General features: G+C 41.2%; 54 protein-coding genes (1 of these 54 running past the window's edge). 42 read left to right on the top strand and 12 right to left on the bottom strand.

Annotated elements, in window-relative coordinates:
- Positions 1–649: the end of a dicarboxylate/amino acid:cation symporter gene (locus PSE60_RS18990; protein WP_210837094.1), read on the top strand. 695 nt of this gene lie to the left of the window's left edge; only the last 649 of its 1,344 coding nucleotides appear in the window; its start codon lies off the left edge, out of view; it ends in the stop codon at positions 647–649.
- A 69-nt stretch (positions 650–718) separates the two neighbouring features.
- Here PSE60_RS18990 and ubiF read toward each other — a convergent pair whose 3' ends face one another.
- A complete protein-coding gene (gene ubiF / locus PSE60_RS18985; RefSeq protein ID WP_272666443.1) occupies positions 719–1,906 on the bottom strand; it encodes a 3-demethoxyubiquinol 3-hydroxylase in 1,188 nt (395 codons plus the stop codon).
- Between the two features lie 460 nt (positions 1,907–2,366).
- Here ubiF and miaB point away from each other — a divergent pair, with 460 nt between their 5' ends.
- The 5 genes from miaB (at position 2,367) to lnt (ending at position 8,137) form a co-directional block, all read left to right on the top strand.
- On the top strand, positions 2,367–3,797 hold the full coding sequence (miaB, locus tag PSE60_RS18980) for a tRNA (N6-isopentenyl adenosine(37)-C2)-methylthiotransferase MiaB (protein ID WP_210837068.1): 1,431 nt from the start codon (positions 2,367–2,369) through the stop codon (positions 3,795–3,797).
- 39 nt (positions 3,798–3,836) lie between these two features.
- A complete protein-coding gene (locus PSE60_RS18975; protein WP_210853488.1) occupies positions 3,837–4,889 on the top strand; it encodes a PhoH family protein in 1,053 nt (350 codons plus the stop codon).
- On the top strand, positions 4,890–5,357 hold the full coding sequence (gene ybeY / locus PSE60_RS18970; protein WP_210837069.1) for an rRNA maturation RNase YbeY: 468 nt from the start codon (positions 4,890–4,892) through the stop codon (positions 5,355–5,357).
- 366 nt (positions 5,358–5,723) lie between these two features.
- A complete protein-coding gene (corC, locus tag PSE60_RS18965) occupies positions 5,724–6,608 on the top strand; it encodes a CNNM family magnesium/cobalt transport protein CorC (RefSeq protein ID WP_004908986.1) in 885 nt (294 codons plus the stop codon).
- Complete coding sequence (lnt, locus tag PSE60_RS18960; RefSeq protein WP_272666442.1) at positions 6,608–8,137, top strand: apolipoprotein N-acyltransferase; 1,530 nt, start codon at positions 6,608–6,610, stop codon at positions 8,135–8,137. Before corC ends, lnt begins: the two co-directional genes overlap by 1 nt.
- Positions 8,138–8,184: 47 nt before the next feature.
- Here the strand turns inward: lnt and PSE60_RS18955 are convergent, their stop codons facing one another.
- Positions 8,185–9,108 (bottom strand): sugar kinase, encoded by a 924-nt coding sequence (locus PSE60_RS18955; protein ID WP_272666441.1) that lies wholly within the window; start codon positions 9,106–9,108, stop codon positions 8,185–8,187.
- Between the two features lie 4 nt (positions 9,109–9,112).
- Positions 9,113–10,126, bottom strand: coding sequence for an SPFH domain-containing protein (locus PSE60_RS18950; protein WP_272666440.1), 1,014 nt, complete (start codon positions 10,124–10,126; stop codon positions 9,113–9,115).
- 150 nt (positions 10,127–10,276) lie between these two features.
- Between PSE60_RS18950 and PSE60_RS18945 the strand changes: the two genes are divergently transcribed.
- Positions 10,277–10,990, top strand: coding sequence for an NUDIX hydrolase (locus tag PSE60_RS18945; protein ID WP_272666439.1), 714 nt, complete (start codon positions 10,277–10,279; stop codon positions 10,988–10,990).
- 48 nt (positions 10,991–11,038) lie between these two features.
- On the opposite strand, the gene PSE60_RS18940 is transcribed toward PSE60_RS18945, so the two are convergent.
- The 5 genes from PSE60_RS18940 to PSE60_RS18920 all read right to left on the bottom strand — a co-directional run bounded on the left by PSE60_RS18940 (position 11,039) and on the right by PSE60_RS18920 (position 15,814).
- Positions 11,039–11,566, bottom strand: a complete 528-nt coding sequence (locus tag PSE60_RS18940; protein ID WP_272666438.1) for a protein K — start codon at positions 11,564–11,566, stop codon at positions 11,039–11,041.
- 110 nt (positions 11,567–11,676) lie between these two features.
- Positions 11,677–12,177 (bottom strand): protein disulfide oxidoreductase, encoded by a 501-nt coding sequence (locus PSE60_RS18935; RefSeq protein ID WP_272666437.1) that lies wholly within the window; start codon positions 12,175–12,177, stop codon positions 11,677–11,679.
- Between the two features lie 377 nt (positions 12,178–12,554).
- Positions 12,555–13,286 carry a DsbA family protein gene (locus tag PSE60_RS18930; protein ID WP_272666436.1) on the bottom strand — a complete coding sequence of 244 codons (732 nt, stop codon included), beginning with the start codon at positions 13,284–13,286 and terminating at the stop codon, positions 12,555–12,557.
- Complete coding sequence (locus PSE60_RS18925; protein ID WP_272666435.1) at positions 13,283–15,355, bottom strand: protein-disulfide reductase DsbD family protein; 2,073 nt, start codon at positions 15,353–15,355, stop codon at positions 13,283–13,285. The genes PSE60_RS18930 and PSE60_RS18925 overlap by 4 nt, the downstream gene beginning before the upstream one ends.
- Before the next feature lie 48 nt (positions 15,356–15,403).
- Positions 15,404–15,814 (bottom strand): metal resistance protein, encoded by a 411-nt coding sequence (locus PSE60_RS18920; RefSeq protein ID WP_272666459.1) that lies wholly within the window; start codon positions 15,812–15,814, stop codon positions 15,404–15,406.
- A 581-nt stretch (positions 15,815–16,395) separates the two neighbouring features.
- On the opposite strand from PSE60_RS18920, the gene PSE60_RS18915 reads away from it, so the two are divergent.
- From PSE60_RS18915 to nadD, 8 genes are all read left to right on the top strand, one after another.
- Positions 16,396–17,289 (top strand): amino acid ABC transporter substrate-binding protein, encoded by an 894-nt coding sequence (locus PSE60_RS18915; protein WP_004908948.1) that lies wholly within the window; start codon positions 16,396–16,398, stop codon positions 17,287–17,289.
- Between the two features lie 115 nt (positions 17,290–17,404).
- Positions 17,405–18,145, top strand: coding sequence for an amino acid ABC transporter permease (locus tag PSE60_RS18910; RefSeq protein ID WP_109913204.1), 741 nt, complete (start codon positions 17,405–17,407; stop codon positions 18,143–18,145).
- 4 nt (positions 18,146–18,149) lie between these two features.
- Entirely contained in the window at positions 18,150–18,827 is a 678-nt protein-coding gene (gene gltK / locus PSE60_RS18905) for a glutamate/aspartate ABC transporter permease GltK (protein WP_036958176.1), read from the top strand.
- Positions 18,824–19,549 (top strand): amino acid ABC transporter ATP-binding protein, encoded by a 726-nt coding sequence (locus PSE60_RS18900; RefSeq protein WP_004257041.1) that lies wholly within the window; start codon positions 18,824–18,826, stop codon positions 19,547–19,549. Before gltK ends, PSE60_RS18900 begins: the two co-directional genes overlap by 4 nt.
- Before the next feature lie 350 nt (positions 19,550–19,899).
- Positions 19,900–22,482 (top strand): leucine--tRNA ligase, encoded by a 2,583-nt coding sequence (leuS, locus tag PSE60_RS18895; protein WP_272666434.1) that lies wholly within the window; start codon positions 19,900–19,902, stop codon positions 22,480–22,482.
- Between the two features lie 30 nt (positions 22,483–22,512).
- On the top strand, positions 22,513–23,052 hold the full coding sequence (gene lptE / locus PSE60_RS18890; protein WP_210837081.1) for an LPS assembly lipoprotein LptE: 540 nt from the start codon (positions 22,513–22,515) through the stop codon (positions 23,050–23,052).
- A complete protein-coding gene (gene holA / locus PSE60_RS18885) occupies positions 23,052–24,083 on the top strand; it encodes a DNA polymerase III subunit delta (protein ID WP_210837082.1) in 1,032 nt (343 codons plus the stop codon). The genes lptE and holA overlap by 1 nt, the downstream gene beginning before the upstream one ends.
- Positions 24,076–24,741, top strand: coding sequence for a nicotinate-nucleotide adenylyltransferase (gene nadD, locus PSE60_RS18880; protein WP_272666433.1), 666 nt, complete (start codon positions 24,076–24,078; stop codon positions 24,739–24,741). The genes holA and nadD overlap by 8 nt, the downstream gene beginning before the upstream one ends.
- Here nadD and PSE60_RS18875 read toward each other — a convergent pair.
- A complete protein-coding gene (locus PSE60_RS18875) occupies positions 24,729–25,373 on the bottom strand; it encodes a DUF1722 domain-containing protein (RefSeq protein WP_272666432.1) in 645 nt (214 codons plus the stop codon). The genes nadD and PSE60_RS18875 overlap by 13 nt on opposite strands.
- A 344-nt stretch (positions 25,374–25,717) precedes the next feature.
- Between PSE60_RS18875 and rsfS the strand changes: the two genes are divergently transcribed.
- The 9 genes from rsfS to lipA all read left to right on the top strand — a co-directional run bounded on the left by rsfS (position 25,718) and on the right by lipA (position 34,418).
- Positions 25,718–26,044, top strand: coding sequence for a ribosome silencing factor (rsfS, locus tag PSE60_RS18870; RefSeq protein WP_080641496.1), 327 nt, complete (start codon positions 25,718–25,720; stop codon positions 26,042–26,044).
- Positions 26,045–26,046: 2 nt separating this feature from the next.
- Positions 26,047–26,517, top strand: a complete 471-nt coding sequence (rlmH, locus tag PSE60_RS18865; protein WP_004908925.1) for a 23S rRNA (pseudouridine(1915)-N(3))-methyltransferase RlmH — start codon at positions 26,047–26,049, stop codon at positions 26,515–26,517.
- A 32-nt stretch (positions 26,518–26,549) separates the two neighbouring features.
- A complete protein-coding gene (gene mrdA, locus PSE60_RS18860; RefSeq protein ID WP_272666431.1) occupies positions 26,550–28,439 on the top strand; it encodes a peptidoglycan DD-transpeptidase MrdA in 1,890 nt (629 codons plus the stop codon).
- A gap of 37 nt (positions 28,440–28,476) precedes the next feature.
- Positions 28,477–29,589, top strand: coding sequence for a peptidoglycan glycosyltransferase MrdB (gene mrdB / locus PSE60_RS18855; RefSeq protein WP_210837089.1), 1,113 nt, complete (start codon positions 28,477–28,479; stop codon positions 29,587–29,589).
- A 13-nt stretch (positions 29,590–29,602) separates the two neighbouring features.
- A complete protein-coding gene (gene rlpA, locus PSE60_RS18850; RefSeq protein WP_272666430.1) occupies positions 29,603–30,574 on the top strand; it encodes an endolytic peptidoglycan transglycosylase RlpA in 972 nt (323 codons plus the stop codon).
- A gap of 172 nt (positions 30,575–30,746) precedes the next feature.
- Positions 30,747–31,958 (top strand): D-alanyl-D-alanine carboxypeptidase DacA, encoded by a 1,212-nt coding sequence (gene dacA, locus PSE60_RS18845; protein ID WP_272666429.1) that lies wholly within the window; start codon positions 30,747–30,749, stop codon positions 31,956–31,958.
- 151 nt (positions 31,959–32,109) lie between these two features.
- Entirely contained in the window at positions 32,110–32,373 is a 264-nt protein-coding gene (ybeD, locus tag PSE60_RS18840) for a DUF493 family protein YbeD (RefSeq protein ID WP_272666428.1), read from the top strand.
- A 311-nt stretch (positions 32,374–32,684) separates the two neighbouring features.
- Complete coding sequence (gene lipB, locus PSE60_RS18835) at positions 32,685–33,329, top strand: lipoyl(octanoyl) transferase LipB (RefSeq protein WP_272666458.1); 645 nt, start codon at positions 32,685–32,687, stop codon at positions 33,327–33,329.
- A gap of 123 nt (positions 33,330–33,452) precedes the next feature.
- Complete coding sequence (lipA, locus tag PSE60_RS18830) at positions 33,453–34,418, top strand: lipoyl synthase (protein ID WP_210837093.1); 966 nt, start codon at positions 33,453–33,455, stop codon at positions 34,416–34,418.
- A gap of 134 nt (positions 34,419–34,552) precedes the next feature.
- On the opposite strand, the gene cspE is transcribed toward lipA, so the two are convergent.
- Together cspE and PSE60_RS18820 are read right to left on the bottom strand one after the other, a co-directional pair.
- Entirely contained in the window at positions 34,553–34,762 is a 210-nt protein-coding gene (cspE, locus tag PSE60_RS18825) for a transcription antiterminator/RNA stability regulator CspE (RefSeq protein WP_004257099.1), read from the bottom strand.
- A gap of 216 nt (positions 34,763–34,978) precedes the next feature.
- Positions 34,979–35,437 carry a methylated-DNA--[protein]-cysteine S-methyltransferase gene (locus PSE60_RS18820; protein WP_210840371.1) on the bottom strand — a complete coding sequence of 153 codons (459 nt, stop codon included), beginning with the start codon at positions 35,435–35,437 and terminating at the stop codon, positions 34,979–34,981.
- A 288-nt stretch (positions 35,438–35,725) separates the two neighbouring features.
- Here PSE60_RS18820 and nrdH point away from each other — a divergent pair, with 288 nt between their 5' ends.
- The 11 genes from nrdH to emrB all read left to right on the top strand — a co-directional run bounded on the left by nrdH (position 35,726) and on the right by emrB (position 49,160).
- Positions 35,726–35,953: a glutaredoxin-like protein NrdH gene (gene nrdH, locus PSE60_RS18815; RefSeq protein WP_272666427.1), complete on the top strand. Its 228-nt coding sequence runs from the start codon at positions 35,726–35,728 to the stop codon at positions 35,951–35,953.
- Positions 35,954–35,961: 8 nt separating this feature from the next.
- Positions 35,962–36,375 carry a class Ib ribonucleoside-diphosphate reductase assembly flavoprotein NrdI gene (nrdI, locus tag PSE60_RS18810; protein WP_210840373.1) on the top strand — a complete coding sequence of 138 codons (414 nt, stop codon included), beginning with the start codon at positions 35,962–35,964 and terminating at the stop codon, positions 36,373–36,375.
- Positions 36,376–36,386: 11 nt separating this feature from the next.
- Positions 36,387–38,519, top strand: coding sequence for a class 1b ribonucleoside-diphosphate reductase subunit alpha (gene nrdE, locus PSE60_RS18805; RefSeq protein WP_272666426.1), 2,133 nt, complete (start codon positions 36,387–36,389; stop codon positions 38,517–38,519).
- 12 nt (positions 38,520–38,531) lie between these two features.
- The gene (nrdF, locus tag PSE60_RS18800; RefSeq protein WP_210840375.1) at positions 38,532–39,503 is read left to right on the top strand and encodes a class 1b ribonucleoside-diphosphate reductase subunit beta; all 972 of its coding nucleotides are present in this window, start codon (positions 38,532–38,534) and stop codon (positions 39,501–39,503) included.
- Positions 39,504–40,230: 727 nt separating this feature from the next.
- Entirely contained in the window at positions 40,231–41,430 is a 1,200-nt protein-coding gene (gene proV, locus PSE60_RS18795) for a glycine betaine/L-proline ABC transporter ATP-binding protein ProV (RefSeq protein WP_272666425.1), read from the top strand.
- Positions 41,423–42,598 (top strand): glycine betaine/L-proline ABC transporter permease ProW, encoded by a 1,176-nt coding sequence (gene proW / locus PSE60_RS18790; RefSeq protein ID WP_272666424.1) that lies wholly within the window; start codon positions 41,423–41,425, stop codon positions 42,596–42,598. The genes proV and proW overlap by 8 nt, the downstream gene beginning before the upstream one ends.
- A gap of 102 nt (positions 42,599–42,700) precedes the next feature.
- Complete coding sequence (gene proX, locus PSE60_RS18785; protein WP_210840350.1) at positions 42,701–43,696, top strand: glycine betaine/L-proline ABC transporter substrate-binding protein ProX; 996 nt, start codon at positions 42,701–42,703, stop codon at positions 43,694–43,696.
- Positions 43,697–43,826: 130 nt separating this feature from the next.
- Positions 43,827–45,026 carry an MFS transporter gene (locus tag PSE60_RS18780; RefSeq protein WP_272666423.1) on the top strand — a complete coding sequence of 400 codons (1,200 nt, stop codon included), beginning with the start codon at positions 43,827–43,829 and terminating at the stop codon, positions 45,024–45,026.
- 664 nt (positions 45,027–45,690) lie between these two features.
- Entirely contained in the window at positions 45,691–46,206 is a 516-nt protein-coding gene (mprA, locus tag PSE60_RS18775; RefSeq protein ID WP_210839886.1) for a transcriptional repressor MprA, read from the top strand.
- Positions 46,207–46,425: 219 nt separating this feature from the next.
- A complete protein-coding gene (gene emrA, locus PSE60_RS18770; RefSeq protein WP_210839885.1) occupies positions 46,426–47,607 on the top strand; it encodes a multidrug efflux MFS transporter periplasmic adaptor subunit EmrA in 1,182 nt (393 codons plus the stop codon).
- A gap of 14 nt (positions 47,608–47,621) precedes the next feature.
- Positions 47,622–49,160: a multidrug efflux MFS transporter permease subunit EmrB gene (emrB, locus tag PSE60_RS18765; protein ID WP_036957964.1), complete on the top strand. Its 1,539-nt coding sequence runs from the start codon at positions 47,622–47,624 to the stop codon at positions 49,158–49,160.
- Positions 49,161–49,319: 159 nt separating this feature from the next.
- Here emrB and PSE60_RS18760 read toward each other — a convergent pair whose 3' ends face one another.
- The gene (locus tag PSE60_RS18760) at positions 49,320–50,396 is read right to left on the bottom strand and encodes a tRNA/rRNA methyltransferase (protein WP_272666422.1); all 1,077 of its coding nucleotides are present in this window, start codon (positions 50,394–50,396) and stop codon (positions 49,320–49,322) included.
- 169 nt (positions 50,397–50,565) lie between these two features.
- Here PSE60_RS18760 and PSE60_RS18755 point away from each other — a divergent pair, with 169 nt between their 5' ends.
- The 7 genes from PSE60_RS18755 (at position 50,566) to PSE60_RS18725 (ending at position 57,590) form a co-directional block, all read left to right on the top strand.
- On the top strand, positions 50,566–51,267 hold the full coding sequence (locus PSE60_RS18755) for a tRNA-uridine aminocarboxypropyltransferase (RefSeq protein WP_272666421.1): 702 nt from the start codon (positions 50,566–50,568) through the stop codon (positions 51,265–51,267).
- Positions 51,268–51,495: 228 nt separating this feature from the next.
- Positions 51,496–54,141, top strand: a complete 2,646-nt coding sequence (locus PSE60_RS18750; RefSeq protein WP_272666420.1) for a bifunctional acetate--CoA ligase family protein/GNAT family N-acetyltransferase — start codon at positions 51,496–51,498, stop codon at positions 54,139–54,141.
- A gap of 159 nt (positions 54,142–54,300) precedes the next feature.
- Positions 54,301–55,656 (top strand): CDP-diacylglycerol--serine O-phosphatidyltransferase, encoded by a 1,356-nt coding sequence (gene pssA / locus PSE60_RS18745; protein WP_272666419.1) that lies wholly within the window; start codon positions 54,301–54,303, stop codon positions 55,654–55,656.
- A gap of 67 nt (positions 55,657–55,723) precedes the next feature.
- Positions 55,724–56,056, top strand: a complete 333-nt coding sequence (locus tag PSE60_RS18740; protein ID WP_210839864.1) for a YfiM family lipoprotein — start codon at positions 55,724–55,726, stop codon at positions 56,054–56,056.
- A 119-nt stretch (positions 56,057–56,175) separates the two neighbouring features.
- On the top strand, positions 56,176–56,499 hold the full coding sequence (locus PSE60_RS18735) for an antibiotic biosynthesis monooxygenase family protein (protein WP_272666418.1): 324 nt from the start codon (positions 56,176–56,178) through the stop codon (positions 56,497–56,499).
- Positions 56,492–56,899, top strand: a complete 408-nt coding sequence (locus tag PSE60_RS18730; RefSeq protein ID WP_272666417.1) for an amino acid-binding protein — start codon at positions 56,492–56,494, stop codon at positions 56,897–56,899. Before PSE60_RS18735 ends, PSE60_RS18730 begins: the two co-directional genes overlap by 8 nt.
- Complete coding sequence (locus PSE60_RS18725; RefSeq protein WP_272666416.1) at positions 56,880–57,590, top strand: ArsR/SmtB family transcription factor; 711 nt, start codon at positions 56,880–56,882, stop codon at positions 57,588–57,590. Before PSE60_RS18730 ends, PSE60_RS18725 begins: the two co-directional genes overlap by 20 nt.
- Positions 57,591–57,671 lie beyond the last annotated feature (81 nt).

Raw genomic sequence — 57,671 nt, 5'->3', positions numbered from 1 at the left:
GTTCGTCTTACTTGTTCTGGGTGCAGTTGCTAAATACAACGGCTTCTCAATCATTGCGCTAATTAAATATATCAAAGACGAGCTATGGTTAGTTTTAGGTACCTCTTCTTCCGAAGCGGCACTGCCAAGCTTAATGCGCAAAATGGAGCATGCTGGGTGTGAAAAATCGGTTGTCGGGTTAGTGATCCCTACAGGCTATTCTTTCAACCTTGACGGTACTAACATCTATATGACGATGGCCGCATTATTTATTGCCCAAGCCACTAATATTGAGCTCACTATTTGGCAACAAATTTCGTTGCTGTTGGTTGCGATGATAAGCTCAAAAGGTGCAGCGGGTGTGACGGGTGCAGGGTTTATTACCTTAGCAGCCACACTGATGGTGGTGCCAAGCGTTCCTGTAGCAGGTATGGCGCTTATTTTAGGTATCGACCGTTTTATGTCTGAGTGCCGTGCATTAACTAACTTAGTTGGTAACGCATGTGCGTGTATCGTTGTTGCGCGTTGGGAAAAAGAACTCGACACAGAAAAACTGGCTCATGCATTTTCAGCAAAAAATGAAACATTAGATTCAGTGATTACTGAAGATGACAACAGCAATACGGATACAAATCACATTCAACCGATTGATTTAGCCAATAATAAATAACAATAACTTCTTCACTTAATAATAAATAGGCCGCTAATTAGCGGCCTATTTATATATCTAAGATAAGTTCTATAACCCTAAAGCATACTTCAACGCCAGTTTTTTCGCTTCTCCGGCGCGTTGTGCCGCCATCAACCCGAGATTCCTAACTATTTTCAATCCCGGTAACTTTTCACTAAATGCCATATAAAATACGTCCATTCCAGCTTGCATAATTAAATTATCAGGCAAACGACGGTGTTGATAACGTTTCAATACATCAAGAGAATGCCAAGGCTGTATATATTCACGAGCGTAAATCACTTCTTTCAACAATGCATCAACATCTCGGTAGCCTAAATTCACTCCCTGCCCCGCTAATGGGTTAATGGTATGAGCAGCATCACCAATCAATGCTAATCCATCTATCACATAGCGACGTGCATGATGACGAGTCAGTGGAAATGCCCCTGCTGCAATTGCGGTAACAGGCCCTAAACGTTCAGGAAAAGCTTCAGAAATCGCTCCCGTCAACTGTTCCATTGACATGCCTTGTAAACGCCTAATCTTTGCAGGGCTGTCATACCAGACTAATGAAGCCCAATTATCATACAACGGTAAAAATGCCCTAGGCCCTGATGGAAAAAACTGCTGCCATGTTTTATCTTGCTGAGACTGCTGTGTTTGAATGCTAATCAACATACATGATTGGCGATACTGCCAGCCACGGCTACCAATTCCTGCCATTTTGCGGACCTGCGAATTCGCGCCATCAGCTCCAATAACAAGCTTAGCTTGCAGAGTTCGGCCATCATCTAATGCTAATATCCACTCTTCTTGCGACTTAGGTTGGTATAAATTGATAAGTCTCACAGGGCAGACAAGGTCTAGATTGCTGTATTTTTCACATTCCTGCCATAATGCAAGTTGTAACACACGGTTTTCTACCATAAACCCAAGTTCAGGCAACCCAAGACTCTGAGCATCAAAAACCACATTGCTCTCTGGCTCTTCCCATGTTTCTAACTGGCGATATGGAGCACTTCGCATTGCCTTAACATGTTGCCAAGCCCCTAATTGCTCCAACAATTCAACAGAAGCACGGCTAATCGCAGAAATACGAACATCTGGAGCACTTTGTGGGTCAAAGGCCGCAGGTTGTGCTTTTTCAAGCAAAGCGACTCGCATGCCTTCTTGAGCAAAGCCCAATGCTGCTGCCGCGCCAGTCATACCTGCGCCAACGACGACAACATCATAAGATTCGATTAATTTATTCATACGTTCGCTACTATTTATTGTTTAATAAAGGTTGTTGTTTGATAACAGTGACCACGTTGATAAAGGTATTGTACCGAAAAATGATGATTCTCACAGGAAATAAGACATTGAAGGCTTAGAGGTTATTCGCGTCCTTCATCTTTATAACCTTACAAACAGTGTATTTTGCTGAAAACACTTTAATTCGCACAAAAAATAACCACAATTTTGCAACATCCTCTGGTCACTGATGCCGCAAATGAATACAATACGTGCTAATTTTAAAACAATAGGCAAATTGCCTGCCCTTAGATTTCGTGTGGTGATATTATTTTAAATATCTTTGCATTTATCCCATCATACAATGATGTCCTTAATCAAAATGCATGCGAGTTCCCAAATATAAGGGGTAGGACTTTGGATTTACAACGCGTTTCGGAGTCCATTACACTAGCCGCTTCGAAAACACCGGATATACGACATGTCGACGAATAAAAAGCTATACATTAAAACTTGGGGTTGCCAGATGAATGAGTATGACTCATCCAAAATGGTTTCTTTATTAGAAAATACCCATGGTTATCAACTCACTGAAATTGCAGAAGAAGCCGATTTATTACTGCTTAATACCTGTTCAATTCGTGAAAAAGCACAAGAAAAAGTCTTCCATCAACTTGGTCGTTGGAAGTTTTTTAAAGACAAAAACCCTGACATTATTATTGGTGTAGGCGGCTGTGTCGCTTCACAAGAAGGGGATTTTATTCGCCAACGTGCGCCAAGCGTTGACATCGTTTTCGGCCCGCAAACTTTGCACCGTTTGCCTGAGATGATTAATCAAGTTCAAGGTACCCGCAGCCCAGTTATTGATATCAGCTTCCCTGAAATTGAAAAGTTTGACCGTTTACCTGAACCTCGTGCCGAAGGGCCAACGGCTTTCGTTTCGATTATGGAAGGCTGTAACAAGTATTGCACCTTCTGCGTAGTGCCTTATACCCGTGGTGAAGAAGTTAGCCGCCCTTGTGATGATATTCTATTTGAAATCGCACAGTTAGCTGCACAAGGTGTACGTGAAGTTAACTTACTGGGTCAAAATGTGAATGCCTACCGTGGCGCAACTTTTGATGGTGAAATTTGCTCATTTGCAGAATTACTGCGTTTAGTCGCCGCTATTGATGGTATAGACCGTGTTCGCTTTACCACTAGCCACCCAATTGAATTTACTGACGATATCATCGAAGTTTACCGCGATACTCCAGAATTAGTCAGCTTCTTGCATCTACCTGTGCAAAGTGGCTCAGACCGCGTTCTAACGATGATGAAACGTGCTCATACGGCACTTGAATACAAAGCCATTATTCGTAAACTACGCGAAGCACGCCCTGGTATTCTTATTAGTTCAGACTTTATCGTGGGCTTCCCCGGTGAAACAACCGAAGACTTCGAAAAAACCATGAAACTGATTGCTGACGTGAATTTTGACATGAGCTACAGCTTTGTTTATTCCGCGCGTCCTGGTACGCCAGCTGCAGATTTACCTGACGACGTAACGGAAGATGAAAAAAAACAGCGTCTATACTTACTGCAACAGCGTATTAATCAGCAGGCATTAAGCTTCAGCCGCCAAATGGTGGGAACCATTCAACGTATCTTAGTTGAAGGAACATCACGTAAAAACGTTATGGAGCTGTCTGGACGTACTGAAAATAACCGTGTCGTGAACTTTGAAGGCACACCGGATATGATTGGTAAATTTGTGGATGTCGAAATTGTAGATGTCTATACCAACTCATTACGCGGTAAAGTCATTCGTACAGAAGACCAAATGGGTCTTCGCGTTCATGAATCACCAGAGTCTGTTATTGCACGCACCCGTAAAGAAGATGAGCTAGGTGTTGGTAGTTTTCAGCCCTAAGCCACAACCATAGGATATTCAGTGACCGAGACAAAAAATTTGCAAATCGCAACACAAGAAATCTTTCTAGAACCCGCAGATAACCAACGTTTAATGAGCCTCTGCGGGCCATTTGACGATAATATCAAGCAGCTAGAACGCCGCCTTGCTATCGAAATTAATCGCCGTGATAACCGTTTTAAGTTATCGGGTAAGCCGCTGAATGTTCAAGCGGCCAGCAAAATTTTGCGTCAACTGTATGTTGATACCGCACCTGTGCGCGGTGTTATCCCTGATATCGACCCTGAAAATATTCACTTAGCCATTCTGGATAGCCGTGTTTTAGAGCAATCTGCCGATAGCGTTCCTGACTACGGTAAAGCGTTGAATATTAAGACTAAACGTGGTGTGATCAAACCACGCACCCCAAACCAAGCGCAATATATCGCCAATATTTTAGACCATGATATTACGTTTGGCATTGGCCCAGCAGGAACTGGGAAAACCTATTTAGCGGTAGCCGCGGCAGTTGATGCCTTAGAACGCCAAGAAGTTCGCCGCATTCTGCTTACACGCCCTGCTGTTGAAGCCGGTGAGAAACTTGGTTTTTTACCAGGAGATCTCAGCCAAAAAGTCGACCCTTACCTGCGCCCACTTTATGATGCGCTATTCGAAATGTTAGGCTTTGAAAAAGTTGAAAAACTGATTGAGCGTAATGTTATCGAAGTCGCACCGCTGGCCTATATGCGAGGTCGTACGTTGAATGATGCTTTTATTATTTTAGATGAGAGCCAAAACACCACCATAGAACAGATGAAGATGTTTTTAACGCGTATTGGCTTTAACTCTAAAGCGGTTGTGACGGGAGATATTACTCAGGTTGACTTGCCTCGCGGTAGTAAATCAGGCCTACGTCATGCCATTGAAGTGCTTTCCGAAGTCGATGATTTAAGCTTCAATTTCTTCCACAGTGAAGATGTGGTTCGCCATCCTGTTGTTGCAAAAGTCGTCATGGCTTATGAAGCATGGGAAGAACAAGATAATAAACGTCGCCAACAGTTACGTGAAGAAAAAGAACAGCAAAAGCAATTTGAAAAGCAGGAAAATCTATAAATGAGTGACATTATTCTCGATTTACAAATTGCGTGCGAAAACCCTGAAGGCTTACCTTCTGAAGCCGAATTTCAGCGTTGGTTAACCGCTGTTTTACCTAAATTTCAAGCGCAAAGTGAAGTCACTATTCGAGTGGTTGATGAGCCAGAAAGCCATCACTTAAACTTAACCTATCGTGGCAAAGACAAACCGACTAACGTGTTGTCATTCCCCTTTGAGGCTCCACCAGAAATTGAGCTGCCTTTGCTTGGTGATTTAATTATCTGTCGCCAAGTCGTTGAACAAGAAGCTATCGAGCAACAAAAAACAGCAGAAGAACACTGGGCTCATATGGTTGTTCATGGTTGCCTTCATCTTTTAGGCTATGACCATATTGAAGATGATGAAGCAGAAGAAATGGAAAGTTTAGAAACCGAAATTCTGGCTGAATTAGGCTACGAAGACCCATATCTTGCAGAAAAAGAGTGACCTTACTATAATTTTTTGAGATATCTTTCTCAAAGAAAGCATTATTTTACAAAAAACTGACGGTTATTTTGCAGATAAACCGTCAGTTTTGTGCTAAAAAAGAATGTAGTAAACTGTTTTTATTAACTAACCTAATCTCCAAATACTTTGACTTGGGCTACTTTTTGTACCAAGTGCAGCCAACAACGCTGCGGTTCGATAATACGACGAGTGAATACTCTAAATAATTCGAATTGCAGTTAGGCGGCCAGCGAGGATATCTCGATGAGCATACATAAGTATGTGATTCGAGTAGCCGAGTGCAGCCAACAACGCTGCGGTTCGAAGTATGACGAGTATTTTTTGAGGAAAAAAAAATTAACCGCCATGAGCGACGATAACTCTTCGAGTAGCGATAACCCTGGTCCTAAGAAAGGGTTCTTTGCACTGTTAAATCACCTATTCCATGGTGAACCTAAAAATCGTGATGATTTGGTCGAATTAATCCGCGACTCTGAACAAAACGATTTGATTGACCCTGATACTCGCGAAATGCTTGAAGGGGTAATGGATATCGCGGATCAACGCGTGCGCGACATTATGATCCCGCGTTCCCAAATTGTTACCTTAAAACGTAATCAAACGCTTGATGAGTGCCTTGATGTCATTATTGACTCTGCTCACTCACGCTTCCCTGTTATTAGTGAAGACAAAGACCATATCGAAGGGTTATTGATGGCAAAAGATTTACTGCCATTTATGCGTACCGACGCAGAACCTTTTAGTATCGATAAGGTATTACGCCAAGCGGTTGTTGTGCCTGAAAGTAAGCGAGTAGACAGACTACTCAAAGAATTCCGCTCTCAACGCTATCATATGGCTATCGTTATTGATGAGTTTGGTGGTGTTTCTGGTCTAGTGACCATTGAAGATATTTTAGAGCTCATCGTAGGCGAAATCGAAGACGAGTATGACGACCAAGACGATGTTGATGTTCGCCAGCTTAGCCGCCATTCTTATTCTGTCCGCGCCCTTACGCAGATTGAAGATTTCAATGAAGCCTTTGGGACTCATTTTAGTGATGAAGAAGTTGATACGGTCGGTGGCCTCGTTATGCAAGCCTTTGGTCATCTGCCTTCTCGTGGTGAAACTATAACCATAGACAACTATCAGTTTAAAGTTGCGATGGCAGATAGTCGCCGGATCCTTCTGCTTCACGTAAAAATCCCAGACGACGCGCCAGTTCCAACTTTGGAAGAAGAAAAGACTTAATGAACTCAACGTCTATTTATCAAAGTCAGCGGTTGCGGTTACTGCTGGCTTTAATTTTCGGAGCCAGTGGAACACTGGCTTTTTCGCCTTTTGACATCTGGCCTGCCGCACTACTTTCTATCCTTTTCCTCCAATTACTGACCTTGCAGCGCACGGTCAAGCAATCTTTTGCTATCGGCTTTGCTTGGGGATTTGGCTTATTCGGTAGTGGCGTTAACTGGGTTTACGTCAGCATTGCAGATTTTGGCGGCATGCCAGGCCCTGTTAACGTATTTATTGTTATTCTTTTAGCGGCATACCTTTCTCTTTATACCGGGCTTTTTGGCGCATTGATGGCCAAATTTGCCCCATATGCCAATATTTGGCGTTTAGTCTTTTTTGCCCCGGCGCTGTGGCAGGTTACTGAGTTTTTACGTGGTTGGGTTCTCACTGGTTTTCCATGGCTGCAATTTGGTTATAGCCAAATTGATGGGCCGATGAAAGCATTCGCGCCTATATTTGGGGTGGAAATGATTACGTTGCTATTATTTAGCATCAGTGGTCTGCTAGTACTCGCTATCCTACGCCGCAGCTTTATCGCGCTCGCTGTTGCTGCTGCCTTAATTTTTGCGCCATTAATTGCCAAAAATGTACAATGGTTTACCCCCCTTGAAGGTAAGAAAATGGAAGTCGCACTGGTTCAAGGCAATATTCCCCAATCAATGAAGTGGGAAGCCAGCTTTTTACAACAAACCAAAGACACCTATATGGAGCTCTCTCGCCCTTATATCGGTAAAGCGTCTTTGATTATTTGGCCTGAATCAGCAGTACCTTCCGTTGAGCTCGACAACCAAGCATGGCTTAAATCTCTCGACCAATTACTGGCAGAGTCGAACACTCAGTTAATTACGGGTATTGTGGATGCGCGCCCGATGGATGGTGAATACACTTTTTATAATACAATCATTGTATTAGGAGATAAAAAACCGTATTTATATCCATCTAAAAACCGCTATAACAAACACCATTTAGTGCCATTTGGTGAATATGTACCTTTAGAAGATTTACTGCGCCCTATCGCACCGTTCTTTAATTTGCCTATGTCAGGTTTTAGCCGTGGCGATTATGAGCAAATGCAATTAGCAGTTGGTAATATTCATCTCACTGCTGCTATTTGCTATGAAATTATTTTAGGTACACAGGTCAGAGATAACTTTAAACCTGATAGCGACTACTTACTTACTGTTTCAAATGATGCGTGGTTTGGAAAATCTATAGGCCCTTGGCAACACTTCCAAATGGCACGGATGCGTTCCTTGGAGTTAGGTCGCCCACTGTTGCGCTCAACCAATAATGGTATCACCGCAGTGATCAGTGCAGATGGCTCTATTCAAGATATGCTGCCACAATTTAAAACAGCGGCGCTTGCCACCGAAGTCACCCCAACAACAGGGCTGACTCCTTACGCACGTTGGAGTAATTATCCGATGTGGGGAGTGGTCGTTATATTTGGTATTCTCGGTTTTGCTATGAATAGACGTCAAAAGTAACGATGTTAACCCCACCTCGAGAGCTATAAATGAGGTGGGGAAATTGACTAAGCAACTAATAACCCTCGTACATCTGCAATTTTCACTGTCACAATACAACCTGCATTGAATTGTAAGAAATCATCTTCAATACCATCGGAAAAAATAACGCCGTTATCAGGCATTAATGACTCAACCGCTAACGGGTTACTCGGCTCTATCGTGCCAAATACCCATCTGGTTCCTGTCGTTTTACTTAAAAATGGCTCCCTAACACTAAACTGTAGTTTGCTTTCTCCCCAGCCGAATCCATTAGAAAGCGGATGTGACGTTGCCCCTGTAATGGCTTGCGCTCCTGCTAAGATAGATTGAAACCACCCCGTTGAACCTAACCCTGTCGATATAATGATCCCCGAAGAAGACTGAAACTCTTGTTCTCCATTCCAGTTCAATAAATAACGTGCCGATGTGTGGCTTTTCGGGCCAATAAATAAATCGTTCACCGCCAGTAGTGATTGCCCGTCATTGGTTGTTGCCTGCGCAAAAGTCACTGATTTTTGCTCAGCCTGACCTTTCAATGTTTTCGTTACCACCTCCTGTAATTGACTAATTTCAAATGGCAGTAATTTTCCATCCCACCTTGCAGGATCTGGGTTAATCGCAATAACGGGCTGACCTTTTAAATACTTTAACGTATTAGCCACTAAGCCATCCTGCCCAATCACAACGATAATGTCCTGCTTAGAAAATTGGTAGCTTGGTAATAATTTTCTTTCCAATAATTGAAATCGGCCTAAAGACTTCAAAATTGATTCAGCTTGGACTAATTGCCGCTGATATAAATCATGTTCATTCAGGTAATCATCGACTTCCACATGATTATGTTCCAAATAAAATTTTGCCTGAGGCCATGTATTGAAGCGTTCAATGAGCTCCTGTAAGCGAGTTTTACGTATCACGAGAATGAATCGAGCATCATCAATCTTATTCATTATTTCACCCCTTTTTCATTAACTGGCCAAATAAGTCAGGGGAAATATTTAACTCGCCAATTTTTCCTGCATTTTGTGCTAATGATTCAAATGCCATTGCCATCAATTGCTCTGGTCCCATTTTCGCTAACGCAAGCGCTTTTAAGTTCTCCACTGGTAATTGGCTATAAGCTTTCATTTTAGATTCAATCGCATAGGCATCTGCATCAGATTGGATCCGTTGGTTTTCCACGCTAAGTGCCACCAGCTCATTACGTTTTGCTTCCGCACTCACCTGTGCTGTTAATTCTTCTTGCTTAATCTCTGCACGTTCACGTAACAACTTACGTTCATTATCAAGGCGAGCTTCTTCAATTTGCTGCTCTTTGGCCTGCACAGATAAGTCCGTTTCTAGCTCAGCTTCTTTAATCGTCCTTTCTTGTTCGACAGAAAACTTTCGTCTGGCATAAATAGCATCATCCGCTTCTTTCAAAATGGATTCTCTCGCTTGTGCTTCTAATGCTTTGAGGGTTTCAGGTGAAGGTGCAATTGCCGCAATGGAAACATCTAAAATAGCGATGCCTAATGACTCTATTGCAGCTTGTTCTGCAAGTTGCTTGCTGACTAACGTCACCAATGATTGGCTAATCAATAATGCATCTCGTAATGAAGTAGTTTGTACCTTAGCTTGGATAATTGTTTGAGCTGCACGCACTACCCTGTCGCTCAGTTTAAGTGGATCTTCAGATGCATAACTTTTTCCATCTTTAGTTAAGTTAAAGTTTAAAACATCCGCCGTTTTTTCGGCGGCGACCACCTGAAAAGAAATTTGTCCCTGAATACGTAAACTTTGGAAATCAGAAGTTTGTAAATTAAAAATAAAGGGGGCTTCTTGTGCATTCAATGGAAGCGCCGCAATGGAGGTTTTGTCCGAGTTATACCAAAAACTGAGCCCTTTACCTTGTTTACGCACTTTTCCATTCACTGATTGAATAACAAAAGTTGATGAGTCTGCTTTGAAATATTTAAAGTTAAACATAGTGTATTCCTTGTTAATGTCTTTAAGACCTTAAATAATTATTGTCTTATAGACACAAACAAGTCAAGGGCTAAATGTCTTAATGACAATAACTATTTTTATCTGTATGATTTACCCCTAAACTTCATCTTTGATTTGAGTGGTAACAATATGAATGAAAAAGAATTTCTTGCTAGCTATGACAGAAAAGATTATTTATCGCCTTTACTGACTGTCGATGCCGTTTTGTTTGCTTACCATGAAAACACGTTGAAGGTATTACTGGTTGAACGAGCTAATTTCCCCGAAAAAGGGAAATGGGGCTTACCGGGAGGATTTATTGATGAACAACATGACCAAACCTTAGAAGAGACTATTTTACGTAAACTAAAAGAAAAAACAGGCGTGATCCCCCCTTATATTGAGCAACTTTGTACAGTTGGAAACCACCAACGTGATCCACGCGGTTGGTCTGTCACTGTTTGTTATACGGCTCTCATTGCTTACCAAGCCTGTGAAGCCCATATTGATACAGTAGATTCTGTCAGGTGGGTCTCTATTGATGAGATAGATCAGCTTTCTCTTGCATTCGACCATTTCAAACTCTATCAACAAGCGAGAGAACGTCTCAAGCAAAAATCTCTCTATTCGATAGTTCCAGGCTTTGCATTACCTGAAGTTTTTACCTTAGCTGAACTTCAACATGTCCATGAAGTTCTGATTGGTAAGCCCCTGCAAAATAAATCGTTTAGGCGCCGACTTGAACAAGCGGATTTGTTGGTTGATACTGGAGAAAAACGCCATGAGCGCGGTCGCCCGGCTAATTTATATCGCTTAAAACCACAATCAGCGGATTACCGTTTTATTCGTAATTTGGAATTTTAATTGTTGAAATGCCTGATAAATCAATATTATCAGGCGTTGCAATGAATGCTATTGGCAAATCGCAGGGGTCACAATATAAGTAAAAATGAGTTTATTAGACTTATGGTAATTATGCGTAATCCCTTCAGGGAACATTTCATGCAAAATATCCATACCTGCATTTTTACCGCAGTAGTTGCGGTTCAAAATTTCACGCATATTTTGCTGCCAGCTATCGCCTTCCAATACGTTATCAGGGATCCCTTTAATGGTGTATTGGTAAAATAACATGCCATTTTTCGCGGTGACTTCAGTCAATAGCGTCACATCATCAATCAGCATAGGTAGTGATTTAGCCATGTCAGACAGAAAAATGCCCCGTAACATCGTTGGGTCATCATCGCCTTTTGCATTAAAGGCATTAATTTTGTCTTCTGTTGAATTAGCTTTTATTTCATCATAACGCTGTTCTATTTGTGAATTTCCGATCGTTCCTGACGGTTGTTCCGGTGCTGTTTTCTCTTCCACCTCAGGGGAACATCCCGCGATTAATACCACACCTAAAAATAATCCAACCACTTTTTTAAACATAGCCATCCCATTCACCTATTTTATTATTTATATAGCCGAATGAGTTTACCATAATGATAAATTAAACTTATAGGCAGAAAAATCCCCTTTTTTAGCCTAAAGGGGATGATAAAAAACTAAAAAGATGCCAACCACATCCGCATTTTTAGACCGTAAGAACTCGTCCAACCTGAAGTAAAGCTGACTAATTCACCGTTATCAATCACCATAAATGTGGGTGTTGCACTGACTCCAACCGAATTGGAAAGTTGCCCACTTATATCGTTGATCACAGGAAAGGTTAGCTCTTTGTTTTCCATCCCTTTGATTAAGCGAGATGTTTCACCTGAACGTATCGCTACTGAAATAATTGGCATACCTGATTGGCTTAATTCTGATACCATTGGCGAAGTCAAATTACAGACCCCACACCACGTCGCCCAGAAATAAACCAATATCGGCTTATCTTTACTTAACTCTGCCAATGAAACCGTCTCACCGTTGGCTAGAGTGTGTTGTTCCAATAATACAGGCGCAAGGGTTTGTGGCTTGCGCCATAAATCCATCACTGTAAAAGCAATAAATAAAATAATTGCCAAAACAATAATTTCTTTAGACCACTTTTTTATTTTATTCATATAGTTACTTACCTATTTGTTATCAAATAGTACAAATCAAAGATGTAAGAAACCAAAACATCCACTTAAAATGAATGCTTTAGCATTTAATTAAATATTTGTTTTCCTATCCTCTAATTCTAGAGTTTTGGATTGTTTAATCTTTATCCTCTAATTTTAGAATTTGGATTGTTTAATCTTTATCCTCTAATTCTAGAGTTTGGATTATTTAATCTTTATCCTCTAATTTTAGAGTTTGGATTATTTAATCTTTATCCTCTAAATAATTCGCGTTGTGGCTAGGCGGCAAACGAGACTATCGTGGGGAGCATACACAAGTATGTGACCCACGTAGTCGAGAGCAGCCAACAACGCCACAGCGCGAAGTATGACGAGGATTATTTGAGCTTAGCGAGCTGCTCCTTCACTACCGCCTCAAACTGCTGTGCATCAATAGCACCTGGGATCAACTCATCACCTACCAATGTTGCTGGCGTACCATTCACACCCAGTTTCTCTGCCAGCATCATATTGGTGCGAATGCCATCACGGCTCTCATCACTGGCTTTCAGTTTATCGTTACCTGTCGCTTTGAGAGCATCTTTGATATTGGCATCTGATAGCATGCCTTGTTTTTGCATAAATTTGTGGTGTAGAGCTTCAAATGCTTTCGGGTCTTCTTGCCACAGTGTCATGGTTAACTGAGCTGAATCCATTGAAGTTTGGCCTTTAAATGGTAAATATTTAATTACCACAGCCACATCATCAGGGTATTTCTTCACAAGATCCATCAGTTGTGGGTCGAAACGCTTACAGAATGGGCAGTTAAAATCAGTAAAATTAACCAAAACTAACTTGGCATCTTTTTTACCGATACGCGGGCTGGTTGGGTCATTAAACAAAGCATCGTGCTCCGCTTTTAACGTTTCTTTCATTTGGGCTTGTTGTCTTTCCCCTTGTTTAGCCTGCAGGGCAACAATCGCTTCTTCTAGAATTTCTGGGTTTTCAATCAAAGTATCACGTACTAATTTACGTACTTGCGCTTCTTGGTCTGCACTTAAAGGTGCCGCTTGTGCTACTGACCCCATCATTAGCGACGAAAATAAAACGGCTAAGATTGTTTTTTTCATTTTGTGGCTCCTTTGGCCTGATTCATAACGGATATTAGCGATTCACGGTCAAGTATTGTTGACAGCACTTCGCCTTCGGCCAAGTTAGGGCCATAAATTTGATTAAATGGAACAGCGACCTGCCCACGTTTTTGTAAAAATGCCGTAATTTCAGGTGAAGGTTTGGTCCAATCACCACGTAAAGCAACAACATCAGGTTCACTAAGTAGCTGTTGGATATCATCTCTTAGCAGTACATTGTATTTATTTGCCTTACAAGTCACGCACCATTCAGCGGTAACATCAATAAAGACGCGCTTGTTATCCGCCAGCGCAGCCGCGATCGCTTGTTCAGTTAGTGGTTGCCAATTCACGGTATCTTTAACGAACGAACGGCTGCCGGAATGCTGCTCTTGCGTCATCCAAACAAACCCACCAGCAAAAGCGGCAAATAATATGAATGGCAAAATGGCCGCCCTTACACCACGCTTTATCGCGATAAAAACAACTAATAATACTAAGAAAATGACAGCAATCGCCGTCGAAGTAGACACACCAAAATGCGGTATTAATAAGCTAATTAACCATAAGCTGGATACCAGCATCATTAACCCTAGTACGGCACGTAGTTTCAGCATCCACATACCTGGCTTTGGTAGTAAGCGAGAGATAACCGGAAAAGCAGCGATCAGTAACCACGGTAAACTCATACCGACACCCAATGCGGTAAAGATCAACCACAACTCTTCCATTGGTGCAGCCAGTGCAAATGCTACGGCTGTGCCCAAAAATGGTGCAGAGCAAGGAGTTGCCAGTAATGTCGCAAATACCCCTTGCCAAAAATGGCCGCTGCTACCATGCCCCCCAGCTGTCGCCAAGCGTGTATTGGCCTTGCTACCTAAGTTAATTTCAAATAAGCCAAATAAATTTGCAGTAAATAGCGCTGTTACCAATACCATAAAACCAATAAACCACGGGTTTTGGAACTGAATACCCCAACCGACAGCTTGTTGACCGACTCGTAATAACGTCATCAATAGCGCCAGTAACCAAAAGGAAACTAAAATACCGAGAGATGACAATAAAAACTGACGACGAATAGTATTTTGCTCACCATGAGGCACCATCAATACAGAGCCAAGTTTCATCGCTAACACAGGTAAAACGCATGGCATTAGATTAAGGATCAAGCCCCCCAAAAGTGCAAATAGCATCACCTGCCATAACGAAGCATTACTCACTTTTGATGCTATCGTGCCGCTAAATGCACTCACTTGATGGCTAATTTGCTGGGAAATATCGCCATCTGCAACCACAAAAGAAACTGTTTTACCGGTTAAATCGGGAGACTCGCCTCCCCAATCATCACCAACATCTATTGTTGCTGTTAAATGATTGCCTGTTGTCTCTATTACAGGCACGCCTAATGCAGCGCCTTCAACCACATCAGTGAAAATATTCGGTTGTTCCCAAGCGCTTCCTGTGCTTTTTTGTAATTCAATGATTAGCTTATCATTAGCAAAACCAACTTTAGTTTGCTCCACTAAACCACTTGATGGTGGAACTGCCCCTTTAGCTTGGTTAAATGCCCAAGTAAAGTCGGCAGGAGCGGGTTCTGTTAAATCGAGCTCAAACGGGTAATCGGTTAAAATACACACATTACTGCAGGTTGATAACGTGAGTGTTCCTGCTAGTTGATCGAGCTTTTCATTACTTGTGACTGTAATGGGGAAAACAATATCTCCCATATAGCCTTGAGTTGAAACACCCGCGACATCAAAGCGACCAGGTGTTGGCCATTGCCAATCGGTTGATTCAACAGGAGATGACCATACAATTTCAGGTGCAACTCCGCCTTCACCCGGCGAACGCCAATAGGTTTTCCACCCGTCATCAAGTTTTACGTCGAGCAAAATGTCAATTTTGCCATTTTCCTGTGCCGAACTTAATAACCTGACCTGCGCATGCCGTGGAGTGTTATCGTTCATCCACCCCGTATTCGCAGGTTGCAACCACCCCGTATCCGCAGCGTGTAAACTGCTCGAAAATAGTGCAAAAAATATAAAAAATGAATTAATTAAAAAACGCATTGTTTCCTCCAGAATAAATTACACAAACGAGTCCCTATCCGTTGTGTGCTAATTCCGAAGATTACAAAATTGTAAGTGTCGTCTGACTCTTGGAGGGGCATGCTTCTCTTCATTATTTGCTCTAGATATAAATAGATTAGTACAAAATAAAGTTAGCGCAGCCAAAGAAAGAAACATGAAGAAGAATGGTTCAAGAACAGCAGGTAGCAAAGTCATTAATGACTTAGCACTCAGTTCACAGCTGGAAAGATGTGTACCGCTGCTATCACTTTGTTTTACCTGTGATTGATCGATATAAGAAACGTGAGTACCTGTATTAATTTGTGCTTGCGCTAATACATCTGGCACAAAAAAATTGGCGAACAGACGCTCTCCGACGGCACGTTGATTCATACAAACCAATACCATCAGACAGGCGAATATCACTAATCCTTTACCTAATTTTAAATGCCTGTTCATGCGCATCTTGGTATAACTTCCTGAAATAACACTAATTATGCGACTTTGATAACCATAACGATAAAAACCAATCTTTGACTAATACCGTTACCCCATCTATAAGTTAAATAGAGGTTACATCTTACACAGCAAAACATTCCGTACAAGTGCCATCAGCTAACTTTACAAATATCACTCTCTTTTTCAGTAAACAAAAATGCAGTTCTACCAAAACTAGGCACGCAAATTGCTTTATCTAATATATGGCATGAAACGAAGATAGCTTGCACCTTAATAGTGCGTGATTATCAGTTTAAGACAATTTTAGATGGCAAATCACCATGTTAGTGCGGTAATTCAAAAATTACCCAAATAATATGCGAGACAGCTCCCGAAATTGAAACAATTCGTTTTCATTAATTAACAAATTTAATTACTTTTTAACAACAATAAAACATATAGCGGATAATCGCGGGATTGTCTAAATCTGCGAAATATTTGCAAACACAACACTACGAAACCACAGTAATTCAGGCGTTATCTGGCGATAGCACCTTAAAATTACAACGGGTTTACACCGATGTTCTAAAGGAGTTGTAACTATGCGTATAAGTAAACTTGTATTATCGATGATGATTTTAGGTGCAACCTGCGCAGTTCAAGCAGAAGAGTTAAACGGCACTCTGAAAAAAATCAAAGACAACGGTGTAATAGTTGTTGGTCATCGTGAATCTTCCGTACCTTTCTCTTACTATGATAATAGCCAGAAAGTGGTTGGTTACTCACAGGATTATTCAAATGCCATTGTTGATGCAGTGAAGAAAAAATTAAACATGCCTGATCTGCAAGTCAAACTCATTCCAATCACATCACAAAACCGTATTCCACTCCTGCAAAATGGCACATTTGATTTTGAATGTGGTTCAACAACTAATAACGTAGAAAGACAAAAACAAGCCGCTTTCTCTAACACAATCTTTGTGGTTGGGACGCGCTTACTCACCAAAGGTGACTCTGGTGTGAAAGACTTTGCTGACTTAGCCGGTAAAAATGTCGTCGTGACCTCAGGTACAACGTCTGAAATTCTATTGAATCAGTTAAATGATGAAAAAAATATGAAAATGCGCATTATCAGCGCGAAAGACCATGGTGATTCGTTCCGTACCTTAGAATCAGGTCGTGCTGTTGCCTTTATGATGGACGATGCGTTGCTAGCAGGTGAGCGTGCAAAAGCGAAGAAACCGGATATCTGGGAAATCGTTGGCAAGCCGCAAACCGAAGAAGCTTATGGCTGTATGTTACGTAAAGATGACCCTCAATTTAAAGCGCTTATCGATGAAACCATTGCGAATGCACAAACATCAGGTGTCGCTGAAAAATCCTTTGATCGCTGGTTCAACCAACCTATTCCTCCGAAAAATCTGAACCTGAAATTTACGTTGTCCGATGAAATGAAAGCCTTATTTAAAGAACCAAATGATAAAGCATTAAACTAATAAAAAGACAAACAGGGTATTACTGAAGTAAGAATTGCAAGGCGGTCGTTCCCCGCCTTGCATCCTCTTTTACGACAGTATTCGGGAATTTCATTGCCCACAGGAAGTCAATATTATGTCTATTAATTGGAATTGGGGGATTTTCCTTCAGGAAGCCCCATTTGGGAATACCACCTACTTAGGGTGGTTAATATCTGGCCTCGAAGTCACCGTAACACTTTCTATTTGCGCCTGGATCATCGCATTCCTAGTTGGTTCATTTTTCGGTATTTTACGTACTGTACCTAACCGTTTTTTAGCTTTTTTAGGCACCGCTTACGTAGAGTTATTCCGTAACGTACCGCTTATCGTACAATTTTTTACTTGGTATTTAGTTATTCCAGAACTTCTTCCTCGTTCAATCGGGGATTGGTTTAAAATGGAATTGGATCCTAACTACCAATTCTTTATTTCCTCAATGCTTTGCCTTGGGTTATTTACCGCAGCACGAATGACTGAGCAAGTACGTGCAGCCATTCAGTCACTGCCTAGAGGGCAAAAAAGTGCCGCACTCGCAATGGGGCTCACTTTGCCACAAACCTATCGCTACGTTCTATTACCCAATGCCTATCGGGTCATTTTGCCACCAATGACCTCAGAAATGTTGAACTTGGTTAAAAACTCAGCCATTGCGTCAACCATTGGCTTAGTCGATATGGCGGCACAAGCAGGAAAGCTATTGGACTATTCTGCTCACGCATGGGAATCCTTTACCGCAATTACATTAGCTTATGTCGGTATTAACGTCATTATCATGATTCTGATGACGTTATTAGAGCGCAAAGTTCGCTTACCAGGCACCATTGGAGGGCGATAAAATGATGTATGAATTTGATTGGAGCTCAATTGCTCCGAGTATGCCCTTTTTAATCGATGGCTTCATTGTCACTGCGAAAATTACACTGACCGCGATAGTGGTAGGAATTTTGTGGGGAACGGTTTTGGCCGTGATGCGGTTATCCACATTCAAGCCAATCAGCTGGTTTGCGGCTCTGTATGTGAATACATTCCGTTCTATTCCGTTGGTTATGGTTTTGCTGTGGTTCTACTTAATCGTTCCTAGCTTATTACAAAATGTTCTAGGCTTATCACCAAAAAATGATATTCGTTTAATTTCTGCAATGATAGCCTTCTCTCTTTTTGAAGCCGCTTATTATTCTGAAATTATTCGTGCTGGTATTCAAAGTATTTCACGAGGACAAGCTTCTGCAGCGTTAGCTTTGGGAATGACAAATATGCAAACCATGCGGCTCGTAGTATTACCGCAAGCCTTTAAAGCCATGGTGCCACTGTTGTTAACTCAAGGAATTGTTCTGTTCCAGGACTCATCCCTCGTGTATGTACTCAGTTTGACAGACTTTTTCCGTACTGCCACCAATATTGGTGAGCGTGATGGGACACAAGTAGAGATGGTACTGTTTGCGGGTCTGGTGTACTTTATTGTCAGTTTTGGCGCTTCTATGTTAGTGAATTATCTTAAGAAAAGGACTGTTTCATGATAACCCTGAAAAATGTATCCAAATGGTATGGCCAATTTCAGGTGCTTACAGACTGCACAACTGAAGTTAAAAAAGGTGAAGTTGTGGTTGTGTGCGGGCCATCTGGTTCTGGTAAATCCACATTAATAAAAACAGTGAATGGTTTAGAACCAATTCAACAGGGTGAGATTTTTGTGAATGATATTCAAGTTAATAACAAAAAAACTGACCTTGCAAAACTTCGCTCTAAAGTTGGGATGGTATTCCAACACTTCGAGCTATTTCCTCATTTGTCGATTATTGAAAATCTGACATTGGCGCAAGTTAAAGTATTAAACCGCGATAAAAAAGAAGCTGAAGCAAAAGGTTTGAAATTATTGGAACGCGTGGGTTTATCCAGCCATGCCAATAAATTCCCAGCTCAGCTTTCAGGGGGGCAGCAGCAACGTGTCGCTATCGCTCGAGCGCTGTGTATGGACCCAATAGCAATGTTATTTGATGAACCCACTTCAGCACTAGACCCAGAAATGATCAATGAAGTCCTTGATGTTATGGTTGAATTAGCCAATGAAGGCATGACCATGATGGTGGTTACCCATGAAATGGGCTTCGCCAAAAAAGTGGCTAATCGCGTTATTTTTATGGATGAAGGCAAGATTGTTGAAGACAGTAAAAAAGAAGACTTTTTCGCTAACCCACAATCTGATCGTGCAAAAGATTTCCTCGCAAAAATTCTCCATTAATCTTTCTCAGGGAGCCACTAGGCTCCCTAGCCTTAACACTCATTCATGCAGGTCAATATTGTTGCACTATAAGTATTGCCTAAGCGAATAAATCAACAACAACTTGCTGAATTTGAAATAGTTCACGAAACCACTACCATTTCACTGGTTTTTTAGTTAAGTTGTTTGGTTATCAGCGTTAAATATCCTGATCCGTTCCCCGAAAAACAATATCCAGCTTCCCCCTATTAGGTTCAGCTAATCAACTATTGTTGTTTTCGGTCTAGATCCGCTATGCTATGCGGATCTCAATTAAGAAAGACATTCACGCTACAGATGTAGCCTTTATTCACCATAGGATTATCGGTGCCATGCAAGAACAATATCGTCCAGAAGATATAGAGCCTAAAGTACAGCGTCACTGGGATGAAAAAGCAACTTTCAAAGTGACAGAAGACAACAGCAAAGAAAAATACTATTGCCTGTCCATGCTACCTTACCCTTCTGGTCGACTACACATGGGCCACGTACGTAACTACACCATGGGTGACGTTATCTCTCGTTACCAACGTTTGTTGGGGAAAAACGTTCTTCAACCAATTGGTTGGGATGCGTTTGGCCTGCCAGCTGAAGGTGCTGCAGTTAAAAATAATACTGCGCCTGCGCCATGGACTTACGCTAATATCGATTACATGAAAAACCAGCTGAAAATGCTCGGCTTCGGTTACGATTGGGATCGTGAAGTTACCACTTGTACTCCTGAATATTACCGTTGGGAACAATGGTTCTTTACTAAACTGTATGAAAAAGGTTTAGTGTACAAAAAAACTTCTGCGGTAAACTGGTGCCCTCACGACTTAACCGTTTTGGCGAATGAACAAGTGGTTGATGGTTGCTGCTGGCGTTGTGACACCCCGGTTGAACGCAAAGAAATCCCACAGTGGTTTATTAAAATTACCGACTACGCAGAAGAGCTGCTCAACGACCTCGACAAATTAGATGACTGGCCAGAGCAAGTCAAAACCATGCAACGTAACTGGATCGGCCGCTCCGAAGGGACTGAGATCACATTCAATGTTGCAGACCGCTATGAAACCTTAACGGTTTATACCACTCGCCCTGATACTTTTATGGGGGCAACTTATGTGGCTGTTGCAGCAGGTCACCCTCTGGCTAAAGAAGCCGCGACAAATAACCCTGAATTAGCCCAATTTATCGATGAGTGCCGTAACACCAAAACTGCGGAAGCGGATATGGCCACCATGGATAAAAAAGGTATGGCAACCGGCTTATTCGTTATCCATCCATTAACCCAAGAAAAACTGCCAATTTGGGTCGCTAACTTTGTTTTAATGGAATACGGTACTGGTGCAGTTATGGCCGTTCCTGCTCATGACCAACGTGACTGGGAATTCGCCCACAAATACAACTTACCTATCAAAGCGGTTATTGCTGATGCTGATGGCAACGAGCCTGATTTATCCCAAGAAGCGATGACTGAGAAAAATGCACTGATTAACTCAGGTGAATTCAGTGGATTAGACCACCAAGCAGGTTTCAATGCTATTTCAGATAAACTCGTTGCGCTGGGTGCTGGTCAACGCAAAGTAAACTACCGCTTACGTGACTGGGGTGTTTCACGTCAACGTTACTGGGGTGCCCCAATCCCAATGGCAACATTGGAAGATGGCACTGTGGTTCCGGTTCCTGAAGATCAGTTACCTGTCATTTTGCCAGAAGATGTCGTAATGAACGGTATTACAAGCCCGATTAAAGCAGATCCTGAATGGGCCAAAATGACTATTAATGGTCAACCTGCATTACGTGAAACCGATACCTTCGATACCTTTATGGAATCTTCTTGGTACTATGCACGTTATACCTGCCCGCAATATGACGACGGCATGTTAGACCCTGAGGCAGCAAACTACTGGTTACCGGTTGACCAATATATTGGTGGGATCGAACACGCCATCATGCACTTAATGTATTTCCGCTTCTTCCATAAATTGATGCGTGATGCAGGGTTAGTCAACTCCGATGAACCAGCAAAACGCCTGCTGTGCCAAGGCATGGTGCTGGCTGATGCATTCTACTACACAGGTAGCGATGGCCAACGTGTTTGGGTGTCCCCAGCCGATGCCATTGTTGAACGTGACGACAAAAACCGTATAACTAAAGCGGTAGACAATGAAGGCCATGAACTGGTGTATACCGGTATGAGCAAAATGTCTAAATCGAAAAACAACGGTATTGATCCTCAATTAATGGTCGAAAAATATGGTGCGGATACCGTTCGTCTGTTTATGATGTTCGCTGCTCCACCAGAGTTAACCCTTGAGTGGCAAGAATCCAGCGTTGAAGGTGCTAACCGCTTCGTGCGTCGCGTTTGGCGTTTAGTGCATGAGCATTCACAAAAAGGTGCAACTTCACCTTTAGATATCAGCACATTAACACCTGAACAAAAAGACTTACGTCGTGACCTGCACAAAACAATCGCGAAAGTCTCCGATGATTTCAGTCGCCGTTATGCATTTAACACCGCGATTGCCGCTATCATGGAGTTCTTGAACAAATTAGTTCGTGCACCACAGGAAACCGAGCAAGACCGTGCATTAGTGCAAGAGTCTCTCGAAGCAATCACACTGATGCTATCTCCAATCATTCCACATGCTTGCTTTGAAATGTGGAAAGCGCTCGGTCACCAAACAGACATCGATTTCGCACAGTGGCCTATTGCTGATGAAAAAGCCATGATTGACGATACCAAACTGGTCGTCGTTCAAGTTAATGGCAAGGTTCGTGGTCGCATTACCGTTCCGGCTGATGCAAACCAAGAATTTGTCTTAGACATGGCAAAAAATGAACCGAGCGTAGCGAAATACCTTGAAGGTGTTGGCATCCGCAAAGTAATCTATGTTCCAGGCAAATTGCTTAACCTTGTTGTAGGTTAATATTAGGTTATTGGCAGATAAGGAGGCCAGGTGCGTTATCTGATAACATTATTTTTGAGCCTAGCGGTGCTGGTCACCGCAGGTTGCGGTTTTCGTCTTCAAGGAACAACTCAAATTCCTGAAGAACTGAGAACATTGCAGCTAAGTTCAAGTGACCCATATAGCTACCTTACAAGGGCGCTTAGGGAACAACTGCGGCTCAATAACGTGACCATTCTTGAAACGGGAAGAGCCGATGTTCCCATTTTGAAAGTTCTGAGCTCTAATGAAAATACTGAAACTGTGTCTGTTTACCAAGATGGTAAAGCGGCAGAGAAACAATTAACACTGGTAATGAATGTGCAAGTGTTGATGCCTGATGGAGCTATCTATCCTTTACAAAGCCGTGTTGAACGTACTTTCTTCGACAACCCTTTAGAAGCGCTTGCGAAAGATGCTGAAAAAGAAATTGTAAGTCAAGAAATGCAAGAACAAGCTGCACGTAATATTGTGCGTAAATTATTGCTTGTTCATTCAGCAGAACTTGAGAAGGCAAAAAACCAAGCGGCTGATGCGAATACTCAACCATAATGACGCGTATCTACCCTGAGCAGCTGGCCTCTTCGTTACAAGAGTCTCTAAGAGGCCGCTATTTAATTTGGGGCAATGAGCCCCTTCTTCTTCAAGAAAGCCAAGATGCCGTCCGCAAAGCTGCACAAGAACAAGGCTTTGAAGAGCATTTTTCGTTTTCTCTTGAGCAAAATACTGACTGGGATGAAATTTTTAGTCTCTGTCAAGCTTTAAGCCTGTTTGCTAGCCGCCAAACACTCACTCTGCTGTTACCTGAAAATGGCCCTAACGCCGCCATGGCAGAAAAGTTGAATCAACTGGCGCAGCTACTCCATTCAGACCTGCTTCTTGTGTTACGCGGCCATAAACTCACGAAAGCACAAGAAAACAGTGCTTGGTTTAAAGCAATTAGCCAAGATGCCATTTATATCAGTTGCCTGACCCCTGAATATCAACGGTTACCACAATGGGTTTCTAAACGCGCCTACAGTATGCGGCTTTCTTTAGAAGCCGAAGCTAACCAACTACTTTGCTACTGTTATGAAGGGAATTTACTTGGTTTAGCGCAAGCGCTTGAACGGCTATCCCTGCTTTATCCAGATGGTAAACTTACCTACCCTCGCGTCGAAAGTGCCGTGAATGATTCAGCGCATTTTACGCCCTATCATTGGGTTGATGCCCTATTGGCTGGTAAATCGCGCCGTTCTTGGCATATTTTAGAGCAACTGCAACAAGAGGATGTTGAGCCCGTTATTTTATTGCGCTCAATCCAACGCGATCTGATGCTGCTAATTACATTGAAACGCCAATCTGCAACAACCCCATTAAAAACATTATTTGATCAACACAAAGTATGGCAAAACCGCCGAGGTGTGCTCACGGAAGCCTTACAACGCTTAACATTGCATCAATTGCAATCTGCATTAATGTTATTAACGCAAGCAGAAATCAATATTAAACAAGATTTTAGCCATTCGCCATGGCCTGACCTGCAAACACTGTCTATGCTATTATGCGGTAAAGCATTTGCAGAGAATTTTATTCATGAGTAATTCATTTTCAAAACAACATAACTTGCTAGCATTATTCGGCGGGACATTCGACCCCATTCACTTTGGCCATTTACGCCCTGTACAAGCCCTTGCCCAACAAGTTGGCCTCGAAAAAGTGATCTTGCTACCTAACCACGTTCCTCCCCATCGCCCACAGCCAGAAGCAACACCAGCACAACGTTTAGAAATGGTGAAGTTAGCAACACAAGATAACCCTTTATTTGCTATCGATACGCGTGAATTAGCGAAAAATAGCCCTTCTTATACAATCGAAACACTGGCCGAATTACGCCAAGAAATGGGGGCGGAAAAGCCGCTTGCGTTTATTATTGGTCAAGATTCTTTATTGTCGATTAATAAATGGTACGGGTGGGATCGAATTCTAGATAATTGCCATCTATTAGTCTGTTCGCGTCCAGGATATGCCACTCAATTTTCCGACCCTATAATGCAAAACTGGTTATTAGAACATCAAACAACAGACCCAATTGCTTTAAACCAAGCGGCCAATGGGTACATTTTTATTGGGGATACCCCATTGGTAAATATCTCTGCAACAGAGATCCGCGAAAAATTAAGCTCAGGCGACTCTTGTCACGAATTAATTCCAGATGCGGTTTTGCAATATATTCATCAACAGCACCTTTACCAACAATAAGGGATCTCTCTTATTGAACAACTATTAGGATATGGCTCAAAAATAACTTGCTGCATTAAATAGTTGTCTGGGTATTGAACAAGCAATTGCTTCATCATCTCTAATGGCCTGTTTAGTGGTAAATTACCCGCTAAATAGTCATTAATCAGCCATGATAAGCGTTTTTTCTCATCTTTCGTGGCTTTATGTTTGAAATAGCCTTGCATATGGTTCAGCGCATTAACTTCAATATTTTTTGCTGGCACTGCCGCCAATATTTCCATTAAACAGGCTTTATATTGATTTAAAAAGCACATAAGGTCAGTAGTGCTTTTAATACTCGCCACTAATCGCCCCGTATACTGGTAGCCAATTGGGGAATACGCCATGATGAGATATTTATGGCAACTATGAAATTGAATCATGTTGTGATGTGTTAGCTCGTTATATAAACCGTCTAATCTTTGTATCGTATACAATTTCGTCAGAAAGCAATCCCAAGACGCTATATCTTGTAGCTTATCATCCGTTAATGTCGGAATATTCGCTGGGAATAACCCTTGTAATTTAGCTAGTTGCTGTCTAGAGCAAATAATACCATTAACTTTATTTTGCATCCCCTCATGGGTGAGGCTCGTTACAAATTCAACCATAGAATTCACCTGTCGATGAATATTAGCGGGTAGATGATTAATTCCTTCAAATATAAAAACTTTTGGTTTAATTATTTGCACAATACACATCTCATTATAAAATATTTGTCAGGAGTACAGTTTTTAGCGTTATTTTGTAAAGTTAGCACAAACTTCTTGCTCAAATGTACGGATATCCCTATAAATTTCACTCCACGATGAATAAAAAATAATTTAGCCGATTTTTCTTAAAATCTAGGGTAAAATAGCAGGGCTGTTAATATGTTTACTGTGTTATCAGCGATTATTTTATCTACAAACTACAAACAGTGTTTAACGCGATATTCTGTTTATTTGAATAAAAGGTGAACCTTTTGCAAGGAACTGAACTCCAACAATTTATTATCGATCAGCTTGATGATGCTAAAGCAGAAGATATCATTACTATCGATGTTCAAGGGAAATCAAGTATTACCGATCAGATGATCATCTGTACAGGGACATCAAGTCGCCATTTGATGTCAGTCGCTGACAGGTTAATCGAAGCTTGCCGTAAAAATGGTTTAATGCCATTAGGTGTTGAAGGACAAGGTATTTCTGATTGGATAGTCGTCGACCTTGGCGATGCCATTGTTCATATTATGCAAGATGAAAGTCGTCGTATGTATGAATTAGAAAAGCTCTGGAGCTGAGTTTGAAATTACAGCTCATTGCCGTTGGAACAAAAATGCCGGACTGGGTCCAGACCGGCTTTATGGATTACCTCCATCGTTTTCCTAAAGATATGCCATTTGAATTAACGGAAATTCCTGCAGGAAAACGTGGGAAAAATGCAGATATAAAACGCATTCTAGAAAAAGAAGGCGAATTAATGCTCGCAGCCGTAGGTAAAGGAAATCGCATCGTCACCTTGGATATTCCAGGCGATCGTTGGGACACCCCAAAACTTGCCGTACAACTCGATAAATGGAAACAAGATGGCCGTAATGTCAGCTTATTAATCGGTGGTCCCGAAGGCCTTGCGCCTGCTTGTAAGGCAGCGGCAGAGCAAAGTTGGTCACTATCACCACTTACGCTACCTCATCCACTGGTTCGTGTCCTTGTTGCCGAGAGTCTTTATCGCGCATGGAGTATTACGACTAACCACCCTTATCACAGGGAATAGTCAGGTTTAAATATGTTCAAAATGGCAATGGGATGAAAACACAACGCACCCCTTTTCGCGACCATACCGCTGAATCAGTTTTATTTATCCGCCGAGCGCTTATCGCCTTCGGTGTGATTGTCATTTTAACATCTATTCTTGTGACCAATTTGTATCACTTACAAATTGTCCGGCATGAAGATTATCAAACGCGGTCAAATGATAACCGAATTAAATTGGTGCCTATTGCACCAAGCCGTGGGATTATTTATGACCGCCGAGGGACTCAACTCGCCCTTAATAGCACGTTTTACCAGTTAGAAATCGTGCCTGAAAAAGTCAGTAATCTGCAAGAAACCTTAGATAACCTTCGTAATGTGGTAGATTTAACTGACGAAGACATTACTAATTTTGAAAAAGAGCGTAAACGCTCACGTCGGTTTACCTCTATTGCATTGAAAACCCAGCTCAACGAAGTTCAAGTTGCTCGTTTTGCCGTTAATCAGTACCGTTTTCCCGGTTTAGAAGTCAAAAGTTACCAACGACGCTCTTACCCATATGGTTCCGCATTAACTCATGTGATTGGCTATGTGGCGAAAATCAATGACAAAGATGTTGAACGTCTTGATAAAGAAGGTTTATTACCTAATTATGCAGCTAGTCATGATATCGGCAAATTAGGTATTGAACGTTATTATGAAGATGTCTTACACGGTAAAACTGGCTATGAAGAAGTTGAAGTGAATAGCCGCGGTCGCGTTATTCGACAATTGCATGAGCAACCACCGCAAGCAGGTCGAGATATCTACCTCACTATTGACCTCGAATTACAAATTTATATCGAAAAACTGTTAACCACTAGCCGTGCAGCCGTAGTGGTCACTGACCCACGTAATGGCGAAATTTTGGCTCTGGTGTCTAATCCAAGTTATGACTCTAACTTGTTTGTAAACGGTATCTCAAATAAAGATTATCAAGCGTTATTAAATAACCCTGACAGACCGTTGATAAACCGAACAACTCAAGGTTTGTATCCCCCTGCTTCGACAGTAAAACCCTTTATTTCTGTTGCGGCATTAAGTGAAAAAGTAATTACCCCCAATACAACTATTTTTGACCCTGGTTGGTGGCAATTACCTGGTTCGGAAAAGCGTTACCGTGACTGGAAACGTTGGGGACACGGCAAACTCAATGTATCAAAATCTATTATTGAATCTGCAGACACCTTCTTCTACCAAGTCGCTTATGATATGGGAATTGACCGTATTTCTGAATGGATGAGCCGTTTTGGTTTTGGTGATTATACCGGAATTGACCTTGCAGAAGAACGTTCTGGTATCATGCCGACCCGTGAATGGAAACAAAAACGCTATAAAAAGCCTTGGTATCAAGGTGATACTATTCCAGTTGGGATCGGGCAAGGCTATTGGACTGCAACGCCAATTCAAATGTCAAAAGCATTAATGACATTAATCAATGATGGCCAAGTTAAAACCCCACATTTGCTTTACGGCACAAAATTGGGTAATGCCATGGTTCCTTATGAAGACAAAGAAACCAAACAAATTGGCGATATCAATTCCGGTTTTTGGGAGCTAGCGAAGCATGGAATGTACGGTGTCGCCAATGCACCGAATGGTACTGGGCGCCGTAGTTTCATTGGTACCCCTTATAAAGCGGCGGCAAAATCGGGTACTGCGCAGGTCTTCAGCTATGAAACCTATAATGCCAGTAAACTTGCTGAGCACCTCCGTGACCACAAATTGATGATTGCTTATGCTCCGTATGATAAACCCACGATTGCCGTTGCAATTATTCTGGAAAACGGGGGCGCGGGCCCAGCAGTCGGTGATATTGTGCGGCAAATATTTGACCACGTTCTTCTTGGTGATAACCGTACTGAAGTTGCGGTGTCAGCAACCAATGCAGGAGAAGACCGCTGATGCATAATCCTAATAATAACAATGAGCTATAAAGAATATGACAGACGATAAGAAAAAAATTTCGTTATCCACACGTCTGCATATAGATGTGCCTATGCTGCTAATTATTATCGCGTTGCTTGCATACAGCGCATTTATTATGTGGAGTGCTAGCGGCCAAGATCCTGAAATGATGGAGCGTAAATTAGGGCAGATAGCGACAGGCTTCGTCGTAATGATAGTAATGGCGCAGATCCCTCCTAGAATGTATGAAAATTGGGCGCCTCACCTGTTTATCTTCTGCGTTATTTTACTGGTTTTTGTTGACGTCTTTGGGCAGATAAGTAAAGGGGCCCAGCGCTGGTTAGACTTGGGTTTTATTCGGTTCCAACCCTCTGAAATTGCAAAAATTGCCGTCCCTTTAATGGTCGCTCGATTCATGAACCGAGACCTATGCCCTCCTTCATTCAAAAATACATTAATTGCACTTGTATTGATTTTTGTACCAACATTATTAGTGGCTGCACAGCCTGACCTTGGTACCTCGATTTTAGTTGCAGCTTCAGGCCTATTCGTTTTGTTCCTTGCCGGAATGAGTTGGCGGCTTATTGCAGTTGCCGCCATTGCGCTCGCCGCCTTTATTCCACTACTGTGGTTCTTTTTAATGCATGGTTATCAAAGAGCCCGTGTCATGATGTTATTAGACCCAGAAACTGATCCACTAGGCGCTGGTTACCATATTATCCAATCAAAAATTGCGATTGGTTCTGGTGGATTAATGGGCAAAGGTTGGCTACATGGCACACAATCACAGCTTGAGTTTTTACCAGAAAGACATACTGACTTTATTTTTGCTGTGTTAGCAGAAGAACTTGGCTTAGTCGGCGTGCTTATTTTACTTGGTTTATACCTTTTATTGATTATTCGTGGGCTTTATATTGCTGCTAGCGCACAAAATACTTTTGGTCGGGTTATGGTTGGTGGTTTGATCTTAATCCTTTTTGTCTATGTATTTGTGAATATCGGTATGGTCAGTGGTATATTACCGGTAGTTGGTGTTCCCCTTCCTTTAGTGAGCTACGGGGGCTCCGCTTTGATTGTTTTAATGGCTGGATTCGGTATTATCATGTCGATACATACACACCGAAAATTCCTTTCTAAAAGTTTATAAAATGAGGCTTAGTATGCGTTTACAATGGATAATGCTTGGCGTCACCGCCGCGCTACTTAGTGGCTGTGTGACAGAAGAAGTTAAACAACCAGCCCAAGTGCCAACCAATGTACCCACTCAAGATGTATTAGGTGCAGAGCCTCATTATGAGCCGTATCATCCAACTGCAAATAATGATTACTCACGCAATGGTCAACAGTACCAAATCGTACGCGACCCATCACAATTTAGCCAAGTGGGTTATGCGTCTATTTATGGTGCCGAGTCTGCAGGAAATATGACTGCGATTGGTGAACGGGTTAATCCAGTGGAATTAACCGCTGCTCACCCAACGTTACCGATCCCTAGCTATGTCCGTATCACCAACATGATGAATGGCCGGATGATGGTCGTGCGTGTTAATGACCGAGGGCCTTATACGCCAGGAAAAAGTATTGCCGTGTCACGCGCAACCGCTGACCGCCTGAATTTAATGCCGACGACAAAAATTAAAATTGATGCCATTCAAGTCGCTCAAGATGGCACCTTGTCAGGAACTGGAACCGTTGGCTCTAATTTTGTGAAACAAAGCTATGCATTACCAGGGCGTCCACAATTAGGTTCTGGCCCAATGGGTACCCCTGTGATGGAGAACTTGCCAACGCCAGAAAATACATTGCCCGTTCAGCAGCCAAAAGAGCCAATGCAGCCTACGATGCCTGACATGAGCTTACAAACACCAACGCCACCACCACCAACAACAACCGAAGAAGCGGTTCCTGAGCGTGGTTTTCTCGTTCAAGTAGGCGCCATTAGTAGCCAAACCAATGCGCAAAATATGCTGAATGAATTGAAAACACAGTTTAATGTTCCTGGGCGGCTACAACCTTATAATGGTATTTACCGAGTACAGTTAGGACCATTTAGTACAAGGCAACAAGCCGTTGAGGTTCAAGGCCGTTTACAGTCTGAAAAAAACCAATCGTCAATGGTCGTTGCGCCCTAGTACAACATAGCTTTAGGTTGCTCCGTTACATTTGATGCAACCTAAAGTTAGGCAATGTTAAACTGACAAAAAAATCATTGGTACAGTGCAAAAGTGGCTTTTTTCTGATCCTATTCTTTTGCTAAACTGCGCCTCCTTGTGTTAACCGAATTTCGGATGTAATGGTAAAACCATGAATAATGTCGCTCCATCACGCATCGTGCGTCATACAGTGCTGGGCTCTGCACTCCTTCTTATGACTGCGAATATTGCGAATGCTAATGAAACCTTCCCGAATACATCAATTCCTGCGGCACCCGCTATTGATGCAGAAGCTTATATCTTAATTGATTATAATTCGGGAAAAGTTCTCGCTGAAAGTAATGCCGACCAACGCCGCGATCCGGCAAGCTTGACAAAAATGATGACCAGTTATGTTATTGGTCAAGCAATTAAGTCAGGTAAAATTGGTGAAAATGATATTGTCACGGTCGGAAATGATGCGTGGGCTACCGGTAATCCGGTGTTTAAAGGTTCATCATTGATGTTCTTAAAACCTGGCGACCGTGTTAGCGTATCTCAATTAACTCGTGGTATTAACTTGCAATCAGGTAACGACGCTTGTGTCGCTATGGCCGACTATATTGCAGGGGACCAAGCCAACTTCGTTCAATTAATGAATGGCTATGTAAACAAATTAGGGCTGAAAAATACCCATTTTCAAACCGTTCATGGTTTAGATGCCGAAGGCCAATATAGCTCAGCCCGTGATATGGCGCTTATTGGGCAAGCACTCGTACGTGATGTGCCTGAAGAGTACGCAATCTATAAAGAAAAAGAATTTACCTTTAACAATATCCGCCAAACAAACCGCAATGGCCTATTGTGGGATAAGAGCCTTGCTGTTGATGGCATAAAAACCGGTCATACTAATGCCGCGGGCTATAACCTTGTTGCCTCAGCAACCGAAGGTGATATGCGCCTGATCTCTGTTGTTATGGGAGGTAAAAGCAGCAAAGGCCGTGATGCCGAAAGTAAAAAGTTACTCACTTACGGTTTCCGCTTTTATGAAACTGTTAAACCATTACAAGCCAATGTGGATTTTGCCAGTGTGCCAGTCTGGTTTGGTGATGAAAATGAAGTAAAATTAGGTGTCACTGAAGATTTATACCTCACCATCCCACGAGGTCGCTTAAAAGATTTAAAAGCCAGTTATGAATTAACAACCACTGAGCTTGAAGCACCATTAACCAAAGGGCAGCAAGTCGGTATCATTAGTTTCCAACTCGACGGAAAAATCATTGAACAACATCCTTTAGCCGTATTAAAAGATGTGGAAGAAGGTGGTTTTTTCAGTCGGTTAATTGACTATATTAAGTTACTCTTCCATCGCTGGTTTGGTTAGGGCTTGAAACTAAAATAAGTCATCCCCATATAGTAACTATCGAAATAAAGTAAGTATCGAAATGTTTGTTGGATGAATACATCTCATTGGCTGGTTTAATATCAGCCAATCTTTTTCAGCCAGCAGCCCAATTTAAAAATTAGGAGTGCCCATGAAAACGAAATTAGGTGAACTGCTTGAGTTCCCATGCCCATTAACCTACAAAGTGATGGGCTTGGCACAGCCTGAACTGGTTGATCAAGTTATTGAAGTGATACAACGCCATGCACCGGGTGATTACTCTCCAGACGTAAAACCGAGCAGCAAAGGCACGTATCACTCAGTTTCCATTACTATCAATGCCACCCATATTGAACAAGTGGAAACTTTGTATAGCGAATTAGGGGCATTAGAATTAGTTAAAGTTGTACTTTAATTTCTGTAAAAATAAACTACATCCCAAAGGTTAGCCATAACCGATTAAGGTGTAGTTTTTTATTTATTCTGCACTACAACGCCCTATAATTATTTTTTCTTGCTGATAGTACAAATAAAATAAGTTTTTCACCAAAAGATTCCTAATGAATAATAGCTTTTCATATCAATTCCCAAACCTAAAAATATAAATTTATCCAAATTCCTACCTTTTTCATACTTCACTCAGAAGAGTAGCGCTAACATATCTATAACATGACAAAACTAGCGCTCCCCCCCTACCAGCGTTATACTAAGTACTCATTTTTTCAGCTGGATGTTAAAACATTGTCAGAAAGAGCGATAATCGTACGTCAGTTAGGGCTCGCACCATACCGACAAGTATCTGATGCGATGCACCAATTCACCGAACACCGCATGCCTGAAACCTGTGATGAGATTTGGTTGGTTGAACACCCTCGCGTGTTTACTCAAGGCCAAGCCGGAAAAGCTGAGCATGTACTGGCACCCGGAGATATCCCTGTTATACAAAGCGATCGTGGTGGCCAAGTCACCTACCATGGGCCAGGCCAGCAAGTGATGTACGTGATGCTCGACTTAAAGCGCAATAAAATTGGCGTTAGAGAACTCGTCACCGCACTGGAAAATACCGTCGTGAATACCCTTGCCCACTTTAATATTGCAGCGTATCCTCGCCCTGATGCCCCTGGTGTCTATGTGAATGGCGACAAAATTTGTTCTCTTGGATTACGCATAAGGCAAGGTTGTTCTTTTCATGGTCTCGCTTTGAATATTGATATGGATCTTGAACCCTTTAATCGCATAAACCCTTGTGGTTACAGTGAATTAAAGATGACTCAGGTTAGTGATCTTGCTCCCAAAGTATCATTATCTGATGTTCAGCCTGTGCTAATTCGTCAATTCTGTGACACACTGGGATTTCATATTGTTCAATAATAATGCTATAATTTTTTAACATTTTTAAAAAATATTTTAATGAATGGATAACAGCCTTCATTTGGTTTTATTTAGAATTATCACTTATCCATCAGCATAAAAGATAACTGGAACCGTCATATTATGAGTAAACCAATTCAGATAGAACGCGGAATTAAATATCGTGACGCCGACAAAATGGCGCTGATCCCTGTCAAAAACGTTGTGACTGAACGAGAAGAAATTCTACGTAAACCTGACTGGATGAAAATTAGGCTTCCTGCTGACTCCACTCGTATTCAAGGCATTAAAGCAGCCATGCGCAAAAATGGACTGCATTCTGTTTGTGAAGAAGCGTCATGCCCTAATCTCTCTGAGTGTTTTAACCATGGTACTGCGACCTTTATGATTTTAGGGGCTATCTGTACCCGCCGCTGCCCATTCTGTGATGTTGCTCATGGCCGCCCAAATGCACCAGATGCCAATGAGCCTGAGAAATTAGCACAGACTATTAAAGATATGGCATTACGCTATGTCGTCATTACGTCAGTTGACCGAGATGATCTACGTGATGGCGGAGCACAGCACTTTGCTGATTGCATTAGCGCTATTCGTGAAAAAAGCCCATCGATTAAAATTGAAACGCTTGTTCCTGATTTCCGTGGCCGTATGGATCGCGCATTAGAAATTTTAACCGCGACACCACCTGATGTGTTTAACCATAACCTTGAAAACGTACCACGTGTTTACCGTCAAGTTCGCCCTGGTGCTAATTATGAATGGTCTTTAAAATTACTCGAAAAATTTAAAGAAGCCCATCCCGATATCCCAACTAAATCAGGGTTAATGGTTGGTCTTGGTGAAACCAATAAAGAAATTATCGAGGTTATGCACGACTTACGTCGCCATGGCGTAACGATGCTTACACTAGGCCAATACCTACAACCAAGCCGCCATCACTTACCGGTTAAACGCTATGTTAGTCCTGCTGAGTTCGATGAGATGAAAGAAGAAGCCATGGCAATGGGCTTCACTCACGCTGCTTGCGGCCCATTCGTTCGCTCTTCTTACCATGCTGATTTACAAGCTAAAGGTGAGGAAGTTAAATAGCCTCCATTATTTAACGTATAGACAAAAAATGCCTGATTGATATCAGGCATTTTTTTATCTATTGCAATAAAAAAACTCGCCCTAGATAACTAGCGCGAGTTTTCAGCTGTTCGTTTTAATCTTAATTATAAAAATTACAGAGGAATAACGTTAGCAGCAGATGGGCCTTTAGCACCTTCAGTAATTTCAAATTCCACTTTTTGGCCTTCAGCTAAGGTTTTGAAACCATCGCCCATAATCGCAGAAAAGTGAACAAATACATCTTTGCTACCATCTTCTGGAGTGATAAAACCAAAACCTTTAGATTCGTTGAACCACTTAACGTTACCTTTAACTTTAGACATCAAATATTACCTTTAAAATAAAATAGACACACCATCTGTATCAAGCTCAGTACATCAGATTTCTCAGTTACTTGTCTACAACCTAGATCACGAAAATGGACTAAAAAGATAAAAAAATATTATTTATCGATAGAATAGGTTCTGATTTCGACAATAATTCTTACCAATAGCAATTATCACAACCAATAGTATTATCTATAGCTAATTATTTAGATTTTACTTCTCATGTAAAAGTAGCCAGTCTTTGATATCCAAGCCCCCAGTATACCCCACTAATTTCCCATCATGCCCAAGTACACGATGACAAGGAACAATTAATGAGATTGGGTTACGTGAGTTTGCCATGCCGACAGCACGACAATAATTAGCTGAGCCTAACTTTAAAGCCAAATCTTTATAGCTCCAGCGTTCCCCATAAGGTATCCCACAAAGATGTTGCCAGACTTTTTTCTGAAATTCTGTGCCTTGTGGATTTAATGCCACCGTAAAAACGGTTCTTTTGTGATTAAAATATTCCTTTAGTTCTTTCACACAAAGCTTTGAATGCTCATTCTTCGTTTCTTTTTCTGTTTTTTCATCAACAAAATAAAGGCTCGTTATCCCGTTGTCATCAGCCGTAATATGGACCCACGGTTTAGGAAATTTATCCGGTGTTGCTAAATATTGATGGTACATAGTATCTCCTCAAAAGGACTCAATTACCTGATTGTATATACAGTTATAGTGTAAATTATTTCCACTTTGCAATGATCTTTTTTCTTAGAGTCTCTATCTGAATCATCTAATACGATATTTTTTTATTTTCAATGTTAATAACCACCTAGCTAACAATTAGAATAATTATCATTCAACATTTCATATTCACTACATATTGTATGGTTGATAAATTTAAAATCCATATATAGTATTTATGTGCCACGCGCCTTATTTTTAATGCGAATAAACATTCAAAAGGTTAATAACATGACTGAGATTACCATTTATAGTAAACCTAACTGCGTTCAGTGTAATGCTACTTATCAAGCCTTAGATCGCAAATCTATTTCCTACCAAATTATTGACCTTACTGAAGATAGCCAAGCCCTTGAACTCGTAAAAAAATTGGGTTATCAACAAGTCCCTGTTGTTATTGCAGGTGACAAACATTGGACCGGTTTTCGACCTGACATGATTAGTCTATTAGCCGCTTAGGTGATGTCATGGAAACGGAATCACTCATCTATTTTTCAAGTCGCTCTGAAAATTGCCATCGCTTTATTGAAAAGCTCGGTATTCCTGCAACACGGTTACCTATTGGCAACCACGAAAATAGCCTAATTGCGACAAAACCTTATGTTTTATTACTACCAACCTATGGTGGTGGCGGTACAAAAGGGGCTGTTCCAAAAGAAGTGATTCAATTTCTTAATATTGAAGCCAATCGCGCATTTATCCGTGGTGTTATTGCTGCGGGTAATACCAATTTTGGTGATGCCTATGCGATAGCTGGAAATATCATCGCGCAAAAATGCCATATTCCCTACCTATACCGGTTTGAACTTCTTGGTACTGATAAAGATGTTCAATCCGTTCAACGAGGCCTAAAAACGTTTTGGCAACGTACAAACAACTAGAGTTATTCCAAATGGATAAAATGCAAAATATATCAGATGTGGATTATCATGCGCTCAATGCGATGTTGAATTTATATGATAACGAAGGCCGTATTCAATTTGATAAAGACAAAGAAGCGGCTCATCACTATTTTCGACAGCATGTGAACCAAAACACCGTATTTTTCCATGATTTAAAAGAAAAGTTAGACTTTTTAGTACAAGAAAACTATTACGAAAACAGTGTATTAGAACAATATAACTTTGAATTTATCAAATCACTGTTTAAACAGGCATACGCTCACAAATTTCGTTTTCAAACGTTTCTCGGTGCCTTTAAATATTATACTAGCTATACGCTGAAAACCTTTGATGGCAAACGCTACCTCGAACGCTATGAAGACCGCGTCTGTATGGTTGCTTTAACCCTTGCTCAAGGGGATGAATCCCTTGCTAAGTTGTATGTCGATGAAATTATTACAGGTCGTTTTCAACCTGCAACTCCCACCTTCCTTAACTGCGGTAAAAAACAACGTGGCGAGCTAATCTCTTGTTTTCTTTTAAGAATTGAAGACAACATGGAGTCCATTGGCCGCTCAGTCAATTCTGCTTTGCAGTTATCCAAACGCGGTGGCGGCGTTGCCTTTCTAATGACCAATTTACGGGAGCAAGGCGCCCCAATAAAACTAATTGAAAATCAATCTTCTGGCGTTGTTCCTGTCATGAAAATGTTAGAAGATGCTTTTTCTTATGCCAACCAATTAGGCGCAAGGCAAGGTGCCGGTGCCGTTTATTTGCACGCTCACCACCCTGATATCATGCGTTTTCTTGATACCAAACGTGAAAATGCAGATGAAAAAATACGCATTAAAACACTGTCTTTAGGGGTAGTTATTCCTGATATCACTTTCCAGTTAGCGAAAGATAACCAGGACATGTATTTGTTTTCACCATACGATGTAGCACGCACCTATGGTGTCCCTATGTCTGAAATCAGTGTGACAGACAAATACCATGAAATGGTCAATAACAAAGCGATAAAAAAATACAAAATCAATGCTCGGGAATTTTTCCAAACTTTAGCTGAAATCCAGTTTGAGTCTGGATATCCGTATATTTTATTTGAAGATACCGCCAATCGAACCAACCCTATCGCAGGACGCATTAATATGAGCAATCTGTGCTCAGAAATACTGCAAGTTAATCGCCCTAGTGTTTATGAAGACGATTTAAGCTATCAACAAATCGGTAAAGATATTAGCTGTAATTTAGGCTCCATGAATATCGCTAAAACGATGGATTCACCAAATTTCGCTCAATCAATAGCGGCTGCCGTTAGAGCACTGAGTGCGGTTTCAGATATGAGTAACATTCGTTCTGTCCCTTCCATTGCCGAAGGTAACCGACAATCACATGCGATTGGATTAGGTCAAATGAATTTACACGGCTACTTGGCAAGGGAGCATATCTATTATGGCTCAGAAGAAGCGCTCGATTTCACCAATATCTATTTTTATGCGGTCACCTATTACGCATTAAAAACGTCCAATCAATTAGCTATTGAAAGGAAAACTGCATTTGTTGGTTTTGAACATTCAACTTATGCCTCTGGTGATTATTTTGATAAATATATCAACAATATTTGGCTACCAAAAACACAAATCGTTCAGGAATTATTCCGACGTTCGGGTATCGAAATTCCAACTCGTGAAGACTGGCAAGGCTTAAAACAGTCTGTTATTACCTATGGAATTTATAACCAAAACTTGCAAGCGATACCTCCGACTGGGTCTATCTCTTATATCAATAATTCAACATCAAGCATTCACCCCATTGTTTCACGAATTGAAATTCGTAAAGAAGGTAAGATTGGTCGTGTCTACTACCCCGCTCCTTTCATGACGAATGAGAACTTAGAATATTACCAAGATGCTTACCAAATCGGTCCAGAAAAAATTATTGATACTTATGCCATGGCAACTCAGCACGTTGACCAAGGTTTATCTTTGACTCTATTTTTTAAAGATGATGCCACCACGCGAGATATTAACCGAGCGCAAATATATGCTTGGCGAAAAGGAATCAAGACATTGTATTACATCCGATTACGCCAAACTGCCCTCGAAGGAACTGAAGTCGAAGGCTGCGTATCTTGCACTTTGTAATAGGAAAATATTATGACCACCAGCATATCTAGCGCGCCAGTAAAAGCCATTAACTGGAACCGTCTTCAGGATGATAAAGACTTAGAAGTATGGAACCGATTAACGAGTAATTTTTGGCTTCCCGAAAAAGTACCATTATCTAATGATATTCCTTCTTGGAATACTTTAACTGCTGCAGAAAAACAGCTAACAATACGTGTATTCACTGGCCTCACCCTGCTAGATACGATTCAAAATACAGTGGGTGCACCTTGTTTAATGCCAGATGCACAAACACCTCACGAAGAAGCCGTTTTATCGAACATTAGCTTTATGGAAGCAGTACATGCGCGCTCTTATAGCTCAATATTTTCAACTCTTTGTTCAACAATTGATGTTGATGATGCATACCGCTGGAGTGAAGAAAATATTGCATTACAGAATAAAGCTAAGATCATCCTATCTTACTATTGTGATTCACACCCTTTAAAGAAAAAGATCGCAAGTGTCTTTTTAGAATCATTTCTATTTTATTCGGGTTTCTATTTACCAATGTATTGGTCAAGCAGAGGAAAGTTAACAAATACCGCAGATCTTATACGTTTAATTATTCGAGATGAAGCCATACATGGCTATTATATTGGCTATAAGTTTCAAAAATCATTATCACAATATGATGACAATACTCAGAAAGAAATTAAGGATTTTGCTTTTTCATTATTATTCGATTTATATGAAAATGAAGTGAAATATACACAAGAACTTTATGACACAGTAGGTTGGTCGGAAGATGTCAAAAAATTCCTTCATTACAATGCCAATAAAGCATTAATGAATTTAGGTTATGAAGCCTTATTTCCTGATACCGTCACTGATGTAAGTGCAGCGATATTATCGGCTTTATCTCCTGATGCAAATGAAAATCATGATTTCTTTTCGGGCTCCGGTTCATCTTATATTATTGGCAAAGCAGTCAGTACCGAAGATGATGACTGGAACTTCTAATTAAACTGTTAATTTAACTTATAAATAAGAATCACTCACAACCAAATCCATACCATGATGAATTATAATGAATTTATTTGTCATGGTATTTTTTAGCTCAAAAAGCAGTCAAATTAATTCGTTTTTTATATGTATATCTGTTTAATTACTCATTTTTAATGAGTCAATCTGGCAATTATTTTTAATCCAATCAATTTCCACTTCATTTTACATAAATTTATTTAATGAATTTGATATTAATTTCTATTTTTTTATCTATCAATTAAGCATTTATCCCACATAAAAATCGAATAAAATCGGCAACTCGCATATTGATTAGATTAGTGTGTATTATTTTCAATTAAATTCAATCTCACCAGTAAGTTAACTTTAATATAGAAACCATAAAATTCATCATTATATAACTTAATATCGTTTTTATTTACATTAATAGCATCAAATTTCATCTCTATTTTTTTGATTAATTATACTTAACCTAGGGTTGTCAGCTGATTTTATTATGCTAGGGTTTATTGCTTGCAAATTTTACTAATAACTCAAACGGAGAAATTTGAATTTAATCCATAATTAACTAACCCATTAAAACGAATATAGGAATTTCTGCCCTAATAATTTTCAAAGGATAATCATAGATAGGAAACATAATGTTAACTATCACGATAGAATTCATCACTTTCAATATAGGTAATTTGTCTTCCTTGTTGATTGAAAATTGGGTAAATAATATATGGCAATAAAATTACAAGTTAAAAATTTATATAAAATATTTGGGGACAATCCTGACCAAGCATTTAAGCTATTAGAATCAGGTATGAATAAAGATGATATCTTTGAAAAAACAGGCCTTACTGTAGGTGTTCAAGATGTTAATCTGACGATTGAAGAAGGCGAAATCTTTGTTGTCATGGGACTTTCTGGCTCAGGAAAATCAACCTTGGTGCGCCTCCTCAATCGCCTGATCGAACCGACCAGCGGGCAAGTCATGATAGATGGAGAGGATATTTCCAATATTTCTGACAAAGCGCTGCGCGAAGTTAGGCGAACAAAAATTAGTATGGTGTTTCAATCCTTTGCGCTGATGCCACATATGAATGTCATCGATAACACCGCTTTTGGTATGGAACTTTCTGCCATTCCAAAAGAAGAACGCCATAAGAAAGCCATGAGTGCGCTTGAACAAGTTAATCTTGAAAAATGGGCTAATTCATACCCAGATGAGCTCTCTGGTGGGATGCGTCAACGTATCGGGTTAGCCAGAGCACTAGCCAATGACCCTGATATTCTGTTAATGGACGAAGCGTTCTCAGCCCTTGACCCACTAATTCGTACTGAAATGCAAGATGAACTGCTCTCCTTACAAGGGGATAAGCAACGCACGATTGTCTTTATTTCTCATGACCTTGATGAAGCGATGAGAATTGGCGACCGCATTGCCATTATGCAAGGAGGCGTTGTTGTTCAAGTCGGCACACCTGATGAAATTCTCAATAATCCAGCAAATGACTATGTTAAGACCTTCTTCCGTGGTGTAGATATCAGCCAAGTATTCAGTGCGAAGGACATTGCACGCAGACGTCCTAATGCACTATTGCATATCGCACCGGGTTTTGGCCCTCGTTCAGCGCTAAAAGTCCTCAACGATGAAGACCGCTATCACGGTTATTTAATTTCTCGAGGGCATACCTTTGCCGGTGTGGTTTCTGTTGAATCCTTAGAAAAAGCACTCCATGAAAAAGCAGGTATTGAAGCTGCAATATTAACTGATATCGAGCCAATTCAAGGTGATACATCCTTAAATGAAGTTATTTCTACCGTGGCACAAGCCCCTTGCGCTGTTCCGGTTATTAACGAAAAAAACCGCTATTTGGGCGTAATTTCAAAAGGAATGCTGTTACAGGCGCTGGATAAGGAGACACCAAATGAGTAAGCAGAATCAAGAAGCAACGAATAGCCAACAAGACCCATGGGCGGATACTGAAGCCACGAATACGCCAACACAAGGTACTGAAAATATACCGGCAGACGACCCATGGGCAACGACAAGCTCTAGCGAAACAAATACCGCTGGGGATGATCCTTGGGGAAATGCATCAGACATAACCACACCTGCTGACACCAGTTCGAGTGATTGGCTTGATGCCGCCCCAACAGATAGCATCATACCCGATCAGTTTAATATTATGGATCCCTTCCAGCACACTCTGATCCCTCTTGATTCATGGGTTGCACATGCTATCGATTGGGTAGTTCTCAACTTTCGTCCTGTATTCCAAGGGATTCGAGCCCCCATTGATTTTATTCTGAGTGGGTTTGAACAATTTCTCACCTCACTACCGTCCCCTGTTGCCATTATCATTTTCGCATTACTCGCTTGGCAATTAGCAGGACGCGCGATGGGGGTGGCCACATTTGTTTCGATGATAGCCATCGGAGCAATTGGTGCTTGGTCAGAAGCCATGGTGACACTGTCTCTGGTCCTCACCTCTTTACTGTTTTGTATTGTCATAGGACTGCCACTGGGGATTTGGCTGGCACGTAGTGATAAAGCCGCTAAAGTTATTCGCCCATTACTTGATGCGATGCAAACCACACCGGCATTCGTCTATTTAGTCCCGATTGTTATGTTATTTGGTATCGGTAATGTGCCCGGTGTTGTCGTCACTATTATATTTGCTTTACCGCCAATCATTCGTTTGACCATTTTAGGGATCAAACAAGTCCCAGCTGATTTAATTGAAGCCGCTGAATCATTCGGTGCAAGTCCTCGCCAAATGCTGTTTAAAGTGCAATTGCCATTGGCGATGCCAACGATTATGGCTGGGGTCAACCAAACCTTGATGTTAGCGCTGTCAATGGTCGTTATCGCCTCAATGATTGCTGTTGGGGGCTTAGGCCAAATGGTCTTACGGGGTATTGGTCGACTTGATATGGGTCTCGCATCTGTCGGGGGGGTCGGTATTGTTATTCTAGCTATCATCTTAGACCGCTTTACCCAATCTTTAGGGCAAGATACTCGTGGCAAAACATCATGCCGTTGGTACCAAAAAGGGCCTATTGGGTTGGTTATGCGCCCATTTTGTAAAAAAAACCATTAATCAAAACATCCTCCATTCACCTGAGTGCCATTCATATGGCACCTAACTTGGCACTTAGCATGAAAGCCAAGCTCGCTGCGAAAAAACAGAGGGAACAATATAATGAAACATAAAATCATTCTTGCATCTGCACTAACAGCCATGTTTGCCGTCCCATTTGCAGGTGCTAACGACCTGCCAGGTAAAGGAATCAAAATTAACCCAGTGCAAAGCACGATCAGTGAGGAAACATTCCAAACACTGATTGTGGCGAAAGCCCTTGAAGAACTTGGCTATGATGTTCAACCCATCAAAGAAGTCGACTATAACGTGGCTTACGCATCCATTGCGAACGGCGATGCGACTTACTTAGCCACCAGCTGGGTTCCTTTACATAACGCACAATATGACGCTGCGGGTGGCGATAATGTGTTCTATCGTCAAGGCAATTATGTTGTTAATGCAGCCCAAGGCTACCTCATCGACAAAAAAACAGCAGAAAAATACAATATTACCAATGTTGAACAACTCAAAGATCCTAAAATTGCCAAGCTCTTTGATTCAAATGGTAATGGTAAAGCGGACTTAACGGGATGTAACCCAGGTTGGGGCTGTGAAGCGGCCATCAATAACCATTTAAAAGCCTATGACCTAGAAAAAACAGTCGACCATAACCAAGGTAACTATGCGGCGATGATGGCTGACACCATTACCCGATATAAAGAAGGTAAACCTATTTTATATTATACGTGGACACCTTATTGGATAAGTGATGTCCTCAAGCCGGGTCGTGATGTAGTTTGGTTAGAAGTGCCGTTCTCTTCAATGCCAAATGGTGAAAAAACAGATACAGCTCTACCTAACGGAAAAAACTATGGTTTCCCACCAAATACCATGCATATCGTCGCCAATAAAAAATGGGCTGCGGATAACCCAGCAGCGGCAAAATTATTTGAGGTGATGAAACTACCTATTGCCGATATCAATGCACAGAACTTAAGAATGCATAACGGTGAAGCATCACAATCGGATATTCAACGCCACACAAATGCTTGGATCAAAGCCCATCAATCCACTTTTGATGGCTGGGTAAAGGAAGCACAAGCAGCCGCTAAGTAAAAATAAACAACCCGATTAATAACCTCAGCCACCCTAGCCGGTGGCTTTTTTACATCAATGACAAAAAGAAATAAACCAAGGTAATAAATTTTGTTTATAGTAGTCACCTAGCTAATAATAGGTAATCCTCATGAAACAGACCCAAACTGCAGAGTTGACAACGGGCCTCACTATTTTAATGGCCATTGCCACAGGCCTTGTCGTTGCCAGTAATTACTATGCTCAACCGCTTTTAGAGACCATTGCGGGGCAGTTTAATTTAACAACCAATATGGCTGGGTTTATTGTCACCGCCGCGCAACTCGGTTATGCCGCAGGTTTACTGTTTTTAGTTCCTTTGGGAGACTTATTTGAACGTAAACGCTTAATTTTAACCATGACCTTTCTTTCCGCATTAGGGTTATTAATTACAGCGCTTTCAAATAATATTTGGCAAATCCTTTTAGGTACCGCCCTTACAGGGCTATTTTCTGTTGTTGCACAAGTTCTGATCCCTCTCGCGGCATCTATTGCTAAGCCACACAAACGAGGTAAAGCGGTGGGAATGATTATGAGTGGCTTATTGCTGGGTATTTTACTTGCGAGAACGGTTTCAGGTGCTGTTGCTATGGTCGGTGGCTGGCGTGCTATCTATTGGTTGGCCTTTGCGCTATTGATGCTCTTAATGATTGTTCTAGCCATTAAACTTCCACGTTATCATCAAAAAACTAACTTAAACTACTTTCAGCTCATTTGCTCTATTGGCCGGCTATTTTTCGGCACTCCAGTGCTCGCGGTACGCGCTTCTCTCGGTGCACTATCATTTGCTAATTTTGGTTTACTGTGGACCGCAATGGCTTTCTTGTTAGCCAGCCCGCCATTCAATTATTCCGAAGGGACTATTGGTTTATTTGGCTTAGTCGGTGCCGCAGGTGCACTTATGGCTTCCCAAGCAGGGCATCTTGTCGATAAAGGCAAAGGAAAGCGCATTACAACTATCGGATTGGTATTGTTACTATTGTCCTGGATACCTATCGGCTTAGCTAAATATTCCCTCGTCGCATTTATCATTGGTGTATTAGTGTTAGACCTTGCAGTGCAAGCCGTTCATGTCACTAGTCAGAGTACGTTATATCGTATATTACCAGAAGCTCGTAACCGCCTAACTGCTGGCTATATGACCAGTTATTTTATTGGAGGCGCACTAGGATCTCTACTTTCAGGTTATGCCTATGAACATGCAGGTTGGGAGGGCATTGCCGTTGCAGGTGCAATCTTAACCACCATAAGTTTAATTATTTGGGCTATAGGGATTCGCTTTGATCCCGTTATCACCACAACTGATGACTAAATATGACTCATACCGATATCAATACGTTTTTAGATAAAAATTGACGAGTCCACACATCAACATATAAAAAGTTATAATGTATTAAAAATTATACGGTTCAATTTTATCCACCCAATATGTTGAATATTGAACAAATAAACAAACCATCACAGAACTGATAGTTATCAGGTGTAATAGTAAACAAAGTAAATATTAGTGAATGACACAGTTAAACAAATACAATGACTCGATAAAAAGGTAGTATCCCTGTTAATAAATCAAATTACTGTTTCATCAAATAATGTTTTAATTATACAAAAATAAGTAATTACACCTACAAATTAAAAATATCTATCTAACTTGTAATTATTGGGTAACAAAAAAAATGGTATTGAGTTAATGTCATGTGATTATATATTGTTTTGTATGATTGGAATTAGCCTTTAATTTAGCATTAGGTTGGTTGTTTTATAGCCAAAACTGACGCACTCTGAGTGAAATAGTCAATGGGCTATACTAAAACTGGCAAATTACATTCATAAAATTTATGAATCATGTATCATTATCAAAATAAAATCGGCGATATTAATTAAGTATAATTGCTAATTCTATCTTTTAATATACCATTTAGATGGTTGATGACAGTTGTAATCTTACCAACTGAAACTAATAAGGTATCCCAATAATGGAAAGTTCATTTACACCGACTGAAGAGCTACTCAATGCTCGTGTAGAACAACAAGATTCACATGAAAGTCCTATTCCATATCAAGAAATTCTGCTAACACGCCTATGTATGCATGTTCATGGGAAATTACTTGAAACTCGGAATAATATGTTAAGGTCTCAAGGTATTAATGAAACACTATTTATGGCGCTCATGATCCTTGATACAAAAGACTCCCGCAGTATTCAGCCATCTGAGCTCAGTGCAGCTCTTGGTTCGTCAAGAACCAACGCGACACGAATTGCAGATGAACTGGAAAAAAATGGTTGGATTGAACGCAAAGAAAGTCACAACGATAGACGTTGCCTTCATCTACACCTCACAGAAAAAGGGACTGAATTTTTAAATGGTCTATTGCCACCTCAACACAGCGCATTAATTGATATTTGGTCTGTTTTAGATGCTGATGAAAAACAACAGCTTGACACGCTGATGCGTAAATTACTGACAAAACTAGATACTATAAAAGATTGACCATATAAATTGTAAGGTTAATGTATTTGAGCCATTCTTTAGCTCAAAGCTGAAAAAATACTTTTCAGCCAATAATATTTCATTATCCTTTTACCCTTATGCTTTACGATATCCCATCAAACAGCAAAATCATTTGTAGTCTCAGTTTCCAGTAGTGGTTAATACCTAACTACTGGAAACAACCGTGACCCTTATCCATAGAAGTGGAGAAATACGAGTATGAGTTCCCCTGAGGAAATGCAACAAACGCAAACTCCCCAACGAAATAAAAAAAGACAACGCAAAAATGCGCTTATCTTTTTGACTCTATTATTTATTATTATAGGCGTTGGCTGGGCGGTCTACTGGTATCTCGTTCTTCGCCACTATGAATCAACTGACAACGCTTATGTCGCAGGTAACCAAGTACAAATACAATCCCAAGTTTCTGGGAGCGTTATGACAGTCAATGTGGATAATACCGACTTCGTGACAAGTGGAACTGTTTTGGTTGAACTAGACCCACGTGATGCAGAGTTGACACTAGACAAAGCAAAAACAGAATTAGCAAACAGTGTACGCCAGACTCGCCAGCACATGGTTAATAGCCGCCAGCTACAAGCCAACATTGACGTAAAACGGTCTGAATTAAACCGCTTACAGAATGATTTAAAACGTCGCGAAGTTTTAGGCAGTAGCCATGTCATCGGTAAAGAAGAACTACAACACGCGAGAGAAGCCGTTGTCAGTGCAAAAGCAGCATTAGATATGGCAATAGAACAATATAATGCTAATCAAGCCATTGTTTTGAATACCGCAATTGAAAAACAACCCGCAGTAGAACAGGCCGCGACACAAGTTAGAAACGCTTGGCTCACCCTACAACGGACGAAGATCGTCAGCCCTGTTGATGGCTATGTTTCACGTCGAAGTGTGCAAGTGGGTTCACAAATTACCCCTTCAACACCATTGATGGCTATTATTCCGTCCAATGGTATGTGGATTGATGCGAACTTTAAAGAAACACAACTTGCGGACATGCGTATCGGTCAACCTGCGAAGGTCACGACTGATTTTTACGGTAAAGATATCGTGTTTAACGGTACTGTAGTTGGGCTTGATATGGGAACAGGTAGCGCATTCTCTTTATTACCTGCACAAAATGCCAGTGGTAACTGGATAAAGGTAGTCCAACGCCTCCCCGTGCGTATTGCCTTAGATGCAACCCAGCTTGAAGAACATCCACTACGTATCGGTTTATCCACTGAAGTTACGGTTGATACATTGGATAAAAACGGCAAAGTACTTTCGAAAGGGATGCGCGATACCCCTGCTTACCATACTGCTGCATTAGCTGTCGATATGTCTCCTGCAGATAAAATAGTTACTGAGATAATTAATAATAACCTAGGGAATCAATAGGTGGAGGTGCAATCGTGACGACAGCACCTTTAACGGGATCAAAACTCGCATGGATGACGATTGCCCTTTCGTTGGCAACATTTATGCAAGTTCTTGATTCCACCATTGCTAATGTAGCTATTCCGACCATTGCTGGAAATTTAGGGGCATCCAACTCACAAGGAACATGGGTAATAACCTCTTTTGGTGTTGCCAATGCAATTTCCATCCCTATTACTGGTTGGTTAGCGCGTAGAATCGGTGAGGTCAGGCTATTTTTATGGTCCACAGGCTTATTCGCTTTAACTTCATGGCTGTGCGGTATTTCTGGCAGCTTAGAGATGTTGATCTTATTTCGTGTTTTACAAGGTTTAGTTGCAGGACCGCTCATTCCTTTGTCTCAAAGCCTGCTGCTTAATAATTATCCCCCAGCCAAGCGCAACATGGCCCTCGCCCTTTGGTCAATGACTATCGTTATTGCTCCTATTTGCGGACCGATTCTTGGTGGTTATATTAGTGATAACTACCATTGGGGCTGGATATTCTTTATCAATGTGCCATTTAGTATTGCAATCATTTTTGCCATCATGCGTACCTTAAAAGGCCGTGAAACTAAAATATCTATTCAGCGTATTGATACTATTGGTTTGGTACTATTAGTTGTCGGTATTGGTGCTTTACAAATTATGCTTGACCAAGGCAAAGAGCTGGATTGGTTTAATTCGACTGAAATTATCGTCCTAACCGTTATTGCCGTTGTCGCTATCGCCTTCTTAATTGTCTGGGAACTCACCGATGACCATCCTGTCATCGACTTATCCCTATTTAAAGAACGCAATTTTACGATTGGCTGTTTATCCCTAAGTTTGGCTTACATGCTCTATTTCGGGACGATTGTACTACTACCGCAATTGCTACAAGAGGTTTATGGCTATACTGCGACCTGGGCTGGGCTAGCCTCTGCTCCTGTCGGGTTATTACCGCTACTGATTACGCCAATTATAGGGCGTTTTGGTAACCGAATTGATATGCGTTATTTAGTGACATTCAGCTTTATTATCTATGCAGTTTGTTACTATTGGCGTGCTTATACATTCGAACCCGGAATGAGTTTCGCTGAAGCCGCTTGGCCGCAATTTGTACAAGGTTTAGCTATCGCTTGTTTCTTTATGCCTTTGACAACCATTACATTATCTGGTCTACCACCAGAGAAAATGGCCTCTGCATCCAGTTTATCCAACTTCACTCGTACCTTAGCTGGAGCCATCGGGACATCAATTACCACAACGATGTGGACCCAAAGAGAGTCAATGCATCATGAAAATCTCGCTGAATTTGTAAACCCATACAACCCAAATGCTCAACAGATGTACAGTGAGCTGGCAAAAATTGGTATGAACGAGCAACAAAGTGCGGCATACCTCGCTAAAACGATTACTGACCAAGGCTTGATTATGTCAGCAAATGAGATATTTTGGCTTTCAGCTGGAATTTTCATTCTACTAATGGTCATTGTCTGGTTCGCTAAGCCACCATTTGGGGCAGGTTCGAAAGACGGCGGCGGTGCTCATTAATCAGCCCAACCCCATATAATTTTATGGGGTTCTCTGAGGCTCTTGGCAAAATTTTCATACTGATTCAGTAAGTTGCCTTTGTGACAGAAATAAAAAAGCCATACAGCGTGGGATATGCATCCTTTATGTATGGCCTTATTTTTTTATAAAACGTGAGGGTTATTTAACTTGGTTTTGTTGCCACCACTGGGCCAACATAATTCCCGTTGCAACAGATACATTCAAGCTTTCCACTTTACCTGTTCCACCGATATACAAACTCATATCACCTTGATCCCACGTGCTATCACTTAAGCCATCACTCTCTTGGCCTAAAACTAATACCATTTTGGCTGGTAACTTCGCTTTTGCGAGATCTTGGCTGCCTTTATGGCTGGAAGTCGTCACAATGGTATAACCCGCTTTGCGGAATTTATCCAAAGTATCTGTTAATCCATCTGCATCAATCGCTTTAATGTGCTCAGCACCGCCTTCTGCAGTACGAATTGCCGCACCAGACTCCAGCATACCTGCATCCTGCAAAATTACACCTTTGATGCCAAAATGCGCACAGCTACGCATAATACCGCCCAGATTATGAGGATTTCCCACATCTTCCAGTGCTAATACGCAGTCATTACCTGTCGCTTGCTGCAAATATGCATCTGCACTCATTCCACCACGTTTTTTGATGATAAAACAGACACCACCATGATGTTCGGTTCCTGATGCTTTCGATAATTCTTCGTCATCTACCACGTGGTAAGCCTTGCGATTTGCCGCCATCCATTTTAGCGCATCTCGAAAACGCGGCGTGACGGATTGCAAGAACCATGCACGAACAATCGCATCTGGGCGGTTTTTAAACATGGCTTGGCAGGCATTCTCACCATAGATACGAGTTTCTTCTTGGCGCTGCTTACGCAGTTGTTCAGGGTCGATTTGACTCTTGCCAACGATCCCGCCGTGGTCATTCGCTAATTCTTCGCTATCTGGCTTAGAAACAGTACGCCATGGTGAACGTTCACGAGGTTCCTCATTACGGTTATCGGAGCGACGCCCTTCACGACTACCTTCAGGGCGATTTGAGCGGCCACCACGATCTTGACGGGCACCACGCTTGTCATTACCACGCCTATCGTCACGGCCACCGCCTCGGCGTTTATCATTGCCTTTATTGCTGTCCTGCTCTTCACTGCGGACATACATCACTTTTACTTTGCCGTTTTTACCACTAAAATCATTTGAGTCGTTCATCACTATCCCCTACTAAGCTATGGCGCGAAGATTACATGATGTTGCATGGCTACGCTACCGATTCACACTATTATCTCATCTAAAAGTTATTGAATATACTTCTATCGCATAGAAATCGTTTTGCGTACAATATGCGCCTTCATTTTAGGCCTAAAAAATATCACTCAACATGACTTCGAATGCCGTTTATCACCTGCGTCAACAGCGCCTCGCATTATCGACTAAACCGTTTAAAGCACGAGGCTGCCGAGTAAAACGTTGCCAATATTGCTTATTACCTATCCCACAATGCCTGTGCCAAGACACTGTATCGTCACAAGCAAAAAGTCAATTCTGCTTGATTATGTTTGATGGTGAAGTATTTAAGCCAAGTAATACGGGTAAATTGATTGCGGATATTTTACCCAACACTTTGGCCTTTCAGTGGTCAAGGACAGAGCCTGATGCACAGCTACTGTCGGCATTACAAGACACCTCAAGGCAACCTTATCTCATCTTTCCAGAAAGCTACGCTCAAAATGAACGCGTTGTGGTCAATGAGCCTACTTTGTCGGATAAACCCGCTTTATTTATTTTACTCGATGGAACCTGGCCAGAAGCACGTAAAATGTTTCGTAAAAGTCCTTATCTTAATGATATTCCAATGCTTTCCATTAATACCAAAGCAAGGACTGACTATTTACTACGTACACCATCAAAGGAAGAACAACATTGTACCGCTGAAGTTGCAGCTACCGTTTTAGAATTAGCGGGAGATTTAAACGCATCACAACAACTATTTAGCCACTTCAATCTTTTCCGTCAAAAATACCTTGAAGGAAAGCCGCATCACCCTATTGCACAGATGCTCCTTACAGCCCCCCACCTCTAACTATTTATTGGTACTGTTTTTCTCTTTCTTTTCGAGGCCAGTACCATTAAATGGCAATTTTTAGATCATCGTACTGATAAAACGTGAACGTGCTTGTATAAATTAATTAAACTCACCAGATAAACTAGCGCAATCGCAAAGATAAGGCATAGTATTCATAAGTATCACTCAGCCACTTTTTATCTATTGAACGCTTATCTCGTTCAGCAAAGCAAAGGGTTATCAACCATGGGTTTAGTCAGTCAGTTAGAATCTTTATTCCGGCCAAAGTCTATTGTTGTCGTTGGAGCATCTGAAAACCCGAGCCGTGCAGGTTCGGTGATGATGAAGAACCTACTTACCAGCGGCTTTAAAGGCCCTATTTTACCTGTTAACCCAAACCGAAACTCTGTCCTTGGCGTACTTGCTTATCCTTCCATAGATAAATTACCACTCAAACCCGACCTTGCCGTTATCTGCACTCATTACTCACGTAATGTCGCCTGTTTACAGCAATTAGGGGAAGCTGGCTGTAAAGTAGTTATTATTTTATCATCCCCTTCCATTCAGTTTAATGAATTAAAAAAAGTCGCCCAGCACTATCAAATTCGCCTATTAGGCCCGAATAGCCTCGGTTTTCTCGCCCCATGGCAAGGCTTGAATGCCAGTTTTTCCCCAATTCCAATCTTAAAAGGAAAACTCGCTTTTATCTCACAATCTGCTGCTGTATCAAATACCGTTCTGGATTGGGCAAGGTACCGAGACATCGGTTTTTCTTATTTTATTGCCCTTGGTGATAGCATCGATATTGATATTGACGATTTACTCGATTATTTAGCCCGTGATAGCAAAACCAGTGCCATTTTGCTGTATCTCGAAAGTATTAGTGATGCGCGACGTTTCTTATCTTCATCTCGCAGTGCTTCACGTAATAAACCTATATTAGTGATAAAAAGCGGTCGAACCCGCAAAGCACAAGAACTTCTAGGTGATAAACCGAGCCTAGATGCCGCTTATGACGCCGCAATCCAGCGTGCTGGGCTCCTTCGCGTGCAAGATACTCACGAAATGTTTTCTGCGGTTGAGACATTAAGCTATATGACACCATTACGCGGTGAGCGTCTGTCAATCATGAGCAATGGCTCAGCCCCTGCCGCGATGGCACTAGACGAGCTTCTCTTACGTAGTGGCAAACTTGCAACGTTAAGTGTTGAAACAGAAAATGAATTAAGCTCACTGTTACCTCTTGATTTATCGACGCAAAACCCGATTGACTTGGGGGATGATTCCACCGTTGAACGCTATATCAATGTACTGAACAAAATGCTCGACAGCCACGACCATGACGCTTTATTGCTTATCCACACCCCCAGTGCGATAACGGAAAGTAAAACCATGGCAGAAAAAATAATTAAAACGATTAAGCAGCACCCACGAGGGAAATGGCTAACCATCTTAACCAACTGGTGTGGAGAATATTCATCTCAAGAATCTCGTCGGCTATTTAGTGAAGCTGGGATCCCAACCTACCGTACGCCAGAAGGGGCAATCACTGCATACATGCATATGGTGGAATATCGCCGTAACCAAAAACAACTCAAAGAAACTCCGGCTCTACCTGTTGGTATTACAGCAAATACTCAACAAGCTCATGAATATATTCAACAAGCACTGGAAAATAATAAGCTACACTTAGATACGCATGAGGTTCAACCTATTTTAAAAGCCTACGGGTTAAATAGCTTACCCACATGGATAGCACACTCTAGTAATGAAGCCATTGAAATTGCAGAAAAAATTGGGTATCCCGTTGCCTTAAAATTGCGTTCTCCTGATATTGTTCATAAGTCAGAAGTACAAGGGGTTATGCTCTACTTGCGTAATGCTAAAGAGGTAGAAGATGCCGCCAAAGCAATTATGGAGCGTGTTTCAACAAATTTCCCTAACGCACGAATTGAAGGCCTATTGGTACAAAGTATGGCCAATCGAGCTGGCGCTCAAGAACTCAGAATCGCTGTTGAGCTAGACCCTGTTTTTGGCCCTCTCATCATGTTAGGAGAAGGCGGTATTGAGTGGCAACAAGAAAGCCAAGCTGCTGTCGCTCTTCCCCCGCTAAATATGGCTTTAGCTCGCTACCAAGTTATTAATGCCATCAAAAGTTACAAAATCAAATCGCGAAGTGCTTTAGAACCCTTAAATATCATAGGGTTGTCAGCTCTATTAGTACGTGTTTCAAATTTAATTATTGATTGCCCGAATATTACAAGGTTAGACATTCACCCATTGCTTGCCTCAGGGGATGAATTTACGTTACTTGATGTCTCCATGACTCTAAGCCCAACAGATGATGCAACAACATCAAGGTTGGCAATTCGCCCTTACCCTAGTGAACTTGAAGAAACGATTCATTTAAAAGAAGACCTTACTTGCTTACTACGTCCGATCCTCCCTGAAGATGAGCCTTTGCTAAAATCCTTTATAGAACAAGTCACTAAGGAAGATCTTTATTATCGCTACTTTAGCGAAATTAGTGAGTTTACCCATGATGACCTCGCCAATATGACTCAGATTGATTATGACCGGGAAATGGCTTTTGTTGCGGTAAAAAATTCTAATACAGCTCCTGAAATTATTGGTGTCACACGGGCGATGGCTGATCCTGATAACCAAGAGGCTGAATTTGCAGTACTGGTTCGTTCCGACATGAAAGGGCAAACGCTCGGTTATCAACTGATGCAAAAGTTACTTAACTATACTCGGAGCCACGGCATTAAAAAACTGACGGCAATAACTATGCCTGAAAACCGTAATATGATTAGCCTAGCGAAAAAACTCGGCTTTGAAATTGACGTTCAGTTTGAAGATGGAGTAGTTAACCTGACACTGCACTTATAGAAATATCCAAGAACACGACTCAACTTGTATAGTAATTAAACAAGTCGTCAATTTATACTAAATGGTTTGGCTAAATATGCTATCATCCATAGATCATTCGCTTAAAAATGTGCGCAAAGCGAGTTGCTATTAGACTAATAAGAGAAAATTCACACTGTGATGTTGTCAAAATTAAAACAAGCAAAACATCAACAATATTTGGTCAGTTTGCCAAAACTATCTCAAGAAATTGCTGATGTAAAAACGCTATATAAGACAGAAGATTTTCGTGATGAACTGCTTAAACAAATCTCTCAAGCTCAAAATACTATCTACATAACGGCTTTGTATTTAGAGAAAGACGATGCAGGTAAAGACGTACTTCATGCTCTATATTCTGCAAAACAAGCTAATACATCATTGGATATCAAAATTCTCGTAGACTGGCACCGTGCTCAACGAGGCCGGATAGGGGCTGCTGCAAATGCCACAAATGCCGATTGGTATTATGATGTTGCAAAACATTACCCTGAAATTGAAATCCCTATCTACGGTATTCCTGTAAATACACGGGAAGCACTGGGTGTTCTGCACCTAAAAGGCTTTTTATTTGATGATACTCTGCTCTATAGCGGTGCAAGTATTAATGACGTCTATTTACAGCGTCATAATAAATACCGTTATGACCGTTATCACCTTATCAAAAACAGCCAACTTACCGCATCAATGAAAAAATTTATTGATGACGCATTGTTACAGTCTGACGCCATTCATCTATTAAATACACCGACTCGGCCAAAAACAGCTGAATTTAAGCACCTAATTAAACAATTCCGTCTGAGCTTACGAGGTACGTCCTATCAGTTTTCAGGGAATGCATCAAATGATGAACTGTCTGTTACTCCCTTTGTTGGCCTCGGCAAGAAAAACGATTTAAACCGTGTTATCACTCATTTAATGGGTTCAACAAATAATAAGCTAACAATCTGCACGCCTTATTTTAATTTACCTGCGGTATTAGTCAGGGTTATTAGCCGGTTACTCCGTGATGGCAAACAAGTAGAAATTATCATTGGTGACAAAACTGCCAATGACTTCTACATTCCACCAGAAGAACCCTTTAAAATAATTGGTGCATTACCATACCTTTATGAAATCAACCTCCGCCGTTTTGTTAGTCGCTTGCAACGCTTTATTGATAGCCAGCAGTTAACAGTTAGGCTCTGGAAAGACGCAGACAATACCTATCATCTAAAGGGGATGTGGGTTGATAATCACTGGCAATTGATCACAGGCAACAACTTAAACCCACGCGCTTGGGGGCTAGATCTTGAAAACGCAGTACTAATTCACGACCCGAAACAGCAATTGCAAGAGCAACGAAATCACGAACTAGAGTGTATTCGAACTCATACTAAGGTTGTTAGCCATTTTCGTGAACTAGATAGCATCCAAACTTATCCAGTGAAAGTGAAAAAACTTATTCGTAGGCTACGTCGAATACGAGTGGATCGGTTAATTAGTCGGATTTTATAATACATCTCAATTTAGCGTCACTTAAGTGGCGCTTTTTACATTCATCATCTGGATAATGATACCTAATATGTTTAAGCCATTAATTTTTAGCTTACTTATATTTTCCATCTCAGGATGCAGTGGTTTTCATTGGTCCAATGACAATTGGAAAGGTAAAGATAAAGCACAACATTTTGCATTCTCAGCCGCTATGGCTGCAGCGGGTAACGCTTATGCAGATAGACAAAATATGGGGCACAGAGAAGCGGCGCAGTTCGGGGTCTTGTTTTCAGTTTCATTAGGTGCCGCAAAAGAATTATATGATAGCCGGCCTGAAGGCACCGGTTGGAGCTGGCATGATTTTGCTTATGATATTGCGGGTTCTATCGCGGGTTATAGTTTATATCAGTCCTTAAAGTAACCCTCTCCTTACTTCCCATTCATTTAAATCCCCCCTGTTATTTTCAATATTTCGTTCACTATCGAAGTATCTCTTAATTAATACTCTATAGTTGAGCTCTCAATATTAAGGAGAGACTTATGATCGCAGTGATTTTCGAAGCCATCCCAGTACCAGAACAAAAAAATCGTTATTTTGAACTAGCCGGTCAACTAAAATCTGAACTTATGCGCATAGAGGGATTTATTTCGGTTGAACGTTTTCAAAGTATAACCACTGAAGGAAAAATTCTCTCTCTTTCGTGGTGGGAAACAGAAGAAGCCGTAAAAAATTGGAAAAAACATTTCATGCATATTGAAGCGCAAGTTGAAGGACAACAAACCATTTTTTCTCATTATCGAATTCGAATTGCCCATACCCTAAAGGATTACTCATTCAATAAAGAGGATAATTTTGATGTATGATATTCATGTGATTCTTGAAAACCAAGTGGGAGCTTTAGCACTACTGGCAACAACATTAGGGAAACATGGTATTGGCCTTGAAGGTGGTGGTGTTTTTTCTATCGAAGGAAAAAGCCATGCTCACTTTCTCGTCACCCAGCCAGAAAAAGCAAGCAATGCTCTGGCTACCGTAGGGCTGAAGGTTGAAAGTATTTCAAAACCTGTGATCCGCAAATTAAAACAAGAACGCCCAGGCGAACTTGGAGAAATTGTTTCTCAGCTTGCACTCCACCAAATTAATATCTTAGTCCAATATAGCGACCATAATAACAGGCTAATATTAATAACAGACAATAATATATTAACTGCTGAAGTCACAAAGAAGTGGGAAAGCCTACCATATGATACCAAGCAAAAATAGTATTCTCATTGAAGAGAAAGAGCCATTAGAGAAATCTATCGCAAAAGTTGCATTTGCGATTGCTGACCCTTCAAGGGTCAGCATTTTGTGTGCATTAATGGATGGTAGAGCATGGACAGCAACAGAATTAAGTGCAGTTGCAGATATAGCACCATCAACAACAAGTGCACACCTCACTAAGCTATTAAATAGCCACTTAATTAGCTGTCTATCTCAAGGAAGGCATCGTTATTATCGACTTGCAGGCTCAGATATTGCCGAATTATTAGAAACATTAATGGGGGTATCCATGAAATTAGATTATACCCCACCAATAGCAACACCTATTCATCTGCGAAAAGCACGTACTTGCTATGATCACTTAGCAGGGGAAATTGCTGTTCAGATCTACGAATTTATGGATAAAAATGGTTGGTTTACCGCTAAAGAAAACAAGCTATCAGATATTGGTATGGCGCAATTTAAAAAATTTGGGATAGATATTATTCCTCATACAAAACGAAAAATAGCATGCGCTTGCTTGGATTGGAGTGAAAGGCGCATGCACCTAGGAGGACTTGCAGGAGCCTTGCTACTACAATTCTTTGAGGAAAATAGATGGATAGATAAAGCAAAAGGCTATAGAGAAATTACTTTTACTTCCAACGGTAAAAAAGCTTTAAAGCGTATTTTTGATATTAATATTGTTTAACCTACAATAGGCTATTATCGATAAAATTCAGTATGTTAGAAACACAAAAAAGCCTCGTGATTTTCATCACGAGGCTTCGAT

The organism is Providencia sp. PROV174 (assembly GCF_028480685.1).
Classification (GTDB): domain Bacteria; phylum Pseudomonadota; class Gammaproteobacteria; order Enterobacterales; family Enterobacteriaceae; genus Providencia; species Providencia rettgeri.
The sequence above is the reverse complement of the archived record's forward strand: the minus strand, read 5'-3'. Positions and strand labels throughout refer to the sequence as shown.

Coding starts and splice junctions, on each gene's coding strand:
- ubiF (WP_272666443.1), bottom strand. CDS start 1,906: ATGAATAAATTAATCGAATCTTATGATGTTGTCGTCGTTGGCGCAGGT.
- miaB (WP_210837068.1), top strand. CDS start 2,367: ATGTCGACGAATAAAAAGCTATACATTAAAACTTGGGGTTGCCAGATG.
- ybeY (WP_210837069.1), top strand. CDS start 4,890: ATGAGTGACATTATTCTCGATTTACAAATTGCGTGCGAAAACCCTGAA.
- corC (WP_004908986.1), top strand. CDS start 5,724: ATGAGCGACGATAACTCTTCGAGTAGCGATAACCCTGGTCCTAAGAAA.
- lnt (WP_272666442.1), top strand. CDS start 6,608: ATGAACTCAACGTCTATTTATCAAAGTCAGCGGTTGCGGTTACTGCTG.
- PSE60_RS18955 (WP_272666441.1), bottom strand. CDS start 9,108: ATGAATAAGATTGATGATGCTCGATTCATTCTCGTGATACGTAAAACT.
- PSE60_RS18950 (WP_272666440.1), bottom strand. CDS start 10,126: ATGTTTAACTTTAAATATTTCAAAGCAGACTCATCAACTTTTGTTATT.
- PSE60_RS18945 (WP_272666439.1), top strand. CDS start 10,277: ATGAATGAAAAAGAATTTCTTGCTAGCTATGACAGAAAAGATTATTTA.
- PSE60_RS18940 (WP_272666438.1), bottom strand. CDS start 11,566: ATGGCTATGTTTAAAAAAGTGGTTGGATTATTTTTAGGTGTGGTATTA.
- PSE60_RS18935 (WP_272666437.1), bottom strand. CDS start 12,177: ATGAATAAAATAAAAAAGTGGTCTAAAGAAATTATTGTTTTGGCAATT.
- PSE60_RS18930 (WP_272666436.1), bottom strand. CDS start 13,286: ATGAAAAAAACAATCTTAGCCGTTTTATTTTCGTCGCTAATGATGGGG.
- PSE60_RS18925 (WP_272666435.1), bottom strand. CDS start 15,355: ATGCGTTTTTTAATTAATTCATTTTTTATATTTTTTGCACTATTTTCG.
- PSE60_RS18920 (WP_272666459.1), bottom strand. CDS start 15,814: ATGAACAGGCATTTAAAATTAGGTAAAGGATTAGTGATATTCGCCTGT.
- PSE60_RS18915 (WP_004908948.1), top strand. CDS start 16,396: ATGCGTATAAGTAAACTTGTATTATCGATGATGATTTTAGGTGCAACC.
- PSE60_RS18910 (WP_109913204.1), top strand. CDS start 17,405: ATGTCTATTAATTGGAATTGGGGGATTTTCCTTCAGGAAGCCCCATTT.
- gltK (WP_036958176.1), top strand. CDS start 18,150: ATGTATGAATTTGATTGGAGCTCAATTGCTCCGAGTATGCCCTTTTTA.
- PSE60_RS18900 (WP_004257041.1), top strand. CDS start 18,824: ATGATAACCCTGAAAAATGTATCCAAATGGTATGGCCAATTTCAGGTG.
- leuS (WP_272666434.1), top strand. CDS start 19,900: ATGCAAGAACAATATCGTCCAGAAGATATAGAGCCTAAAGTACAGCGT.
- holA (WP_210837082.1), top strand. CDS start 23,052: ATGACGCGTATCTACCCTGAGCAGCTGGCCTCTTCGTTACAAGAGTCT.
- nadD (WP_272666433.1), top strand. CDS start 24,076: ATGAGTAATTCATTTTCAAAACAACATAACTTGCTAGCATTATTCGGC.
- PSE60_RS18875 (WP_272666432.1), bottom strand. CDS start 25,373: ATGGTTGAATTTGTAACGAGCCTCACCCATGAGGGGATGCAAAATAAA.
- mrdA (WP_272666431.1), top strand. CDS start 26,550: ATGAAAACACAACGCACCCCTTTTCGCGACCATACCGCTGAATCAGTT.
- mrdB (WP_210837089.1), top strand. CDS start 28,477: ATGACAGACGATAAGAAAAAAATTTCGTTATCCACACGTCTGCATATA.
- rlpA (WP_272666430.1), top strand. CDS start 29,603: ATGCGTTTACAATGGATAATGCTTGGCGTCACCGCCGCGCTACTTAGT.
- dacA (WP_272666429.1), top strand. CDS start 30,747: ATGAATAATGTCGCTCCATCACGCATCGTGCGTCATACAGTGCTGGGC.
- ybeD (WP_272666428.1), top strand. CDS start 32,110: ATGAAAACGAAATTAGGTGAACTGCTTGAGTTCCCATGCCCATTAACC.
- lipA (WP_210837093.1), top strand. CDS start 33,453: ATGAGTAAACCAATTCAGATAGAACGCGGAATTAAATATCGTGACGCC.
- cspE (WP_004257099.1), bottom strand. CDS start 34,762: ATGTCTAAAGTTAAAGGTAACGTTAAGTGGTTCAACGAATCTAAAGGT.
- PSE60_RS18820 (WP_210840371.1), bottom strand. CDS start 35,437: ATGTACCATCAATATTTAGCAACACCGGATAAATTTCCTAAACCGTGG.
- nrdH (WP_272666427.1), top strand. CDS start 35,726: ATGACTGAGATTACCATTTATAGTAAACCTAACTGCGTTCAGTGTAAT.
- nrdI (WP_210840373.1), top strand. CDS start 35,962: ATGGAAACGGAATCACTCATCTATTTTTCAAGTCGCTCTGAAAATTGC.
- nrdE (WP_272666426.1), top strand. CDS start 36,387: ATGGATAAAATGCAAAATATATCAGATGTGGATTATCATGCGCTCAAT.
- nrdF (WP_210840375.1), top strand. CDS start 38,532: ATGACCACCAGCATATCTAGCGCGCCAGTAAAAGCCATTAACTGGAAC.
- proV (WP_272666425.1), top strand. CDS start 40,231: ATGGCAATAAAATTACAAGTTAAAAATTTATATAAAATATTTGGGGAC.
- proW (WP_272666424.1), top strand. CDS start 41,423: ATGAGTAAGCAGAATCAAGAAGCAACGAATAGCCAACAAGACCCATGG.
- proX (WP_210840350.1), top strand. CDS start 42,701: ATGAAACATAAAATCATTCTTGCATCTGCACTAACAGCCATGTTTGCC.
- PSE60_RS18780 (WP_272666423.1), top strand. CDS start 43,827: ATGAAACAGACCCAAACTGCAGAGTTGACAACGGGCCTCACTATTTTA.
- mprA (WP_210839886.1), top strand. CDS start 45,691: ATGGAAAGTTCATTTACACCGACTGAAGAGCTACTCAATGCTCGTGTA.
- emrA (WP_210839885.1), top strand. CDS start 46,426: ATGAGTTCCCCTGAGGAAATGCAACAAACGCAAACTCCCCAACGAAAT.
- PSE60_RS18760 (WP_272666422.1), bottom strand. CDS start 50,396: ATGAACGACTCAAATGATTTTAGTGGTAAAAACGGCAAAGTAAAAGTG.
- PSE60_RS18755 (WP_272666421.1), top strand. CDS start 50,566: ATGACTTCGAATGCCGTTTATCACCTGCGTCAACAGCGCCTCGCATTA.
- PSE60_RS18750 (WP_272666420.1), top strand. CDS start 51,496: ATGGGTTTAGTCAGTCAGTTAGAATCTTTATTCCGGCCAAAGTCTATT.
- pssA (WP_272666419.1), top strand. CDS start 54,301: ATGTTGTCAAAATTAAAACAAGCAAAACATCAACAATATTTGGTCAGT.
- PSE60_RS18740 (WP_210839864.1), top strand. CDS start 55,724: ATGTTTAAGCCATTAATTTTTAGCTTACTTATATTTTCCATCTCAGGA.
- PSE60_RS18735 (WP_272666418.1), top strand. CDS start 56,176: ATGATCGCAGTGATTTTCGAAGCCATCCCAGTACCAGAACAAAAAAAT.
- PSE60_RS18730 (WP_272666417.1), top strand. CDS start 56,492: ATGTATGATATTCATGTGATTCTTGAAAACCAAGTGGGAGCTTTAGCA.
- PSE60_RS18725 (WP_272666416.1), top strand. CDS start 56,880: ATGATACCAAGCAAAAATAGTATTCTCATTGAAGAGAAAGAGCCATTA.